At 71.2% G+C, this 43308-nt stretch carries 33 protein-coding genes, 2 tRNA genes, 5 pseudogenes and 1 riboswitch; of the genes and pseudogenes, 15 read left to right on the top strand and 25 right to left on the bottom strand.

What is annotated here, in order from left to right; genetic code table 11:
- Positions 1-364 precede the first annotated feature (364 nt).
- Positions 365-913, bottom strand: a complete 549-nt coding sequence (locus ABZ396_RS29175) for a MarR family transcriptional regulator (protein ID WP_358927024.1) — start codon at positions 911-913, stop codon at positions 365-367.
- A gap of 152 nt (positions 914-1065) precedes the next feature.
- Here ABZ396_RS29175 and ABZ396_RS29170 point away from each other — a divergent pair, with 152 nt between their 5' ends.
- Positions 1066-2325: an MFS transporter gene (locus ABZ396_RS29170; RefSeq protein WP_358927029.1), complete on the top strand. Its 1260-nt coding sequence runs from the start codon at positions 1066-1068 to the stop codon at positions 2323-2325.
- Between the two features lie 190 nt (positions 2326-2515).
- On the opposite strand, the gene ABZ396_RS29165 is transcribed toward ABZ396_RS29170, so the two are convergent.
- Positions 2516-4162, bottom strand: coding sequence for a SpoIIE family protein phosphatase (locus ABZ396_RS29165; RefSeq protein WP_358927025.1), 1647 nt, complete (start codon positions 4160-4162; stop codon positions 2516-2518).
- A 180-nt stretch (positions 4163-4342) separates the two neighbouring features.
- The gene (locus ABZ396_RS29160) at positions 4343-5719 is read right to left on the bottom strand and encodes an NAD(P)/FAD-dependent oxidoreductase (RefSeq protein ID WP_358927026.1); all 1377 of its coding nucleotides are present in this window, start codon (positions 5717-5719) and stop codon (positions 4343-4345) included.
- A 396-nt stretch (positions 5720-6115) separates the two neighbouring features.
- Between ABZ396_RS29160 and ABZ396_RS29155 the strand changes: the two genes are divergently transcribed.
- Together ABZ396_RS29155 and ABZ396_RS29150 are read left to right on the top strand one after the other, a co-directional pair.
- Positions 6116-6895, top strand: a complete 780-nt coding sequence (locus ABZ396_RS29155; RefSeq protein ID WP_358927027.1) for a helix-turn-helix domain-containing protein — start codon at positions 6116-6118, stop codon at positions 6893-6895.
- Positions 6896-7221: 326 nt separating this feature from the next.
- On the top strand, positions 7222-9078 hold the full coding sequence (locus ABZ396_RS29150; RefSeq protein ID WP_359186311.1) for a sigma-70 family RNA polymerase sigma factor: 1857 nt from the start codon (positions 7222-7224) through the stop codon (positions 9076-9078).
- A gap of 95 nt (positions 9079-9173) precedes the next feature.
- Here ABZ396_RS29150 and ABZ396_RS29145 read toward each other — a convergent pair whose 3' ends face one another.
- Entirely contained in the window at positions 9174-9740 is a 567-nt protein-coding gene (locus ABZ396_RS29145) for a hypothetical protein (protein ID WP_358917219.1), read from the bottom strand.
- Positions 9733-11811: an asparagine synthase-related protein gene (locus ABZ396_RS29140; protein WP_358917220.1), complete on the bottom strand. Its 2079-nt coding sequence runs from the start codon at positions 11809-11811 to the stop codon at positions 9733-9735. Before ABZ396_RS29140 ends, ABZ396_RS29145 begins: the two co-directional genes overlap by 8 nt.
- Before the next feature lie 726 nt (positions 11812-12537).
- Between ABZ396_RS29140 and ABZ396_RS29135 the strand changes: the two genes are divergently transcribed.
- The 4 genes from ABZ396_RS29135 (at position 12538) to ABZ396_RS29120 (ending at position 17609) form a co-directional block, all read left to right on the top strand.
- Positions 12538-13962: an MFS transporter gene (locus ABZ396_RS29135; protein WP_358917222.1), complete on the top strand. Its 1425-nt coding sequence runs from the start codon at positions 12538-12540 to the stop codon at positions 13960-13962.
- Positions 13963-14124: 162 nt separating this feature from the next.
- On the top strand, positions 14125-15336 hold the full coding sequence (gene lhgO / locus ABZ396_RS29130) for an L-2-hydroxyglutarate oxidase (protein ID WP_358917224.1): 1212 nt from the start codon (positions 14125-14127) through the stop codon (positions 15334-15336).
- Positions 15337-15391: 55 nt separating this feature from the next.
- A complete protein-coding gene (trmB, locus tag ABZ396_RS29125; protein ID WP_358917226.1) occupies positions 15392-16273 on the top strand; it encodes a tRNA (guanosine(46)-N7)-methyltransferase TrmB in 882 nt (293 codons plus the stop codon).
- Between the two features lie 10 nt (positions 16274-16283).
- Complete coding sequence (locus tag ABZ396_RS29120) at positions 16284-17609, top strand: PrsW family intramembrane metalloprotease (protein WP_358917227.1); 1326 nt, start codon at positions 16284-16286, stop codon at positions 17607-17609.
- A 63-nt stretch (positions 17610-17672) separates the two neighbouring features.
- On the opposite strand, the gene ABZ396_RS29115 is transcribed toward ABZ396_RS29120, so the two are convergent.
- The 5 genes from ABZ396_RS29115 to ABZ396_RS29095 form a co-directional block, all read right to left on the bottom strand.
- On the bottom strand, positions 17673-18635 hold the full coding sequence (locus ABZ396_RS29115) for an aldo/keto reductase (protein WP_358917229.1): 963 nt from the start codon (positions 18633-18635) through the stop codon (positions 17673-17675).
- Positions 18636-18791: 156 nt separating this feature from the next.
- Positions 18792-19832 carry a M23 family metallopeptidase gene (locus ABZ396_RS29110; RefSeq protein ID WP_358917230.1) on the bottom strand — a complete coding sequence of 347 codons (1041 nt, stop codon included), beginning with the start codon at positions 19830-19832 and terminating at the stop codon, positions 18792-18794.
- Positions 19833-19839: 7 nt separating this feature from the next.
- Positions 19840-19996: riboswitch (cyclic di-AMP (ydaO/yuaA leader) on the bottom strand.
- 245 nt (positions 19997-20241) lie between these two features.
- Positions 20242-21336, bottom strand: coding sequence for a PP2C family protein-serine/threonine phosphatase (locus ABZ396_RS29105; protein WP_358917232.1), 1095 nt, complete (start codon positions 21334-21336; stop codon positions 20242-20244).
- A 192-nt stretch (positions 21337-21528) separates the two neighbouring features.
- A tRNA-Met gene (locus ABZ396_RS29100) sits at positions 21529-21602 on the bottom strand.
- A 57-nt stretch (positions 21603-21659) separates the two neighbouring features.
- The gene (locus ABZ396_RS29095; RefSeq protein ID WP_358917234.1) at positions 21660-22790 is read right to left on the bottom strand and encodes a dihydrofolate reductase family protein; all 1131 of its coding nucleotides are present in this window, start codon (positions 22788-22790) and stop codon (positions 21660-21662) included.
- Between the two features lie 76 nt (positions 22791-22866).
- Here ABZ396_RS29095 and ABZ396_RS29090 point away from each other — a divergent pair, with 76 nt between their 5' ends.
- Together ABZ396_RS29090 and ribA are read left to right on the top strand one after the other, a co-directional pair.
- Positions 22867-23391, top strand: a complete 525-nt coding sequence (locus ABZ396_RS29090; RefSeq protein WP_358917236.1) for a MarR family transcriptional regulator — start codon at positions 22867-22869, stop codon at positions 23389-23391.
- Positions 23392-23540: 149 nt separating this feature from the next.
- Positions 23541-24182, top strand: a complete 642-nt coding sequence (ribA, locus tag ABZ396_RS29085; RefSeq protein ID WP_358917238.1) for a GTP cyclohydrolase II — start codon at positions 23541-23543, stop codon at positions 24180-24182.
- A 45-nt stretch (positions 24183-24227) separates the two neighbouring features.
- Here ribA and ABZ396_RS29080 read toward each other — a convergent pair.
- The 3 genes and pseudogenes from ABZ396_RS29080 to ABZ396_RS29070 all read right to left on the bottom strand — a co-directional run.
- A pseudogene (locus tag ABZ396_RS29080) lies at positions 24228-24400 on the bottom strand (LysR family transcriptional regulator); the annotation flags it as partial.
- 3 nt (positions 24401-24403) lie between these two features.
- Complete coding sequence (locus ABZ396_RS29075) at positions 24404-25072, bottom strand: nitroreductase (RefSeq protein ID WP_358917239.1); 669 nt, start codon at positions 25070-25072, stop codon at positions 24404-24406.
- 172 nt (positions 25073-25244) lie between these two features.
- Positions 25245-25463, bottom strand: a pseudogene (locus ABZ396_RS29070) (NAD(P)H-dependent oxidoreductase); the annotation flags it as partial.
- Positions 25464-25469: 6 nt separating this feature from the next.
- Between ABZ396_RS29070 and ABZ396_RS29065 the strand changes: the two are divergent.
- Positions 25470-25652: pseudogene (locus ABZ396_RS29065) on the top strand (NAD(P)H-dependent oxidoreductase); the annotation flags it as partial.
- 10 nt (positions 25653-25662) lie between these two features.
- Here the strand turns inward: ABZ396_RS29065 and ABZ396_RS29060 are convergent.
- The 7 genes and pseudogenes from ABZ396_RS29060 to ABZ396_RS29030 form a co-directional block, all read right to left on the bottom strand.
- Positions 25663-25752: pseudogene (locus ABZ396_RS29060) on the bottom strand (FMN-dependent NADH-azoreductase); the annotation flags it as partial.
- A 22-nt stretch (positions 25753-25774) separates the two neighbouring features.
- A complete protein-coding gene (locus tag ABZ396_RS29055; RefSeq protein ID WP_358917241.1) occupies positions 25775-26260 on the bottom strand; it encodes a MarR family transcriptional regulator in 486 nt (161 codons plus the stop codon).
- Positions 26261-26360: 100 nt separating this feature from the next.
- On the bottom strand, positions 26361-27554 hold the full coding sequence (locus tag ABZ396_RS29050) for a PP2C family protein-serine/threonine phosphatase (RefSeq protein WP_358917243.1): 1194 nt from the start codon (positions 27552-27554) through the stop codon (positions 26361-26363).
- A 141-nt stretch (positions 27555-27695) separates the two neighbouring features.
- Entirely contained in the window at positions 27696-28094 is a 399-nt protein-coding gene (locus ABZ396_RS29045; RefSeq protein ID WP_358917245.1) for a DUF5994 family protein, read from the bottom strand.
- 584 nt (positions 28095-28678) lie between these two features.
- Positions 28679-28888, bottom strand: coding sequence for a hypothetical protein (locus ABZ396_RS29040; protein ID WP_358917247.1), 210 nt, complete (start codon positions 28886-28888; stop codon positions 28679-28681).
- Positions 28889-29356: 468 nt separating this feature from the next.
- Positions 29357-30295 carry a M56 family metallopeptidase gene (locus tag ABZ396_RS29035; RefSeq protein ID WP_358917249.1) on the bottom strand — a complete coding sequence of 313 codons (939 nt, stop codon included), beginning with the start codon at positions 30293-30295 and terminating at the stop codon, positions 29357-29359.
- 16 nt (positions 30296-30311) lie between these two features.
- The gene (locus ABZ396_RS29030) at positions 30312-30701 is read right to left on the bottom strand and encodes a BlaI/MecI/CopY family transcriptional regulator (RefSeq protein WP_358917251.1); all 390 of its coding nucleotides are present in this window, start codon (positions 30699-30701) and stop codon (positions 30312-30314) included.
- Positions 30702-30918: 217 nt separating this feature from the next.
- Here ABZ396_RS29030 and ABZ396_RS29025 point away from each other — a divergent pair, with 217 nt between their 5' ends.
- The 3 genes from ABZ396_RS29025 to ABZ396_RS29015 all read left to right on the top strand — a co-directional run bounded on the left by ABZ396_RS29025 (position 30919) and on the right by ABZ396_RS29015 (position 32973).
- A complete protein-coding gene (locus ABZ396_RS29025) occupies positions 30919-31755 on the top strand; it encodes an undecaprenyl-diphosphate phosphatase (protein WP_358917253.1) in 837 nt (278 codons plus the stop codon).
- A 130-nt stretch (positions 31756-31885) separates the two neighbouring features.
- Positions 31886-32278 (top strand): Chromate resistance protein ChrB, encoded by a 393-nt coding sequence (locus ABZ396_RS29020; protein WP_358917254.1) that lies wholly within the window; start codon positions 31886-31888, stop codon positions 32276-32278.
- A 23-nt stretch (positions 32279-32301) separates the two neighbouring features.
- Positions 32302-32973: a DedA family protein gene (locus tag ABZ396_RS29015; protein WP_358917256.1), complete on the top strand. Its 672-nt coding sequence runs from the start codon at positions 32302-32304 to the stop codon at positions 32971-32973.
- A 26-nt stretch (positions 32974-32999) separates the two neighbouring features.
- Here ABZ396_RS29015 and ABZ396_RS29010 read toward each other — a convergent pair whose 3' ends face one another.
- A complete protein-coding gene (locus ABZ396_RS29010) occupies positions 33000-33674 on the bottom strand; it encodes a hypothetical protein (RefSeq protein ID WP_358917258.1) in 675 nt (224 codons plus the stop codon).
- Positions 33675-34056: 382 nt separating this feature from the next.
- Between ABZ396_RS29010 and ABZ396_RS29005 the strand changes: the two genes are divergently transcribed.
- Positions 34057-35262: a permease gene (locus ABZ396_RS29005; protein ID WP_358917260.1), complete on the top strand. Its 1206-nt coding sequence runs from the start codon at positions 34057-34059 to the stop codon at positions 35260-35262.
- A gap of 107 nt (positions 35263-35369) precedes the next feature.
- Positions 35370-35606 (top strand): annotated as a pseudogene (locus ABZ396_RS29000) (hypothetical protein); the annotation flags it as partial.
- A 277-nt stretch (positions 35607-35883) separates the two neighbouring features.
- Here the strand turns inward: ABZ396_RS29000 and ABZ396_RS28995 are convergent.
- From ABZ396_RS28995 to ABZ396_RS28980, 4 genes are all read right to left on the bottom strand, one after another.
- Positions 35884-35956 (bottom strand) — tRNA-Lys (locus tag ABZ396_RS28995).
- Between the two features lie 109 nt (positions 35957-36065).
- Positions 36066-37580, bottom strand: a complete 1515-nt coding sequence (locus ABZ396_RS28990; RefSeq protein WP_358917262.1) for an amino acid permease — start codon at positions 37578-37580, stop codon at positions 36066-36068.
- A 92-nt stretch (positions 37581-37672) separates the two neighbouring features.
- On the bottom strand, positions 37673-40777 hold the full coding sequence (locus tag ABZ396_RS28985) for a VCBS repeat-containing protein (protein WP_358917264.1): 3105 nt from the start codon (positions 40775-40777) through the stop codon (positions 37673-37675).
- 221 nt (positions 40778-40998) lie between these two features.
- Entirely contained in the window at positions 40999-43203 is a 2205-nt protein-coding gene (locus ABZ396_RS28980; protein WP_358917266.1) for a DEAD/DEAH box helicase, read from the bottom strand.
- Positions 43204-43308: the final 105 nt, after the last annotated feature.

Below are 43308 nucleotides of genomic sequence, written 5' to 3'. Positions count from 1 at the left end.
TTTCCCTTTCCGGCGCTTCCGACTCTATCAGATCCTTTCGGCGCTGATTCCCCGTCAGAGGGGGTTGCCGTCACAGCTGTTGAGCCGTTCCGACGTCCCAAACCTTAGCGGATCCGCTCCGCGATGCCCAATCGGGCCGTGCGGCTCGACCGGACAGCACCGAGACCCAATTCGAATTGAATTCGGGCGCGCCGAAATCAACCCGGCCGGGAGATCGTGCTGATGGTTTTGGGTGCCGCTCGTGCGGCGGAGGTGCTGTCGCAGAACCGTTACGGCTCCGCGGCAACCCGAAGAACTTTACGGATCGGGCATGGGGGTGTCAAGTGTCCCCTGTCAAGATTTTTTCCCGGCGCCCTGACCTGCGTCAGTCCAGGTCGGTGAGGCGACCGCCGGCGTCGGGCTGGGCGTGCTCCACGCGGCGCAGCAGCCTGGTGAGGACCTCGCCGAGCACTCCGCGCTCCGCCGGGGAGAGGTCCTGGAGCAGCTCCTCCTCGAAGACGGAGGCGAGGCGCATGGCCTCCAGCCACTTCTCGCGCCCCTCGGGGGTCAGCTCGACGATCACCCGGACGCGGTTGGATTCGTCCCGCTCCCGGGTGACGAGACCTTCGGCGACCATCCGGTCGATGCGATGCGTCATCGCGGCCGGGGTGAGACCGAGCCGCTTGGCCAGTTCGCTGGGGCCCATGCGGTAGGGGGCCCCGGAGAGGACGAGGGCCTTGAGGACCTCCCATTCGGCATTGCTGATGCCGAGGGCGGCGGTCTGACGGCCGTAGGCGACGTTCATCCGGCGGTTGAGCCGGGACAGCGCCGAGACGACCTTCTCGACGTGGGGGTCGAGGTCCTGGAATTCGCGCTGGTAGGCGGCGATCTGTTCGTCGAGTGTCGGCTCGCCGGCGCCGGTCGTGTCGGCCATGCCCGAAGTATCGCACGAACAAGCTTGGTGTTGAAGTCCTTCACAATGTACTCTTTACGTTCGAACTTTAGCTTCTAAGTCTTCAGGCTTCAGCAGTCCGCTGACTTGACTACCTGAGAGAGGTGAACGTGACCAGGGCGATGGGCGCAGCGATGCGCCGGATCCACGTGGGCAACGCACTCAGCGCGTTCGGGCTCGGCTTCACCGTCCCCTACCTGTACATCTATGTGTCGCAGGTCCGGGGGCTCGGTGCCATGACAGCGGGGTTCGTACTCGCCGTCTTCGCCGTGGCCGCGCTGATCGTGCTGCCGTTCGCCGGCAGGGCGATCGTGCGGCACGGCCCGCTGCCGGTTCTTCTCACCGCCTTGGTCATGGCCGCGATCGGGGCGCTCAGCCTGGGCCTCGCGGGGCAGGCGGCGACCGTGCTGGCCGCGGCCGCGCTGCTCGGGGCCGGGCAGGCCGTGATGCAGCCGGCGCTGGCGACGATGATCGTGGACTGCTCGACGGCGGAGACGCGGTCGAGGGCGTTCGCGACGCAGTTCTTTCTGCAGAACCTGGGGCTGGGTGTCGGTGGCCTCATCGGCGGCCACCTGGTCGACACGACCCGGGTCTACTCCTTCACGCTCCTCTTCGCGATCGAGGCGGCGATGTTCCTGCTGCTGGTCGTGGTGATGTCGACGGTACGGATGCCGCACTCGCCGCGGATCGCGGGCACTGCGGCCTCTGCCGCCAAGGGCGGCTGGAAGCAGCTGCTCGGGAACCGGGCGATGGTGCAGCTGTGCGTGCTGGGCTTTGTGCTGTTCTTCGCGTGCTACGGGCAGTTCGAGTCCGGGCTGAGCGCGTACGGCGTCGAGGCGGCGGGGATATCGACGTCCGCGCTGGGGACCGCGCTGGCCGCGAACACGCTGATGATCGTGGTCGCTCAGTTCGCCGTGCTCAAGTTCGTGGAGCGCCGGCGGCGGTCGCGGGTGATCGCGGGGGTCGGGCTGATCTGGGCCGTGGCGTGGGTCGCGGCGGGGTACGCGGGGCTGGGGCACGGCAGCCAGGAGATGGCCACGGCCGCGTTCGTGTCGATGTACGCGCTGTTCGGTCTGGGTGAGGCGATGCTGTCGCCGACGGTCGCTCCGCTGGTGGCCGATCTCGCTCCGACGGGGATGGCCGGGCAGTACAACTCGGCGTTCGCGCTGGTGAAGCAGCTGGCGCTGGCGGTGGGGCCGGCGGTGGGCGGCCCGATGGGGGCGTCGCTGCATGCGCCGTACGTCGTGACGTTCCTGCTGTTCTCGCTGGGGATCAGTGTGCTGGCGGCGCGCCTCGGAAAGCGGCTGACCGAGGTGCAGGACCGGCCTTGGCTGGCCGCGAGGAGCGTGGTCGTGGCGCGGGGTGGGGCTGCCGCGGAGTCCGTGTCCGCGTAGGGGTGGGCTGGGACGGGGGTTTCACTCGCCCACGTCAGCGGGGTGCCTCCCCCAGAGGGGGTACCCCCAGCGCCCACCCGTGCCGCCCCAGCGGCACGACTACCCGCAGCCATGTAGCCCCGTGAGGGGCGCGGGGAACTGCGCGACCAGCCACATCGCACCCGGAGCCGCCCGCCGACCCCCGGGCCCCTTACCCCTTGGGCAGCACGAACTCGCACCACACCGCTTTCCCACCCCCCGGTGTCCTTCTCGACCCCCATCCCGAAGCGATCGTCGCCACGATCGCAATACCCCTGCCCGACTCGTCACCCGGTTCCGCGCGGCGTCTCCTCGGCAGATGATCGTCGCCGTCGGTCACCTCGATGATCAGGCGGCGGTCGGTGCGGCGGAGCCGCAGTCGCATGGGCGGGATGCCGTGCTGGAGGGAGTTGGCGACCAGCTCGCTCGTGGCGAGGACGCCCAGGTCGTGGAGCTCGACGGGGAAGCGCCAGCTGGTCAGCACGCCGGAGGCGAACGCACGGGCGCGTGGCGCCGCTTCGACGCCGCCGAGGAGTTCCAGCGCCGCGTTGCGGAAGAGGTCGCCGTCGGGGCCCGTGCGGGCCGGGTGCTGGAGGACCAGGACGGCGACATCGTCGTCGTGGTCGGCCATGACGCCGGCCGAGCGGACCAGGCGGTCGCAGATGACCTGCGGGGTGCCGGTGGCTCCCGCCAGCGCGCGTTCGAGCGCGGCGATGCCCTCGTCCAGGTCCTCGTTACGTCGTTCCACCAGGCCGTCCGTGTAGAGGACGGCCGTGGAGCCGGGGCCGAGCGGTACCGAGCCCGACGTGTGGACCCAGCCCCCCGTGCCGAGCGGCGGGCCGTTCGGCTCGTCGGTGCGCAGCACGGTGCCGTTCTCGTCCCGGACCAGGATCGGCAGGTGGCCGGCCGAGGCGTACACCAGCCGGCCCTCGTTCGGGTCGTGGACGGCGTAGGCGCACGTGGCGATCTGGTTGGCGTCGATCTCGGTGGCGAGGCCGTCGAGGAGCTGGAGGACCTCGTGCGGGGGGAGGTCCAGGCGGGCGTAGGCGCGGACCGCCGTACGGAGCTGGCCCATGACCGCCGCCGCGCGCACGCCCCGGCCCATCACATCGCCGATGACCAGGGCCGTACGGCCGCCGCCGAGGGTGATGACGTCGTACCAGTCGCCGCCGACCGCGGCCTCGGTGCCGCCGGGCTGGTAGGTCGCGGCGATGCGCAGGTCGTCCGGCTGTTCGAGCTCCTGCGGCAGGAGGCTGCGCTGGAGGGTCACGGCCGTCTCGCGCTGGCGGCGTTCGCTGGCGCGCAGGCGCTCGGCCGCCTCCGCGTGGTCGGTGACGTCGGTGGCGAAGAGGAGGACGCCGCCGTCGTGGTCGCCGTTCTCGGCGACGGGCGTGCAGGTGAACGTGTAGGTGCGGCCGTCGAGCGCCTTGCGCGACTTCAGCGTGCGGGGCTTGCCGCTGCGCAGGACCTGGTCGAGGAGGGGGAGGAGACCGAGTTCGGCCAGTTCGGGCAGCGCCTCGCGGGCGGGGGCGCCCGGGGGTCGTACGCCGAAGGCCGCCGCATAGGCGTCGTTGACGTACGCGATGCGGTGGTCGGAGCCGTGGACGAGGGCGACCAGGGCCGGGACGTGGTCCAGAACGTCGCGGGCCGGCAGTTCGTCGACGGCGGGCACACAGGGCGGGTCGTCGGTCGGTTGTTCGACGCGGGCGGCGGGCACGGCGCCTTCCCCCCGTCGGTCCGGGGGGACCCCGTGATCGGTCCGCGCTGCGGCGCGGCGCTGCGTTCCGGGGAGCCGGGCGCTCCAGCGCGTGAAGTTCACGAATCCTTGCCTCGTGTCGTCGTCTCCGGCCGGCTATGGGAGCGGCCGGGGGCCGGGGGAAGTCCCCCGGTGCAGTTCTGGGGAGAAGCCTTGTGCTCGGTCGGGGGCAGTCTGGCAGGGTGGCCGTCGGCGGCGACATCCGTCAGACGCCGGGGCGGGCCGTGGAGTTCCTGAGTTCCGTCAGGACGACCCGTTCGAGTCGTCGGAGGGACTGTGAGGAGGCTTTCCACCGGCCGCGAGTTCGAACTCCGCTCGGGGATGTTCGAGTGATCCGAGTGAGACGATCTCCCGTTTGAAGAGTCCGGAGAGGGTCCATTCGGCGAGCACACGGGCCTTGCGGTTGAAGGTGGGCACCCTGCTCAGGTGGTAGACGCGGTGCATGAACCAGGCAGGGTAGCCCTTCAGCTTGCGCCCGTAGACCTGGGTGACGCCCTTGTGCAGTCCGAGGGAGGCGACGGAGCCGACGTAGCTGTGGGCGTAGGTGTCGAGGGGTTCACCGCGCAGTGTGTGGACGATGTTGTCGCCGAGGACCCTGGCCTGGCGGACCGCGTGCTGTGCGTTGGGGGCGGTCTCGGCGCCGGGCTCGGTGGCGGTGACGTCGGGAACGGCGGCGGCGTCGCCCGCGGCCCACGCGTGGTCGACGCCGTCGATCGCCAGCTCGGCGGTGCATTTCAGCCGCCCGCGCGGGGTGAGCGGAAGGTCGGTGGCGGCGAGCACGGGGTGCGGTTTGACGCCGGCCGTCCATACGAGCGTGCGAGCCGGAAAGCGCTGGCCGTCGCTGAGGACGGCGATGCGGTCGACGCAGGATTCCAGCCGGGTGTGGAGCAGTACCTGGATGTTGCGGCGGCGCAGTTCGGTGACGGTGTAGCGGCCCATCTCGGGGCCGACCTCGGGGAGGATCCGGTCGGTGGCCTCGACGAGGATCCACTTCATGTCCTCGGGCTGGACGTTGTGGTAGTACCGCGCGGCGTAGCGGGCCATGTCCTCCAGTTCGCCGAGGGCCTCCACGCCCGCGTAGCCGCCGCCGACGAACACGAAGGTGAGGGCCGCGTCGCGGATCGCGGGGTCGCGGGTGGAGGAGGCGATGTCCATCTGCTCGATGACGTGGTTGCGCAGGCCGATGGCCTCCTCGACGGTCTTGAAGCCGATGCCGTGCTCGGCGAGACCCGGGATGGGCAGCGTGCGCGCGATCGAGCCGGGGGCGAGGACCAGTTCGTCGTACTCGAGGAAAGTGGCGCCCTTTCGCTCCTCGGCGGTGGCGAGCGTGGAGACGGCGGCGGTGCGCTCGGCGTGCTCGATGGACGTGACCTCGCCGATGACGACATGGCACTGGTCCAGAACCCGGCGCAGCGGTACGACGACATGACGAGGGGAAATCGAACCCGCGGCCGCTTCGGGAAGGAACGGCTGGTACGTCATGTAGGGATCGGGGGTGACGACAGTGATGTCGACCTGACCCTGCCTGAGCTCCCGCTTCAGCCTCCGCTGGAGCCGCAGGGCCGTGTACATCCCGACGTAGCCGCCGCCGACAACGAGAATGCGCGCACGTTCCTTCACTGTCCCATGACGCACCCGTGACTGTTGTTTGTCCACAGCCCCGGCAATTTGTGTGACCGGCGGGCTGCTGGGCGCCCCGCCGGGCGCGCGGCCCGGACCGGACGAAAGGTGCCAGGTCAGCGGGGGCGGACGAGGGCGCCCGAAGGCAGCGAATCGGGATGTAAACGACTCGTACTCCGATCGGGGGGCGCTTCGTGCGGAACGTCCCCCTTCTGAATTGACAGCCTCTCAACTATGTTCGTGTGTCGACGGGGTGTGGGGGATGTGGCCGAGCGGTTCCGCGACGGGCGGTCCGTCCGGCCGACGGTCCATGGATCGCCAGCAGTTCCGCTCGCTCCGGCTTTCAGTGACGGGGAGAGTCTCCGGGGGGAGACGTCATTAACCGGGGGAACACAGATGCATATTCAGGACACACATTGGTCACCGGCTTCCGCCCTCGCATCGGGTGGCGGAACGGTGAGCCCGGCGGCGGGCAACGGACGCGGCGACGGGCCGCGTACCACGCCGCTGCGGGTGGACGCACAGCGCAATCTGGAGCACGTGCTGCGTGCGGCGCGCGAGGTCTTCGGCGAGCTGGGGTACGGCGCGCCGATGGAGGACGTGGCGCGGCGGGCGCGGGTCGGGGTCGGCACGGTGTACCGGCGCTTCCCCAGCAAGGACGTGCTGGTCCGGCGGATAGCCGAGGAGGAGACCTCCCGGCTGACCGACCAGGCGCGGGCCGCGCTCCGGCAGGAGGACGAGCCGTGGTCGGCGCTGGCGCGCTTCCTGCGGACGTCGGTGGCGTCGGGGGCGGGACGGTTGCTGCCGCCGCAGGTGCTGCGCGTCGGGGTGCCGGAGGAGATCGGCGGTTCCGGCGCCGGGGCCGAGGAGGCCCGGGTGCCGCAGCAGCGGACGCAGCCGGTGGCCGGTGAGTTGCGGCTGGTGCCGGAGGAGCGGGAGCCGCTGACTGCCGCCGTCGAGGACGACGCGGGGGCCTCTGCCCTGCTCGAAGTCGTGGGGCGGCTGGTGGAACGGGCCCGGGCTGCCGGGGAGTTGCGGGCGGACGTCTCGGTGTCCGACGTGCTGCTGGTGATCGCCACGGCGGCGCCGTCCCTGCCGGATGCCGCTCAGCAGGCGGCGGCTTCGTCGCGGTTGCTGGACATCCTGCTGGAGGGGTTGCGTTCTCGGCCTGCGTGAATTCCGTGTCGTTGCCACCCGCACCACCCGAGCGGCTTTCGTGGTCGAGTGGTGCGGGTGGCCTCGGCGGGGTTCGTCGCCGTCGGGTACCTCGTGACCTCGTGTGACCTCGGGGCCTCGTGACCTGTTACGGGGCATCTGTCCGTCCTCGTACGCCCGTTGATGCCCGTTGATGTTTCCCCTACCGGGTGATCACCAGTGCACCGCGATGACAAGTGCGCTCGGACGAGTGGTACGTCCGTCGCTCACGGGCGTGAACAAAAGCCACTGTGGCAGTCTGACCCGGTGATTCGGTCGGGTTGGGCAGGCAGCGGGGGCGTTCCACGATGAGCGTTGACGGGTGGGACGAGTCCGCCGGTGAGCGGACGGCCTCGCCGCAGGTGCCCAGTCAGGGCGGGCGGCCCGAACCACCGCCCGTCGGCGAACCCCCGGAAGGGAACGTTCCCGCACAGCGGAGCGGGAGTCCGTTGCCGCCGCCCCGCCATCTGCCGCCCCCCGACAGCGAGTTGATCGAGCGGATGCGGGGTGGCGACGACTCGGCGTACGAGGAGTTGTACCGGCGGCACGCGGACGCGGTACGGCGGTATGCGCGGACCTGCTGCCGGGACGGGCACACCGCGGACGACCTGACCGCCGAGGTGTTCGCCCGGGTGCTGCAGGCGGTGCGCGGTGGGTCCGGGCCCGAGTATGCCGTGCGCGCCTATCTGCTCACCTCCGTGCGGCGGGTCGCCGCGCAGTGGACCAAGTCGGCCCGGCGTGAGCAACTGGTCGACGACTTCGCGGTGTTCGCGGCGCAGGCCTCACGCGGCTCCGAGGTTTCCGACGACGACACTTTGGACCTCGGCGCCGATGTGCGCGCGATGCACGAGGCCGAGCAGTCGATGGCCATGCAGGCCTTCCGCTCGCTGCCCGAGCGCTGGCAGGCCGTGCTGTGGCACACCGAGGTCGAGGACGAGTCGCCGAGCGAGGTGGCCACCCTGTTCGGGCTGGACGCCAACGGCACGCGCGTCCTTGCCAGCCGGGCCCGTGAGGGGCTGAAGCAGGCCTATCTCCAGGCCCATGTGAGCGCCTCCCTCATCGACGACGAGGAGTGCGCCCGCTACGCCGACCAGCTCGGCGGCTACGCCCGCCGCAAGCTGCGCATCCGCGCGGAGCGGGGGCTGCGCAAGCATCTGGAGGAGTGCGCCAAGTGCCGGCTGGCCGCCGCCCAGGTCGAAGAGGTCGCGAGCGGTATCCCGGCCGTCGTACCGGTCGCGGTCGTCGCCTGGTTCGGGGCCGCCGGGTACGCCAAGGCGCTCGGGATCGTCGCCGGCGGTGCCGGAGTGGGGGCCGCCGGCGCGGCCGCCGCGGCGAGCGGTTCGTCCGGCGGGGCGGGTGGCGGTGCGGGTGGCGCGGCGGCCTCTGAGGGGCTGGGGGCGCCCGTGAAGGCCGGTATCGCGGCGGGGGTGGTCGCGGTGGCCGCCGCCGCGCTGGCCCTTGCCCTGGTGAACGACAGCCGTCCGGCCAAGGCGGTCGCCCGCCCCACCCCGTCCGCGCCGGTCATCGACCCCGTTACGCCGGCCCCCGTCCCGCCGAAGAAGGAGCCCGGACCCGAGCCGGTCGTCCTCGCCCCGGAGCCGACCCCGACGCCCACCCCGAGCCCGGCTCCGAAGCCCGCCCAGAGCCAGAAGCCGAGGCCGACGCCCACCCCGAAGCCCACGCCGACCCCGAAGCCGACCCCCACCCCGAAGCCCACGCCGCCGCCCGCCCCGGTCGTCTACCAGTTGAGCGAGCTGCGCTTCGACATCACCGGCGACGGCACCCAGCCCGAGGTGCGGCTCGGCGAGAGCAGCTGGGTGTGGCAGCGCTACGGGGTGACGGTCGCCGGCAAGCAGTACGCGAACGGCGTCACCGTGCACGGCCGGTCCTCCGTCACCATCGACCTCAACCGCGAGTGCACCGCGTACGACGCGATGGCCGGCGTCGACGACATGACGCTCGGCCTCGGCAAGGTCACCTTCGCCGTCTACGCGGACGGGGAGCGGCTGTGGCAGTCCGGGGCGGTCGAGGGCCGGCAGGCGGCCGTGCCCGTCCATGTGAACCTCGCCGGGCACAGGACCGTGCGTCTGGTGGTCGAACCTCAGACCGGCTTCGACTCGTTGGCGCTCGCCGACTGGGCCGAATCGAGATTCACCTGCCGGTAGCGGTGCCCATGGGCGTCCCGCTCAGCTCGCGCAGGACGCCCTCCTTCGGTGAGGGGAGGCATCGCGCGAGCGCTCGGCCGCGTAGCGCTCCGGGGTCAGCACCGCGCGGGCGGCCGCGTCGACCTCCGCGGCCCGGGTGCGCTCCGGCTCGGGGCGGACGCAGTCGGCCCGCCAGCGTTCGGCGGCCGCGAACAGCCGTACCGCGCCGCCAGATCGCCGAGCCGGGCCAGCAGGTCGGCGCCGACGTCCACCAGCGCCGCCGTGAGCGTCTCGGCGCACCGGTACCCCATCGCCTCGCGCAGCCCCCCGGCCACGATCGGCAGCCCACGCGCCGGGCGGTAGCCGCCGGGGGTGGAGGCGACGGTGTCCTTGCCGAGGGCGTGGCGGAGCCGGCCGACCAGGGCGGCGGCCGGGGCGTCCTCGGGCGGGTCGTCTTCCGCCGCCCAGACCTCGGGAGTTTCGGAGACGCGGTGGGATGGTCGCCCGGGGTGCGGGCTGGGGGCGGGGTTTTCGCTTGCCGGCGCCGGCAGGGTGCCGCTGCGCCCAGCTGGCGCCGGCAGGGTGCCGCTGCGCCCAGCCGTGCCGCCCCAGCGGCACGACTGCCCGCAGCTACGGCAGCCGGGAAGCCGACGCGACTGCAGCGCCCCGCAAGGGTCACGCACCCGAAGCAAGTGCTCCTCTCATCGGTCGTATCCCCGCCGGGACCGCACGCGCGCGTGCGGGTGTGCCCGTCCAGCACGTGCCCCGGCGGGACAGGAGCCGGCGCAGCCACAGTTCCAGGGAGACCAGGTCGGCCAGGCCGTCCAGTGGGAGGGGTTCGCCCTCCGCCGCCGATCGGACCGCCTTGCGGACCACCCGGGCTTCCACCAGGCCCGCCTGCGCCAGCAGGGGCGTGGAGAAGAGGTCGATCAGGTCGTCCGCCGCCACGCGCAGGCCCGTGCGGGTGGCGGCCGCCGAGGAGGCGTGGGAGGGGGCGCCCCAGCCCGGGGGGAGGTCGGTGACGCCGGCGCCCTCCAGGACCGTGCGGAGGATCGCGGCGCGGGCGCCCGGCCGGACGCGCAGCGCTTCGGGGAGGGCGCGGCAGGCGCGGACCACCTGGTTGTCGAGGAAGGGGGTGTGGAGGCGCTGGGAGCGGATCTCGGCGGCCTGTTCCAGGACGCGGATGTCGGCCGCGTGGCGGGCCAGCACCGCACGCGCGCGATAGTCTCCGGGGCGCTGTCCGGGGCCGACCCCGGAGCGGTTCGCCGAGCCCTGCAGCAGAACCGATACTTCAGCCAGTGCCTCGCCCGTCAGCCAGCGCGCCGCCGGACCGGGTCTCGCCCAGGTGAGCGCCGCGAGGGACGCGCCCACCGCGCCTCCCGGTTCGTCGAAGCGGCGCCGCATCAGGCGCTCGGCGAGGGACTCGACACCCGCGCGGTACGGCGTACGCGCCAGGCGGCGCGCCGCGCTGTACACGCGCGCGGGGACCATCACGGAGCCGTCGGCCTTGGCGAGCGCGGCGACCGGGCGGACGAGGTGCCGGCGTTTTCGGTCCACCAGCAGGTCGGCGAGGCGGGCGGGGTGCGCGTCCAGGACCTGGCGGGCGCCGTAGCCCGTGAAGTGGTCGGCGCTGCCGGCGGCGAGGCGGGCGCGGTGTCTGGCGGCGTGGACGAGGGACGGGCCCGGTTCGTCGGTCAGCGGGCCCTCCAGGTCGGCGTACGGCAGCATGTCCTCGCCGCCGGTCACCACCACGTGGTGCAGCCGCGGGTTGGCCGCCAGCGTTCCCGCGCGTTCGACTTCCGCCTCGCGGCCGCCCACCGCGAGGTCGTTGAAGGTGACCGCGAGGAGGCGCTCGCCGGCGCCCGTGCCGTGGCCCAGGACCGTGCCGGGCATGCCGGGAAGGCCGGCGGCCAGCAGGGCCAGGGTGCCGGAGGCCGGGCCGCCGGACAGGTCGGCGCCGATGCCCGGGACCGGCATACCGCGCGCGGCGCGCCGCTCTGCGGGGCCCATGCCGGGCACCGGACCGGGGTCGATGTCCGGGACGTGCCGGGGCGCCGACAGCCGCGCGCGTACGGCTTCTACGAGTGCGTCCCGTACGGCGTCCACGGCGCTGGCGGGGTCGGCGGAGGGTGCCGCGACCGCGAGCGAGGCGACCTGCTCGTACCCGGCGATCTCGCGCGCCCCGGTGCGCAGGATCAGCGCATGCCCCGGCGGAATGCGCCGTACGCCCTCGTACGGGGTCGAGTCGTGCACCGCGGCCGGTACGTCGGGGGCGGCCAGGAGCGCGGCGAGGTGGCCGTAGTCGAGGTTGGCCTCGATCAGGTCGGCGAGCGGCAGCGCGGCCGTGGCGTAAGCCGTACCGCCTGCCCAGGGGGTGTGGAAGACCGGGCGGGCGCCCGCGAGGTCGCCGCAGACGGTGACCCGGCGGCCGACCTGGACGACGGCGGTGTAGCTGCCGGGCCAGGCGGTCAGATGCCGGAGTGCGCCCCCGCGCGCCGCGAAGAGGCCGAGGCGCAGTTCCTCGTCGGTGGCGCCGCAGGTGCCGAGGACGGCGATGCGGTTCTGGGCGTCCGCCTTGATGACGCGCACCTCGTCGGGGCGCCAGTCGCCGACGGCCCAGAGCGGGTCCGGGTCGCCCCACAGCAGCTGGGAGCCGACCGGGTGGACGGTCTCGCCCTCGTAGCCCGTGGCGCCGGCGGAGCCGATCGTGGCGACACCGGAGGCGGTGCTGCTCCATCCCACCAACCACCGCATCGACGCCTCCACAGGCTGTGGACAACCATGCACGGTATGAACTGGATCCCCATGCTGCCATGAAGGACGCGCTCCGGAGGGGCGGTGGGGCCGCCTTTGATCCCCGGAAGATTTCCCGGAGTTGCCGCAGGGCCGACCACACGCGCGTGCCGCGGAAGAAGCGAACCGCCGTACGACACAAGGTGACTGCGACGCGAATGCGCCCCCCGTACGCTCCCAAAGAACGCCCTTCGCGCCCTCAATTCCCATGGTAGGAGCGTTGAGCGCCCACAGAAGGCGGGGTCGAGTTTCGGCCAAATCGGCGAGGTCGGCGCGGCCGTGCGCACGCTCTGTACATGCTTTGCGCACCACACGCGCGCGTGCTCGAACGCGCACAGTCCGGGAGGCGGGCATCGCCTCCCGGACCGGTCCGCCACCCGCGGGGATGTAGGTGGCGGTGTCCCCCAGCCCACTGGATCCAGTACAGCGGGCCGACCCACGCACAGACCATGGAACCGCTCCCCAGATGGCCGGAGAAGAGCGCACGGACGGGCGCACGGCCACACGGCGGGGGCACGACGCGACAGGCCGTGCACAGTGCGTACATGGGCCGCACTCGCGTACGGACCACAATCCCGCCATCCGGAACAATGCCCCTTAACGCTTGGGATGCGGCGAACTACGCTGGGTTTACGAATGCCGCCTGGTTATGCCAGCGCGGCAGCCGTCTGTGTCGAGGGGTGGCGCATGTCCAGGGAGCAACGCGGGCCGAACGAAAAACTCGGCACCGTTCTCGCCCTCGCGGGAATCAGCAACGCAGGACTCGCGCGTCGCGTCAACGACCTTGGCGCTCAACGCGGGTTGACTCTTCGCTACGACAAGACGTCGGTGGCGCGCTGGGTGTCGAAGGGCATGGTGCCGCAGGGCGCCGCGCCGCACCTCATCGCGGCCGCCATCGGCCAGAAGCTCGGCCGCCCGGTGCCGCTCCACGAGATCGGCCTGGCGGACGCGGATCCCGCGCCCGAAGTGGGCCTCGCCTTCCCCAGGGACGTAGGACAGGCGGTGCGCTCGGCTACGGAGCTGTACCGCCTCGACCTCGCCGGCCGCCGGGCCGGCTCCGGCGGCATCTGGCAGTCGCTGGCCGGATCGTTCGCGGTGAGCGCGTACGCAACACCCGCCTCGCGCTGGCTGATAACCCCCGCCGACAGTTCGGTCGCGCGCGAGGCGAACGCCGCCGAGGCCTCGGGCGCACCGCTCAAAGTCGGCCACAGCGATGTGCAGAAGCTACGGGAGGCCGCCGAGGACGCCAGGCGCTGGGACTCCAAGTACGGGGGCGGCGACTGGCGTTCGTCGATGGTGCCGGAGTGTTTACGGGTGGAGGCGGCACCGCTGCTGCTCGGCGCGTACTCCGACGAGGTCGGACGGGCGCTGTTCGGCGCGAGCGCCGAACTGACGCGGCTCGCCGGGTGGATGGCCTTCGACACGGGACAGCAGGAGGCCGCGCAGCGGTACTACATCCAGGCGCTGCGGCTCGCCCGCGCGGCGGCCGACGTGCCGCTCGGCGGGTATGTCCTGGCGTCGATGTCGTTGCAGGCGACGTACCGCGGGTTCGGCGACGAGGGCGTCGACCTCGCGCAGGCGGCTGTCGAGCGCAACCGGGGACTGGCCACCGCGCGGACCATGAGCTTCTTCCGGCTGGTCGAGGCACGGGCACACGCGCGTGCGAGTGACGCACAGGCCGCGGCGGCCGCGCTGAAGGCCGCGGAGGGGTGGCTTGAGCGGGCACGGGAGGGGGACAACGACCCCTCTTGGCTGGGTTTCTACGGATACGACCGGTTCGCTGCCGATGCCGCCGAGTGCTACCGGGACCTGAAGGCGCCGCGACAGGTGCGGCGGTTCACGGAGCAGGCGCTGTCGAAGCCGACGGAGGAGTTCGTGCGGTCGCACGGGCTGCGGCTGGTCGTTTCGGCTGTCGCCGAACTGGAGTCCGGAAACCTCGACGCGGCGTGCGAGCAGGGCGTGCGGGCCGTGGAGGTCGCCGGGCGGATCTCGTCGGCCCGGACGACCGAGTACGTGAAGGATCTGCTGCACCGGCTGGAGCCGTACGGGGACGAGCCGCGGGTGGTGGAGCTGCGGGAGCGGGCGCGTCCGTTGCTGATGGCTCCGGCGTGAGGGGCGCCTGGGCATCTGCCGAGTTAACGTCGTAGGGCGAGTGCGGGTGCATGGTGGTTGCTCGCGCGGTTCTCCGCGCCCCTGACGGGGCGCCCCACCGACTCTGCGTTTGAAGTGACTGTCAGTGGCGCAGTGCACTATCGACGTGGGAGGTGGTGCAGGGTGTCTGCCGGGGTTGCGTACGACTGCGATGTGCTCGTCGTCGGGGGTGGGATCGTCGGTCTGTCCACGGCGTACGCGATCGGCCGCGCCGCGCCCGGTACCAGGGTCACCGTGCTGGAGAAGGAAGCCGGGGTCGCCCGTCATCAGACCGGGCGGAACAGCGGGGTCATCCACAGCGGGGTCTACTACCGGCCCGGGTCGCTGAAGGCACGGTACGCCGTCAAGGGCGCCGCCGAGATGGTCAAGTTCTGCGCGGAGTACGGCATCGCGCACGCCGTCACCGGCAAGCTGATCGTCGCCACCGAGCGGGCCGAGCTGCCCCGCCTGCACGCGCTCGTGCAGCGCGGCCGGGAGAACGGCATCCCGGTGCGGGAGCTGCGGTCCGCCCAGATCGCGGAGTACGAGCCCGAGGTGCGGGGGCTCGCCGCCATACACGTCGGGACGACCGGTGTGTGCGACTTCGTGGGGGTCGCCCGGCAGCTCGGTGCGGCCTCCGGGGCGGAGATCCGGTACGGCGCCCGGGTCGTCCGGGTGGACCGGCGGCCGGAGCGGGGCGTGGCCGTGCTCACCTCGCGCGGGGATGTCGTACGCGCGCGGGTGCTGGTGAACTGCGCCGGGCTGTACTGCGACGAGCTCGCTCGGCTGACCGGGGACGAGCCGGGGGTGCGGATCGTGCCGTTCCGGGGGGAGTACTACGAGCTGGCGCGACGGGAGCTGGTGCGGGGGCTGGTGTACCCGGTGCCGGATCCGGCGTTCCCGTTCCTCGGGGTGCATCTCACGCGCGGCATCGACGGGGGCGTACACGTCGGGCCCAACGCGGTGCCGGCACTCGCCCGGGAGGGGTACGGATGGGGGGTCGTACGGCCCCGGGAGATCGCCGGGACGCTGGCCTGGCCGGGGGCGTGGGCGCTGGCGCGGCGGCACTGGCGGTACGGGGGCGGGGAGCTGCGGAGGTCGCTCTCCAAGCGGGCGTTCACGAAGGCCGTACGGCGGCTGCTGCCGGCCGTGACGGAGGCGGACCTGGTGCCCGCGGCGGCCGGCGTGCGGGCGCAGGCCGTGCTGCGCGACGGGTCGCTGGTCGACGACTTCCTGATCAAGGAGGGCGCGCGGACGGTGCATGTGCTGAACGCGCCCTCGCCCGCGGCGACGGCCTCGCTGCCGATCGGGAGGGAGGTGGCACGCAGGGCACTGGAGATGCTGGGCTCGGTGTGACCCGGGTCCGACCCCCGCCGCTGCGCCCCGCACTGGCCGTAAAATCGACTCCACTGTGTCTGACTCGCTCAATGCCCCAGAAACTCCCCGGCCCGCCGGGACCGCCCCCGGCGCGGACTCCGCGCACGCTCCCGGTGTGTCCGTCCGGCACACCCGGGCCAAGGGGGAGCCGCGGTTCCCGGACGGGCCCACGGCCGATCCGGCCGGGTCGCACTTCGAGCGGCGGATCCGCAGCTTCCAGCCACGGCGGAGCCGGGTCACCTCAGGGCAGGCGGACGCCCTGCAGCGGCTGTGGCCCAAGTGGGGGCTGGACATCGACGGGCAGCGGATCATCGATCTCGGTGAGCTGTTCGGCAACGGCAATCCCGTCGTCCTGGAGATCGGGTTCGGGATGGGTGAGGCGACCGCGCAGATGGCCGCCGATGACCCGGACACCAACATCCTCGCCGTCGACGTGCACACGCCGGGGCAGGGAAATCTGCTCAACCTCGCCGACCAGAACGGGCTGTCCCACGTCCGTGTCGGCAACGGCGACGCGATCATCCTGCTGCGGGAGATGCTCACACCCGACTCGCTCGACGGGCTGCGGGTGTACTTCCCGGACCCCTGGCCCAAGAAGCGGCACCACAAGCGGCGGCTGATCCAGCCCGAGTTCCTGGATCTCGTCGCGACCCGGCTGAAGCCGGGGGCGATCGTGCACTGCGCGACGGACTGGGAGCCGTACGCCGAACAGATGCTGGAAGTGCTCGACGCGCACCCGGAGTTCGAGAACACACAGGCGGAGGGCGGTTTCGCGGCACGTCCCGCATACCGGCCGCTGACCCGTTTCGAGGGTCAGGGACTGGACAAGGGACATGTGGTGAACGATCTGCTCTTCCGTCGCGTACAGCATCCGGTGCGGCAGGGCGAACCGCACCGACAGGAGTCACCTCGTTAGGGTCGATGCCGTGGCCACCTCCCCGCCGCCGTACCCGTCGTATCCCCCGGACCCCGCCGGTGACGGGCTGCGGCATCCCCGCTGGTGGCAGCGGCGCTGGGTGCGGTATGGGGCGCTGAGCACGCTGCTCGCTCTCTCCGGCCTGGTCATCCTCGCGCTGGTGCGGGAGCAGACGGGCACGGAGGGCTTCCTCGTCGGGCTCGGGCTCGCCGTACTGCCCGTGCCGCTGCTCATAGCCGCGTTCCGCTGGCTGGACCGGGTCCAGCCCGGGCCCTGGCGGAACCTGCTGTTCGCCTTCGCCTGGGGGGCGTGCGCGGCCGCGCTGATAGCCATCGTCGCCAACAGCTTCGCGACGCGCTGGATAGCGACGGCGACCGCGGATCCGAGCAGCGCCGACACCCTCGGAGCGACCGTGATAGCGCCGGTCGTCGAGGAGTGCGCCAAGGCCGCGGCCGTGCTGCTCGTCTTCCTGTTCCGCAGAAGGGACTTCACCGGGATCGTCGACGGGGTGGTGATAGCCGGGATCACCGCCACCGGGTTCGCGTTCACCGAGAACATCCTCTACCTCGGTACGGCCTTCGGGACCGACCAGCTGACCGGCGGCAGCGGGATCGCCTCCGTCACCGCCGCGACGTTCTTCGTGCGCATCGTCATGTCCCCCTTCGCGCACCCCCTGTTCACCGTCCTCACCGGCATCGGTTTCGGCATCGCCGCGTTCTCCGGGGAACGGCAGCGGGTGCGGCGTGTGCTGGTGCCGCTCGCCGGGCTGCTGCTCGCGATGAGCGTGCACGCGTTCTGGAACGGCTCCTCGACCTTCGGGCAGCACGGGTTCTTCGCCGTGTACGGAATGTTCATGGTGCCGGCGTTCGGGCTGCTGACCTGGCTGGCGATCTGGACCCGGCAGCGGGAGCTGCGGATCGTGCGGGAGGAGTTGCCGGCGTACGTCTACGCCGGCTGGCTTGGGGCGTCCGAGCCGTTCGTGCTGGGGTCGATGCGGGCGCGGCAGATGGCCCGGGAGTACGCCGCGTACCACTTCGGCAAGCCGGCGGGGAAGGCGGTCGCCGCGTACGAGGGGTACGCGACGACGCTGGCGCTGCTGCGCCGCCGGGGGCAGCGGGGGCGGGCGGGGGCCGACTTCGTGGTGCGGGAACGGGAGCTGCTGACGGAGCTGTGGAGCCGACGGGAGCTTGTGCGGCCGGCGCTGGAGTACGCGGCACGGACGGCCGCGCCGGGCGGCTGGCCGGGATACGGCGGCCATGCGCCGTCGGCCTACGGGGCGCCGGGCTGGTACGGGGCGGCGGTGCCGTATCCCTCGTACAACCCGTACCGGAGCTAGCCGTGGGGTTGTGGAGAGTTCGGCACCGCCGGGATGCGCCGCTGAAGGACAGCCGGCGGATCATCAGGCCGATGCGGCCGTCAGCTTCGTCAGTTCCTCCTCCGTCAGCTCCAGGTCGGCCACGCCCAGCAGGGCCGGGAGTTGTTCGAGGGTGCGGGCCGAGGCGATCGGCGCCGTGATGGTGGGCTGGGCCGCCAGCCAGGCCAGGGCGACCGTGGGGACCGGGGCCGTGTGGGCCTCGGCGATCTCGTCCAGGGCGGCGAGGACCTTCTGGCCGCGCTCGGACTCCAGGTACTGGGCGGCGCTGCCCGCGCGGGCGCTGTCGACCGTCGTGCCGGGACGGTACTTGCCGGTGAGGAAGCCGGCGGCCAGCGAGAAGTACGGGACCGCCGCGAGACCGGTGCGGGAGGCCAGGTCCTGGAGGGGGCCCTCGTAGGTGTCGCGGGAGACCAGGTTGTAGTGGGGCTGGAGGGCGACATACCGGGCGAGGCCCTCGCGGTCGGAGAAGTCCAGGGACTCCTGGAGGCGCTCGGCGGTGATGTTGGACGCGGCGATGTGGCGGACCTTGCCCGCCTGCACCAGTTCGTCCAGAGCGCCGATGATCTCCTCGACCGGGATCTCGGGCTTGTCGAAGTGCGTGTAGTAGAGGTCGATGTAGTCGGTGCCGAGGCGGCGCAGGGACGCGTCGGCGGCGGCCTTGATGTTGGCGGCCGACAGGCCCTGGTACTCGGGGTGCTGGCTGACCTTCGTCGCGATCACGACGTCGTCGCGGTTGCCGCGCGCCTTGACCCACCGGCCGATGACGGTCTCGGACTCGCCGCCCTTGTGGCCCTCGATCCAGGCCGAGTACGAGTCGGCGGTGTCCACGAAGTTGCCGCCCGCGGCGGTGTACGCGTCGAGGACGGCGAAGGAGGCGGCCTCGTCGGCGGTCCAGCCGAAGACGTTGCCGCCGAGGCAGAGCGGAAAGACCTCCAGGTCGGAGGCGCCGAGCTTGCGGAGGGAGCGGGAAGCGGAAGAAGCGATCATGTCTCAGTTCAACACCGGCTGCCTGCGGACCCATGCCGTCGCAATGCGAAATTCTCGTAAAAGCGGAAGACCTCCGGAGCTCCCGCGGGCGCACCGGACCGGCAGCCCTGACGTCGGGGGGTTGTCGTCAGGGCCGCCGGGGATCAGTGGGGACGGTCAGGGGGTGAGGCCCTTGCCGCGCAGCCAGGTCATCGGGTCGATGCCGGTGGCCTGGGCGCCGGGGTGGACCTCCAGGTGGAGGTGCGGGCCGGTGACGTTGCCGGTGGCGCCCACACGGCCGATGACATCACCGGTGGAGACCTTCTGGCCGGTCTTGACGCCGATCGAGGACTGGTGGCAGAACCACAACTCGGTGCCGTCGTCGAGGGTGATGATCGTGCGGTAGCCGTACGAGCCCGCCCAGCCGGCCTCCGTGACGGTGCCGCTGTGGACGGCCTTGATCAGCGTGCCGGTGGGGGCGGCGAAGTCGAGGCCGGTGTGGTAGCCGGAGGCCCACATGGAGCCGGCCTGGCCGAAGGTTCCGGTGATCGTGTACGAGACGACCGGCAGCGCGTACTGCTTGGCCAGCGCGGCGAGCCGCTCCTGCTCGGCCTTCTGCTTCTCGGCGGCCTGCGCCTTCTCCTTGGCGTCGGCGGCCTTGGCGGCCGCCGCCTTCTCCGCCTCGGCCTCCGCGTCGGAGACCGCCTTGTCGGCGGCGGCCACGGCCTTGGCGGTGGCCTTGGTGTCGATCTGGGTCTGCTGCTGCTCGGCCTGGGCGATGATCCGGTGGCGCAGCGCCTCACCCGCGTCGGAGGAGGAAGAGGACGAGCCCGCGTCGGTGGCGGTCGTCGTGGTGACGCTGCTGAGCGTGGTCTGGGTGGCCTTGTGGCCACTGTCCTCGCCGAGCAGGGTGCCGACGGAGGGCAGGTCGGGCATGGAGATGGAGACCGGCGGCTTGCCGGTGTTGGCGCTGGCCATGCCGCCCGCGCCGACGGCGGCTATGACGCCGACGCCGAGAACCGTGGAGCTGCGGGCGAGCCCGCCGCCGCGCTGCTTGGCGACCCGGTGCCGGCCGCGTACCGGGGCGAGGGACTCCTCGGTGGGGTTCCACTCCTCCCAGGGGCCCTCGTCGGAGCCGTAGCCGTCGTAGCCGTAGGCCTCGGGTTGACGCTGGCTGGGTACGAACGGGGCTGTCGGGGCAGGCCGGTTGGACGCCACGCGGGCGCACTCCTTTCCTTCCGCTGCCTACCGGGTTAGCTGACGGGTTCGGAGCGGGAAGGTCTCCTACGCGCGTATACCGGCCGTTCTACGGCGGCAGCCGTGCGATTCACCCCAAGGTGGTGGTTCCCCGGTTCCCTTGCGGGATTCGGCGCGTGCGCACGGAGCCGTCTCGGGTGACGGCTGGGACGACCGCGCTGCGTTATCGAACGTTAATAGACCCGGCTGGCAGATTCCAAGCGGTTCGTCTTGATCGTTAAGCTTTCAAAGCACGGACTTACCTGCCACGACCGGTCAAAGTCGGTCAAGTTGACCAAGCGTTCTGGTCACCTCAGGAGTCACACGCGTTTTGATGGTGACTCAGACGTTATGCGTAGCGCGCTCGTCCGGACACCGAACGTGACAACGCTCAGGGCCGGCGTACGGCGAGCAGCGCCATGTCGTCGGTCATACCGCCGCCGGTGTGCCGGCGCACCTCGGCCGCGAGCCGGGCCAGCAGCATGCCGGGGGTGGTGACGGTGCGGCCGGCCAGCCGCCGCTCGGGGTCGTAGAACCGGCCGTGCGCGTCCCGTGCCTCGGAGAGGCCGTCGGTGTACAGCAGCAGCGTGGCCCCGCTCGGGAACGCGTGCTCGACGGCCCGGTCGGGCCATGCCCCCAACTCGCCCATTCCCAGCGGCAGCGCGGCCTCCGGCACCCCTACCTGGCGCACCTGGCCGTCGGCGTGCAGCAGCAGGGGCGGCGGATGCCCGCGGTTGACGACCCGGACCGTGCCGTCGCCGCGCGGGAGTTCGGCGAGTACGGCGGTGGTGAACCCCTCGAACGCGTCCACACCGCCGCGCCGGACGCCCTCGCGGGCCAGCGCCCGCTCCAGCCGCCCCGCCACCGCCTCCAGCGTGGCCTCCTGCTCGGCGGCCTCCCGGAACGCGCCGATGACCACGGCGACGGCGGCGACCGCGCCCATGCCCTTGCCCCGGACGTCGCCGACGACCAGTCGTACGCCGTAGGGGGTGTCCTGGACGGCATACAGGTCGCCGCCGATGAAGGTGCCCTCCTGGGCCGCTTCGTAGCGGGCGGCGATCTCGAAGCCGCCGATCCGCTCGGCGGGCTCGGGCAGGACGGCCCGCTGGGCGGCCTCGGCGATCTCGCGGGCGGAGGCGAGGCGCCGATCGCCGATGCGGACGACCTGGTTGATGCCTGCGGCGAGGGCGGCGACGGTGGCCACCGTGAGGAGCTCGGTGATCGTGCTGACGTCGGGGCGGAAGGTGTAGCGGGCGTGCACCGTGTAGACGGCGAGGAAGGACGCGAGGCCGGTCAGGACGGTGGTGCGGAGCGAGGAGAGGGGCGCGGCGATCAGCGGAGCGGCGGTGAAGAAGGGGACAGCCGTGAAGCCCCTCGGGGTGAGGAGGTCGTAGACGACACCGGCGAAGATCAGCAGGGCGGGCAGGTAACGGGCCAGGGTGCGGGCGGCTACGAACCCGTCCTCCTGCCCCTTTCCAGGGCCCACGGTACCCACGGTACGACTCCCCATATGTCCCCTGTGTCCAATGTGTGTCCGTCCAGGTTTGCGGGCGTCAGCCGGGCGGGCGAGTGGTGTGGGCCGGGCGGATGAGTACGGAAGAGTGTGATGAGGAACACGTGCCGGGATATGACTCAGGGCCGGAATCCTCGATCTCGGATTCCGGCCCTGGTCTTTCAGTAGCGGGGACAGGATTTGAACCTGCGACCTCTGGGTTATGAGCCCAGCGAGCTACCGAGCTGCTCCACCCCGCGTCGTTGAAACCAGCATACGCCATCAGAAGAGTGCGAGTCACACGGGTTAAGGCGAGGTCAGGTCAGCAGGTGCGCGTTCGGGGTCTTCGCCAGGTCCTCGTACTCGCCCAGCACCAGCACCGCCACCCCCGCCTCCCGCAGCATCCCCGTCCCGTCGGCCGCCGCGACGAACGTGTCCGGCTCACGCCACGCCGTCACCACCCGCCGTGCGCCCGCCCTGAGGATCAGCTCGGCGCAGGGGTGCGGCCGGGAGGCGCGGTGGGTGCAGGGTTCCAGGCTGGTGTAGACCGTGGCCGTGGCCAGCCGGGGGTCGGCGGGCGGGAGCTTGGCCAGGGCCGCCTCCTCCGCGTGGACGACGGGGTCGCCGGCTTCCCGGGAGTGGCCGCGGGCCAGTTCCGTGCCGTCGGCCGCGACGACCACCGCGCCGACGCTGAACGCGGTCCGGGAGGGCGGGCACTCGGCCGCCAGCTCGCAGGCGAGCCGCAGCCAGTGGCGGTCCGCGGCGGACGCCGACGCACCCGTGCCGGGGGCCGTGGGCTCGTACCGCGCCAGGACGACGTCCTCGATACGGCGGCTCTCCAGGAGCCGCAGCCGCCCGGCCTGGTACCCGCCCGGGCCGAACAGGCGCGGTGCCTTCGGGTCGCCGACGAAGAGCGGGGCCAGGACCAGCTGGAGCTCGTCGGCCAGGCCCTGCTGGAGGAGCTGGGTGTGGACGGTGCCACCGCCCTCGACCATCAGGCGGTCGACCCCTCGCGCCTCGTGCAGGTCCTTCAGCAGCGCGGGCCAGTCGAGGCCGGCGCCGAGGGAGACCACGTCCGCGGCGATGCCGAGGCCGCGGACCCGCTCCGCGCCGGTCTCCGTGGTGTAGACGACCTTCTCGCCGCCCGTGTGCCAGAACTTCGCGTCCGGATCGAGGTCGCCGGTCGCGGTGACCGTGACCTTGAGGGGGTACTCGGCCTTGCCGGCGGCGACCCGGGCCGCGCGCCGCCCGGGGTCGTTGACCAGGAGCCGCGGGTTGTCCGCGCGGATCGTGCCGGCGCCGATCAGGATCGCGTCGACGGAGGCCCGTACCTCGTCGACACGGTCGAAGTCGGCCGGGGACGACAGCAGCAGCCGGTCGGGGCCGGTGTCGTCGAGGTAGCCGTCGAGGGAGACGGCGGCGGACAGCAGGACGTAGGGGTAAGGCATCGGACGCGCTCACTCTCGGCGGCGGGCTGTGCACTGGACGCTTGGTTAAAGTTTGAAACAAAACTATACTGGTCGTATGAAGACTCGCTGGCTCACTCCGAAGGAGCAGCGCGCCTGGCGCGCGTACATCGCGGCGACGCACCTCCTGGAGGACGCGATCGACCGGCAGCTCCAGCAGGACGCCGGCATGCCGCATCTGTACTACTCGATCCTCGCCAACCTCTCCGACGCACCGGAGCGCAAGCTGCGCATGACCGATCTCGCGGAGAAGTCGAAGATCACCCGGAGCCGGCTGACGTACGCCGTGACCCGGCTGGAGAAGGACGGGCTGGTCCGGCGCGAGGACTGCCCGTGGGACAAGCGCAGCAGCTTCGCGCTGCTGACCGACGAGGGCATGGCGGTGCTGGAGCGCACGGCGCCGGGGCATGTGGAGACGGTACGGGCGGCGGTGTTCGACCATCTCTCCGCGGAGCAGGTGGAGCAGCTGGAAGAGATCAGCTCGGTGATCACGCGGGCCCTGGAGGGTGACGCGACGACTCCGCGGCCGACGTCCGACGAGGTTCCGTGGCGGCGGCGATCGTCTCCCTGTTCCGGGTCGTGAACCCCGGTTTCCCGAAACCGCACGGAAATCTGTTGCTTCAAATTTAAAGCAGGGGGTAGGGTTCCAGCTGTGGATCTGCTTCAAATCTGAAGCACAACCCGCGCCGTCCCGTAGGGACAGCCGTCCCGCACCCGGACACAGGAGACCCGATGCCCGACTTCCCCGTCGCCACCCAGCGCGCCCGTGTCCGGGTACCGCTGCGCTTCACCGACGGCTACAGCGTCAACGCCGAACTCGTCACTTTCCATGGCCTCACCGACGGCCAGGAACATGTGGCCGTCGTCCTCGGCGACCCCGCACCCGGCACGCTCCCGCTGGTCCGGCTGCACTCCGAGTGCCTGACCGGCGACGTCTTCGGCTCGGCCCGCTGCGACTGCGGACCCCAGCTGCGCGAGGCCGTCGAGCGCATCGCGGAGCGCGGTGGCGTCCTGCTCTACCTCCGCCAGGAGGGACGCGGCATCGGCCTGTACAACAAGCTCGACGCCTACGCCCTCCAGGACCAGGGCCTCGACACCTACGAGGCGAACGCCGCCCTCGGCCTCCCCGAGGACGCCCGCGACTACACGGCCGCCGCCCAGATGCTGTCCGCTCTCGGCATCGCCGACCTGGACCTGCTCTCCAACAACCCCGACAAGGCCGAGCAGTTGCGCGGCCTCGGCGTCACCGTCCGCGACCGTGTCCCGACCGGCGTCTTCCGCACCGTTCACAACGTCCGCTACCTGCGCGCGAAGGTCCTGCACACCCAGCACACGCTCCCGCTGACCGAGTTGACGGAACTCAACGCCGGCTGAGGCCCGGCCTGCTCGGTGAGCCACCGGCAGCACGTGGCCGGCGGATCAGGAGAGCCAGTCGGTGCAGCGGTGGGGGCGAGGTGGGCGTTCTTGTCGGTGAGGACGTCGCCCTTGAGCACGGCGAACATGCCAGCGGTGGGGTCGGTGACGACCGGGCGGTTGTGGCCCTTGTGGGACAGGGTGATCCGGCCGAGCTCGTCCAGGGTGAAGGTGTCGGGGCGTCAGAGACCGTCGACGAACGTGACCGTCTCGCCGAGCGGCGCCCGGCCTGTGCGGGCGTATTCCACCGTGATGTCCTCGTACCCGATCGACATGCCGCAGAAGAGGACGAGCTCGTCCGGGGGTGACACGACCTCCGCGACGGTCCTGTGGAACTTGGCCCAGGCCATCTGCGGACAGCTGTTCAGCCCTTCGTTGCGCAACAGCAGCATGACGGTCTGCAGATACATGCCGACGTCGGACCACTGGGGGCGGCCCAGGTCGCGGTCGATGTAGCAGAACAGGGCGGCGGGCGCGCCGAAACACTGCCAGTTCGCGGAGGCGGCCCTCTGACGGGCCTCGAGGTCCTCGCGCGGGATACCGAGTGCGCCGTAGCGCTGCTCACCGAAGGCGGACCGGCGCTCGCGGTAGGGCGACTTCAGCACGGGCGGGTACTGCAGGTACTCCGGCTCGTCCCAGGGGTCGCCCGCGGCCAGGCGCGCGCCGGCGCGCTTCTTGATCTCGGCCAGTGGCGCGCCGGTCACCACGTACACGTGCCACGGCTGGAGGTTCGATCCGGACGGCGCCCAGGCCGCGGCGGACAGAACACGCTCCAGCGTCTCCCTCGGGACGGGGCGGTCGGTGAACCCGCGCACCGCCCGTCGGCTCGTGACCGCCTCGTAGACGTCCATGATCACCTTTCTCCACCCGCCGAATAGGTCCACCTGAACAGGTCTACCTTCGATTCACTTACGACAGTATCATTCGATACAGTCTCGTGTGAAAGCATCTCGGTGACCCTCGGCCCATGGCTCCCTGCCTCGGGCACCGCACTTTGGAGACCTCCATGGCCACGCTGCTCCACAGCTGCACGCGGACGGCGAACGCGGCGGACTGCTCCGGGGTGCGCTGGGTGGGGACGGCGTACCCGGGGGAGCAGGCGTCGGCGGTGATGTGCAGGACGGGGTCGGCGGCGAGGTCGCGGTAGATCACCGTGCCCTCCGGGTGCTGCTCCTCCCATGTCCTGCGGAAGGCGGCCGTGACGGAACGGGACGACGATGCCTCGCCGGGGAAGACGGACAAGTCGAATCGATCCCCTCGACCCTCAAGGCCTGGCTGGACAGCGTGCTCCTGCTCGGCCGCACGGCCGGGGAGACCCCCTCCGCCCAGGGCACCCCGGCCGTCGTCCTCGCCAGCCGCGGCGGCTCCTACGCGCCGGGCACCCCGCGCGAGGGCTACGAGTTCGTGCAGAACTACCTGGAGGCCGTCCTCAGAGGCACCCCGCCTCGTAGAGAGGGACCAGTTCGGACATGGCCGGGCTGCGGGCGGCCATGGTGAGTTCCGGGACGATGAAGTCGAGGTCCAGGCCGACGGCAACGGGGGCGTGGGCGCGCCTACGCCTCGTCGTCCGCGGGATGGGCAAGGCGGGTCAGCAGATCCCTCAGCTGCTCGGCCTCGCCAGAACCCAGTTCGGCAGCAAGACGTTCAGCCAGCGGCTCCGCCGCCACATGGGCGGCGTCGAAGAGTTCCAGTCCCTGAGGCGTGATCTCCACCGCCCGCACCCGCCGGTCCCCCGGAACGGCCTTGCGTACGGCCAGGCCCTTCCGCTCCAGGTCGTCCACGACCCGCATGATTCCGGCCTTGTCCGACCCCGTCGCCGCCGCGAGATCCCGCTGCACCGTGGGGCCGCGGTTGACGAGCACGATCAGCACCGCCAGATGCCGCAGCTCGATACCGAGCGGCCGAAGCGCCTCCCCCATCACCGCGGCCGCGTGCCAGTGCGCCCGGCGCAGGAGCAGGCCGAGAGCGAACGGTGAGGTATCACCCGGGCGGTCCGTCGCGCGCGAGGCAGCGGTTTGGTCAGGAACGTCGGCGGCCATGAGGCCAGACTACTACTTCAATCGATACGGTATCGTTTGAAACTAAATCCGGCCGTAGTCACGCCGAGGCCGGCGGGTGATGCCGGAGGACAGTGGGGGGTCAGCCGCACCACTCCACCATGAGCAGCGTCGCGTCATCCGTGGTGTGTCCGCCCCGCGCCCGCTTGAGCGTGTGGGACAGGGAGCGCGTCACCGCCCGGATCCCTCGGCCGGTTCGTTCCAGTTGGTTCACACAGTCGATCAGCTGGTCCTCCCCGAACTCCTCCCCGCCGGTCCTGTGCTCCTCGATCAGTCCATCGGTGAAGCACAGGACGCGATCCCCGCGTTCCAGCACCAGCTCGCTGATCCGTGGCTCCGAACCACCCAGGCCAACCGGCAGGGTCGTCGGGGCAACCAGCCGGCCCGCGACGCGGTGGTCACGGACGAGGATCGGCGCCGGGTGCCCTGCGTTGACCCACTGGACGTGTCCTGTCGTCGTGTCCAGCTGCATCATCTGCGCGGTGACGAAGTGCTCGGGACCGAACTGCTCCGCCACAGCGCGGTCCATGAAGTCGTAGATCACCGACAGCCCGGTGCCGGCGCGGCGGGCGTGGCGGTAGGCGCCGATGGCCACGGTGGCAATCGTGGCTGCGTCCAGGCCGTGCCCCATCGCGTCGATCATGACCACGTGGAGGACGTCCCCGTTGAGCGCGTAGTCGAAGCTGTCACCCGCCACGTCATAGGCGGGTTCCAGGATCCCGGCAACGGCGACCCGAGGCATGATCATCGCCAGCGGTGGGAGCAGGGACCACTGGATCTCCGCGGCGACGCTCATCGGTTCACCGCGTCGAACACGGAAGAACAGGTCGGAGTAGCCGTGCTTGGTCACGAGCAGGTCGGCCACCAGGCCGGAGAGCCTGCGCAGCAGGCGGCGGTCGTCGTCATCGACACAGTCCAGCGTCACCGTCATGACCCCAACCTGGTCTCCACCGTCCAGCAGCGGCAGGTGGACCCGTACACCGTCGTAGTCGGACACCTCGACGGGGACCGCGTCGAGGAAGCAGCGGCCCGCCTGGGAGTCGTCGATCAGCTGCGGCTTGCCGTCCGTGAGGCCCTCGCCGGGCAGCGGTACGAGCAGCAACTGCCCGTAGTCCTGCAGCAGCACCTGCGGACGGCGGCCCCCCAACCGCTCCACCACGTCGGCGACCAGCGGCCCGATCAGATGGGGAGGGAGCTCGTGCGCGCGGTCGAGAACCGCTCCCAGCAGCGCTTCCGCGAAGCTCTCGGAGCGGTCCAAGCGCCCTGCGGACGTCATCCGGTCACCCGCCATGGTCCGCGCGTATCGGTTACGGCGGGGGGAGACGACGACGGGACTGTCGGCGTCATCGCTCCACCGGGAGGTCGTTGTCGACCGGACCGGCCGGCCGGTCACACGGGCCCGACGTCGCCGGTCCTCTCACTGGAGTCCGTGTCCGGCTTCTGCCTCCCAAGCAGCTTCTCCCTCGACACCGTCCTCGGCGAGCGCCGGCATGCGCCGGGCCGGCAGCAGGTTCTCGGGACCGGCGGCGGTCAGCAGCCGGGCGGCCGCCGCGACCGGCACGTGGGGCGGGATGACGAGCAGTTCCCAGCGTCCCGGGGTTCCGCGGTCCGGGGTGATGGCATGCGCTTCGGCGGCAAGGGCGGTCCGGGCCACCTCGACCACGTGGCCGGGCGCCGTCACCGTCCGCGGGGCATCGGCCCGGGACGCGGTGCCCACGCTGACCCGGGTGACCGTGCCGGCACCCGGCTCCAAGGGGCCGGCCAGCGCGGGCACAACGCGGCCACCAGGAACCGTCCAGCGGGCCGTGGCTGACATCCGGTGTGAGGTGCAGCCGAGGCAAGGGCATCCAGCAGGTCTGTGCGTCGTCTGGGGACGTACCGTCGGTGGGCCTTGTGATGGCGTCCATCGTGCGTTCCCGTCCCGGGCGGCCGACGACTGCCCACGTCTGGCACTCGACGGGGACGGCGCTGACGTGGTCATACGCCCGAAAAGCACTCGGTAACGTCAGCGTACTCCCGGCCGTGACAGGCGGCGCGAGGTGCCGAGCCGGAAGCTGTACCGGCCGGGACAGCCGAATCCCGCTTCCCGCCCGCGCATCGGATGCCCGCACCAGACGTCTCGATCACCGGCCTGCTGGGGATGGTCCTGCGCGAGGGAGGATCAGCACGCAGGAGGCGGCAGGGCCGAGCAGCGCCGACGACCTGCCTTCCCGTCGGAGAGGGGGACGTCTGCATCTCACGCTCGTGCGGCTGGGAGCGCAGCCTCACCAGGACGGCCCGGCCCGGCGAATCGGCGGGTCGCTTGTCATCCTGCGAACCAGCCCCCTACCTGCGGCACTCCGCCGGTAGGGGGCTCGTCGTCGTGGTCGTCGACCGGCGGCAGGGCCGCCGGCCGGGCGATCAGAAGGAGAGGGTGACGCCGACCTGGTGGTACTGACCGAGGGCGCCCATGGCGACGTCCGTGACCGCGTCGAGCTGAGCCAGGACGTCCGAGCTGGTGATCGCGGTCGGACCGGCGACGATGCCGACCTGCGGGCTCAGGCCGCCGGAGACGGTGTCGAGCTCGGCGTCGGAGATCTCAAGGGTCTGAACCTGGGGAGCGGAGTTCATGAGGAGACTGCCCTTCACATGGATGTTTCGGGGGAGCGGATCCGCTGGGGACAAACGACGGACCGCGACCGCAGGCGTACGCCATCCGTTTCCGGATGCCATCGCGCGAAGCCTGCGGCGCGAGGGATCAAATCACGGAGTGCTGCGGGCATCCAGTCGATCGGTGCCCGCCGCAGGGCAGTTGAACGCTCCGGCTACTCATCCGTGCCGTTGTGCACACCGATTGCGGGCAGCTTCTCCACACGAGGCGCGGCACAGCACGCTGACAGGTATTGACGCAGCGGATCCGTGCACGGCAACTCCGCCCCAACAGAGCCATTGGCGTCGCAGTTGCGCATTCGCTGTGCAGATTCGGTCGCCGGCACTCGGGCAGGTGCCTCGGCCACGGCCGAGAACTTGGGGAGTGCGACCGGCCGCGATCGCGCCGCAGGCGAGCGACGGCGGAGCGGGGCGCGTCCAGCGGAGCGCTCAGCCGGCGCCGACGGTCTTCATCAGGCGGTGGAGGTCGTGGGCGGCCTCGGCGGTGGCGAGTGTCGCGGCGGTCAGAACGGCCGCGGTTGCCGCGGTGAGGGCCGGGTGACGTCCCAGCGGCGGCGCGAGGAGCGCGGCCACGCGGCGGGGGACCGGGCCGGCGCCGGATCGACCACGCCGGCCCAGGATGCCGAGGGCGGCACCCGCGGTGCGGGCGAAGACCGGGGTGCGGTGGGCGGCGAGGGCGGCCTTGCCGACGGTGCGGGCGACCCTCTTGCGGTCACCGGTCGAGGCGGCCGCGTTCTCGTCGGCCCAGCGTTCGATGGTGTAGGTGACGGCGGTGGCGAGGGGGCGCAGCAGGGGGTTGGCGGCTGCGCCGAGCTGGGCGAGGGCGACGAAGGCGTAGTGGTGGGCGGTCAGGTGGGCACGCTCGTGGGCGAGCAGGACGTCGTGCTCGGTCTCGTCCAGCGTGTGCAGCATGCCGGTGGAGACGACGACCCGGCCGGGCAGTCCGGGGATGGCGTAGGCGTCCGGGGCGTCGTCGTCGACGACGACCAGGCCGTCGCGCGCGGGCATGCAGGCGGCCTCCCATGCGGCGGCGGCCAGTGAGCGGGCGCGTCGCCACAGCATCCGGGCGGCCATGAGCACGGCGCCGCCGAGCAGCAGTCCGGCCACCAGCGAAACGGACAGCGCCGCGGGGTCGTCGTGCTGCGCGGTGTGTGCCGACCAGTGGCCCAGGCTGGCGAGTTGGGGGATGCGGATCAGACCCGCCGCGGCCAGCAGGCCAAGGGAGATCGTGCTCGCCGTGCCCAGGACCAGGGCCGAGGCGGTGAGCAGCCAGGTGGCGAGGCGGGGTTCGCAGCGTTCGGCCAGCGGGCGGGCGCCGAGCGGGGCGATGAGCGAGAGCAGCAGCGGCAGGTAGACGGCGACGTGCATCCGAGCGGCCCCTTTCCTACTGGCCGGGGTGTGGGTCGGGGTCCAGCAGTTGGCGCAGCAGCTCGGCGTCCGCGTCGGACAGGCCGTCGGCGAAGCGGGCGAGGACGGCCTCGCGATCGGGCCGCTCCTCCAGGACGGTGCGCATACGCCGGGCGGCGAAGCCGGCCTCGTCGGTGACGGGGGCGTAGGCGTAGGCCCGGCCGCGGGGGGTGCGGGTGAGCAGCCCCTTGGTGTGCATGCGGGTGAGGATCGTCACCACGCTGCTGTACGACAGGTCGTCGCCGAGCCGCTCGGCGACCTCCCCGGGGGTCAGCGCGCCGTCGGCCCGCTGCAGCAGACCGAGAATCTCGGCTTCACGCACGCCGTTGGCCCGCTTGGGGCCGCGTCCCTGTGTGTGGGCGTCCATGGGTTTGTCGTTCTCCCGCCCGTCTTCTACAGTCGTGTAGAACTTCTACGACCGTGTAAATGCTGTCGTCGTCCGAGTCTGCCATGCGCCCGGGCCCGAGGACAGCAGAGGCAGGAATGGATTCCCGCCGACGATCCCGGCCGCCGCGCATGGGCCGAGCCGGCGTTCCGCCGGCCACCGGCACCTTTCATCCCACCCACCGCAGAAAAGGATCCCGATGAGCGCCATCAGCCTCGGTCAGGCCGTCGTCCTCGGAATTGTCGAGGGGGTGACCGAGTTCCTGCCCGTGTCCTCCACCGGGCATCTGAAGATCACCGAGGGGCTGATGGGCATCCCGGTCAACGACACCTCCGTGGTCGGCTTCACCGCCGTCATCCAGGTCGGCGCCATCGCCGCCGTGCTCTGCTACTTCTTCAAGGACATCGTGCGGATCGTCTCCGCCTGGGGCCGCGGCATCGTCAACCGCGAGGAGCGGTACCACCACGACTACAAGTTCGCCTGGTGGGTCGTATACGCCACCATCCCGATCGTGGTGGTCGGCCTGGCCGCCAAGAAGCTGGTCGAGGGGCCGCTGGGCTCGCTGTGGGTGGTGGCCGGATCGCTCATCGTCGGCTCCGGTGTGATGTGGGTGGCCGACCAGATGGGCCGGCACAAGCGCGGCGAGGACGACACCACGCTCAAGGACGCGATGCTGGTGGGCAGTTCACAGATCCTCGCCCTGCTGTTCCCGGGCTTCTCCCGCTCCGGCGCCACGATGTCCACCGCGCTGATCCTGGACCTGGACCGGGTGGCGGCCACGCGCCTGTCGTTCTTCCTCGGCATCCCCGCCCTGACCGGCGCCGGCCTGTACGAGCTGAAGGATGCCGTGGGTGCCGGGGTCGGTGCCGTACCGCTGGCCGTGGGCACGGCCGTCTCCTTCGTGGTCGCCTACGCCTCCATCGCCTGGCTGCTGAAGTTCGTGGCGCGGCACTCCTTCAACGCCTTCGTGATCTACCGCATCGTCATCGGCGTGGCGCTGCTCGGTCTGCTGACCACCGGGGTGCTCAACGCCTGACCCCGTCGAACAGGGAAACGGTGATCCGCTGGATCGTCCTCGCGATCAAGCTCCCCGCGGAGCCCTCGCGGCACGGGGCGCGGCCTGGCGGGAGCTGCGCCGGGTCGGTGCGCTCTCGCTGGGCCAGGGCGTGTGGGCCGTACGGGACGTTCCCGGCCTCGCGGACGGCATCGCTCGCGCGCCGGAGCTGGCGGAAGCAGCCGAGGGCCAGGTCGTGACCCTCTACGCGGCCGGGCGGGGTCCCGAGGACGCCGCCCGTTTCCAGTGGCGCCCGCCCGCGGGATGGGGCCGCTGTAGGCTGCCGGGTTCACCACGGCCTTCGGTACGCACGGCATCGCCGCCAACCTCGGCGGCCACTCCGACGCCCTGGCCGCCGCCACCCCGGCCACCCACCCCGGCCGAGCGTCTCGGCCAGACTGATCCGGCCAACCAGGCCGCCGACCCACCGACCTTACTTCTACAACATGTATTAGATTTGGCTGACGGTTGCCTTCCCCGGCACCACCTCCACCCCGCCCGGTAGCCTCGGTTCCAGAGGTGACCCAGATGACCGCACCTCCCTTGCCCGGCGTGTTCGCCGCCCTCGCCCCACTCCTTGACCATTGGGGTTACGCGGCGGTCGGCGGCCTGCTCTTCCTGGAGGACTTCGGCGTGCCGGTCCCCGGGGAGACGGTGCTGATCGCCGCCGCCGTCTACGCCGGAGCAGGTCGGCTGAACGTCCTCGCGGTCGCCGTGATCGCGGTACTCGCCGCCGTCTGCGGCGACAACATCGGCTACGTCATCGGCCGGTACGGCGGCCACCGCCTCGTGACGCGCTACGGCCGCTACGTGCTGCTCACCCCGGCACGTGTCGCCAAGGCGGAGGCGTTCTTCACCCGGCACGGCGGCAAGGTCATCACCGTCGCCCGTTTCATCGAGGGACTGCGCCAGGCCAACGGCATCATCGCAGGGCTGAGCGAGATGCCCTGGCGCCGGTTCCTCGCCTTCAACGCGCTGGGGGCGGTGTTGTGGGTGGGTGTCTGGGTGACCCTCGGCTACGCCGCCGGAGACCACATCGGCACCCTGTACCCGGCCATCCAGCGGTACGAGCTGTACCTGCTCGCCGCCGCGGGCCTCGCCCTCACCGTCGTAGCCGCACGCCACCTGCTTCACCGTCGCGCGACCGGCGCGACCCGGCCCTCTCCCGCCCCGGACGATCAGGACACGCCGGCCCCTTGACTCCCCGCCCGCCGCAGCGGTGTCCGTCAGCAGCGGCCGGCTCGCTCTTCGGCGTCGATGCCGTTGTCGATGCCGCGGTGGATGAGGTAGGAGCGCAGGGTGAGGGACGAGGTGGGCCAGGGCCGTGGGTGGGGGCGAAGCCGTCGCCAGTCGTACGGCGGATGGCCCAGCTTCGGGCGGTGCCGGTCGTAGCCGTTGATCACCGCCCAGCCTCCGACGCACACGACCGTCACCGCGCGTGCACCGACATCGACGGGGCGTGTGCCGGGCGCCAGCAGGCCGCCGACCCCAGCCGTCCACAGCCAGTATCCGAGCAGCGGGTAGACCGCCAGTTGATGCCAGATCTTGGTGGGGGCGAGCGCCTGCTGACGGGTGAAGAACCCCGACCGCAGCTCCCGGTACCGCTGCACCAGACCGAAGACCAGCCAGCCCCCACCGGACGCCAGTCCCCACCACGGGCCGGCGGGCCCGCTCGGCGGCATCGCACCCATCCGCCGCACCCCCAGCGCGACCGCCGCTGCCAGCAGCGGATCGCCGAACAGCACCGCCATGAACCCGGTGCGAAAGCCCATCAGACGGCGCTCCAGCACCAGCGCCAACACCCACAGGCCACCCGGTGTGACAGCCAGCGCCGCGAGGGCCGCGACCCAGGGGCCGTGCTCCAGCGGTACGCCCAGCCAGGGAAGATAGGGTCCGCTCACAACAGAAACGATCCCCCGGCGCACCCGCACCCATGCCCGGGATGGAACATCACCGGCTGCCGGCGCCGCTTCGTGTTCCCTGCGCCGCCACCAGCGGCACCTGCCCCGTTTTTGCGGCAAACGCCAGGAGCGCCAGCTCGGTCGCCCACGTGCCCGCCGCCACGACCGCCGCGCACACCATCGCCCACGTCCCCCGCACCCTCCAGTTCCAGACCGTTGGCAAGCTCCACACCGCCGCCCTGACTCTGCGCGTCGGCTGACGCCCGGCGGGGGCATCACCACACCCGGGCGACCCCGCCCTTCCGGCCTTACGGGCTAGCCGGGCCGTCGGCGCCGCGTGTCCGTGGCCCGTACGCCGCTCCGGGAAGGGAAGGCTTCACACATGCACGCCGTCCTGCACGCACTGTCCATCACCGGATCCATGACATGGGAGATCACCTGGGCCCTGATCCTGGGGTTCGCCCTGTCCGCCGTCGTCCAGGCCGTGGTCCGCAAGTCCACGATCGTCTCCCTCCTCGGCGACGACCGGCCCCGCACTCTCGCCATCGCCGCCGGCCTCGGGGCCGCCTCCTCCTCGTGCTCCTACGCCGCGGTCGCGCTGGCGCGCTCGCTGTTCCGCAAGGGCGCGAACTTCACCGCCGCGATGGCCTTCGAGATCGCCTCCACCAACCTCGTCGTCGAACTGGGCGTGATTCTGGCGCTGTTGATGGGCTGGCAGTTCACCGCCGCCGAATTCGTGGGCGGCCCGATCATGATCGTCGTGCTGGCCGTGCTGTTCCGCCTGTTCCTGCGCGACAAGCTGCTGCGTCAGGCCCGCGAGCAGGCAGAGAGGGGGCTGGCCGGGTCGATGGAGGGCCACGCCGCGATGGACATGTCGGTCCAGCGCGAAGGCTCCTTCACTTCTCGGCTGCTCTCCCGCGAGGGATTCACCGCCACGGCGCATGTCTTCGTCATGGAATGGGCGGCGATCCTGCGCGACCTGGTCGTCGGCCTGTTCATCGCCGGTGCCATCGCCGCCTGGGTCCCGGACTCGTTCTGGCGTGTCTTCTTCTTCGACGGCCACCCGCTCGCGGCCAGGCTGTGGGGCCCTGTCATCGGCCCGGTGGTGGCGATGTTGTCCTTCGTGTGCTCCATCGGCAACGTGCCGCTGGCGGTGGTGCTGTGGAAGGGCGGCATCAGCTTCGGCGGCGTGGTGGCGTTCATCTTCGCCGACCTGCTGATCCTGCCGATCCTGAACATCTACCGGAAGTACTACGGCGCCAGGATGGCACTCTTCCTGCTGGGCACCTTCTACCTCGCGATGGTCATCGCCGGATACGTCGTCGAATTCGCCTTCGGCGGCCTCGGCCTCGTCCCCGACCGCAGCCACGCGAAGATCCCCATGGAAGGCGTCACCTGGAACTACACCACCTGGCTCAACATCGCCTTCCTCCTCCTCGCCGCCGTCCTCCTTGTGCGGTTCTTCCGTACCGGCGGACTGTCGATGCTTCGCATGATGGGCGGGTCACCGGACACCAGTCACGATCACGGCCACCACACGCAACACGGGCATCCAGCAGGGAGCGAGCACGGCGAGCACCACCACTGACGGCGACCCTCCGCCCAGCCGGCCGCGGCCACCACGTCGGCGAGCGAAGAGACGGCGTCGGCCGTCGCGGCACCGGACCCCACGCCGGCCTACGTCGACCCCACCGCGCCGAACGGATCCTCGGCAACGCCGTCATGTACGTCATGGGCTCCATCGAGAACCCCGATGTCCACCTCGGCGTCGGCAAGCTCGTCGACATCGGCGTCCACCAGCTCATCCTCGACACACCCGTCTGGTGGGGCATCTGCCGCCTCTACGACGGCGGCCGGTTCAAGCACCACGCCCCGTTCATCGAGCGCCGCCAAGATGGCCTGTGCCTGCGCACCGGCGACTTCCTCCGAACCGGGAGCGGCTCCAGTGGGGCGAGGCAAGGAAGGACACCCACGGCACGATCGTGCTGACGTCCGATACGTACACGATCCTGCTCCCGGAGGTCGACCGCGTGGCGTCGGAGAGGGCCGCGGCGATCGTTCCGAGGGCCCGCCGACAGGCAGTCGGTGAAACCGGCGGGCTCACTTCGTGCTCACCCGACCTCCGAACGACGAAAGCGCCCCGGCTGAACAAGATCAGCCAGAGCGCCCCGCCGCTGGTCAACAGGGGTTTCCCCGCCGATCCGTTCGGTAGGCCGTGTGGGACTCGAACCCACAACCAATGGATTAAAAGTCCACTGCTCTGCCAATTGAGCTAACGGCCCAGGCGATGTTGCCTCCCCGAGCATAGCCGGACGGAGCCGTGTCGCCGATCGGGTATCGGGGTCGCCGCCGCGTCGGGTGGCAGAAGTGGGGCAGAAGTGGTCCGGAGCGTCAGAGATCGACCAGTTTGGCGGTGTTCTCGCGGCGCGCTCCGTCCGGGTGGAGGAACCAGTGACGGGCCGAGGCCTGCCACCAGACCGCGGCGAAGCCGAGGACCGCCAGGACGGCCACCGGGGCGTAGTTGAAGGACTTCCAGGTGACCGGGGAGACCTGCGGGAGCATGAAGAGGACGGTGATGACGCCGACCCAGGCCACCGCGATCACGCCGATCACCCGCGACCAGCGGCCCAGATGCCACGGCCCGCGTTCGAACGCGTTGCCCTTCCTGATCCGCAGCAGTGTCGGGATCACGTACGCCACGTACAGCCCGATCACCGCGATCGACGTCACGGCGGCGTAGGCCGTGTAGTTGATGAGGTACGGGAGGCCCAGGGCGAGCGCGGAAAGGGCCGCCAGCCACACCGCGGCCACCGGGGTGCGGGTGCGCGGGCTGACCGTGTGCCAGACGCGGGAGAAGGGGAGGGCGCCGTCGCGGGAGAACGCGTAGATCATGCGGCTGTTGGCCGTGACCGACGCCATTCCGCAGAACAGCTGGGCGCCGATGACGACGAGGAGCAGCAACTTGCCCGTCGTCGCGCCCAGCGCGTCCAGGAGGATCTGGGCCGGGGGCGCGCCCGTCGGGGACGCCAGCTCCTTGTCGTACGACTGGATCGCGAAGGTGAAGCCGAGGAGCAGCACGAAGCCGGCTATCCACGATGTCCAGATCGAGCGGACGATGCCTCTCGGGCCCGCCGTCGACGCGTCATGGGTCTCCTCGGTCATGTGCGCCGAGGCGTCGTAGCCCGTGAACGTGTACTGGGCCATCAGGAGACCCAGGAGGACCACGTACGGGCCGCTGCTCCAGCCCGTCTCGTTCACGAACCTGGTGAAGACGAAGGACGCCGACTGGTGGTGGTCGGGTACGAAGGTCAGCGCGCCGACGATGACCGCGACGCCCAGGACGTGCCACCACACGCTCACGCTGTTGAGCAGAGCGACGATGCGGACGCCGAAGGTGTTCAGCAGGCCGTGCAGGAGCAGGATCGCCGCGAAGAGGAGGATGGTCCGGCCCGGGGTCACCTTGAAGTCGAACTGCAGGTTCAGGTACGCGCCCAGGAAGGACGCCGCGCCGAAGTCGATGCCCGCGGTCACCGCCACCTGGCCGAGCACGTTGAACCAGCCGGTGAACCACGCCCAGGCGGCCGCGCTACGGGGTGGGGCCAGACGGTGGGCCCAGAAGTAGAGGCCCGCCGAGGTGGGATAGGCGGAGCAGATCTCGGCCATGGAGAGGCCCACGAAGAGGGTCATCAGGCCGACGGCCACCCAGCCCCAGGTGATCACCGCGGGGCCGCCGGTGATCATGCCGAAGAGATAGAGGGTGAGGCAGCCGGAGAGGACCGAGATGATCGTAAAAGAGACCGCGTAGTTCGAGAAGGCCGACATACGGCGGGCGAGGACCTGGGTGTAGCCGAGCTGGGCCAGCCGTTCTTCGTCCGACGGCCCATCCGCTATCGCGTCATCTGTCATGCCCCCAGCAATTCCCACACCAGGGGCGTGACATGCGTCACAGCATGGCTGAAAAGACCCTGGAACGGGCCCGAAACAGACCTACCGCCCGGTCAGAACAGACCCTTGTAGCCCTGCCAGCCCGTCCCGATCCTCACCCGCGCGGCGAACGTCCCCTTGCCGGTCCCGCTCATCCGGTACAGGGCCCCCGTCGTGTCCCGCGCGACCAGGTCACTGTTCCCGTCCCCGGTGATGTCGCCGACGCCGACGACGGCGTTGTACGACACACCCCACGGAGAGGCGATCTTCACCCGGCTTCCGAAGCCGCCCCTGCCCGTGCCGTAGTACCGGTACAGATTGTTCGCCCTGTCCTGCGCGACCAGGTCCGCGACCCCGTCCCCGTTCAGATCCCCGGCGCCGACGACCTTCTTGTACGTCTTCCAGTTGTCGTACAGCTTCACCCGGGCGGCGAACCTGCCGGTGCTGGTGGACTTGTAGAGGTATACCGCGCCCGTGGCGGCGTTGCGGGTGATCAGGTCGGCGCGACCGTCCTTGTTCAGGTCACCGGGCGAGGTGAGGACGTCGTACTGGTTCCAGCCGCTCGTCCCGAGGGATGTGTACGGCGTCGACGGGGTGAGTGGCGCACCACAGCCGGGCTTGTAGCCGCGCAGGGCACCGCTGGTGGTGCGCACCAGCACGTCGTTGCAGAGGTCCTTGTTCAGGTCGCCGAACGGCACGGCGAGCGTCGTGGCCGGCCAGCCCCTCCCCACGGCCGTCCCGGAAAAGGTGCCCTTGCCCGTCCCCTGCTGGAAGGTCAGCGTGCCCGAGGAGCCGAGGGTGAGCAGGTCGCCGATGCCGTCCGAGCCGACGTGGTCGCGCCGTACCGGGCTGCCGCTGTCGATCCGCACCGAACCGGTCATCTGGAGCGGGGCACCGGTCCCGTCGGCGGGGGTGACGGACAGCGTCCAGTCGTACGCCCCGTTCGGCAGCGGCACGTCCCCGGGGGCCGTACGGTCCATGCCGAACCAGCCGACCGACAGCTCACCACGTGACTCGGCGGTGCTGTCCGCCGTGTCGACGACCTTGCCGGTCGTCCTGGCCCGCACGGTCAGCCGCCACCCCGACGCCGGCTTCGACAGCAGCAGGGTGGTCAGGTTGCCCGGCGTCGTGTCGATCGGCGTCGGGTCGACCCAGGCCGAGTTCGCGGCGGGGGCCAGCAGCCGCAGGGGTTGCTGGGTCACCCCGGACGGTACGAGGTGGATCTGCTCCTTGTCGTCGACATAGGCCGCGTTCGCCCCGGACTCGTCGACCGTCCAGCGCACGTCCCGCTGGGAGACACCGGTGCCGGGCAGTTCGCCGATGACCCGGCTCACGGGAGTCCCGTCGGCGACGGCCGTCAGTACCAGCTTCCCTGCCGCCTTGTCGTGCGTGACGACATACCCGTCTCCGAGTTTGGCCTCGTCGGCCGGGACGGACACGGACTTCTTCGTCGTGCGGTCGTACACCCCGGCCGTCGTACCGTCGCAGTTCCAGTACAGGTAGCGGCCGTCCGCCTGGAGTTCGGTCGGCGTGCAGCCCGCGGTGTCGAGGGTGAGCGTCTCCACGGTCTGCTTGGCCGACAGGTTGTAGGCGCTGACCTGGCCGGGGGCCGTGCCGGTCGCCGTCCAGAGCAGGTCGCCGGAGAGCGCGGCGGCACCGGGGGTGCGGGTGACCTTGGGTCCCGCTTCGTCGTCGATCTTGTAGACGTACTGCTGGGTGGCGGTGGTGTAGAGGACGTACTCGCCGGAGACGTCGGTGATCTGTCCACCCGGGGACACGATCTTGGTCCAGAAGTTGGGCTGTCCCGGGCCGTAGGACCTGATCTGGTCGCTGCCCGTGCCGCCCCGGCTGAGCCAGACGGCCCGCCCGTCGGCCGCGCCGAACACCTGCGAGCAGCCGACGTCCGTCGCCGGGCAGGAGAACAGCAGCAGGCTGGTGCCGTCGTGGTTCGAGCGGGGGCCGAAGGTGGGCGTACCGCTCGTGGCGACGGTACGACCGTAGGTGTCGCGGTAGTTGGCCCAACTGGCGTCGGCCTCCACCAGGCGCCCCTGGTCCAGCGCGAGTCCCTGGATCGGGAACGGCGGCTTCGGTAGCGCCTTCAGCATGGTAACGACCGGCTTGCCGTCGGGGCCGGCGGTGATGTGCTGGATGCCCCAGTCGTCGGCGCCGGTGCGGCCGATGACGACGGCGGTGCCGTCCGAGGCGACCCCGAGCGTGGTGTTCGAGGAGGAGAACAGGGTGACCGGATCGCCGCCCGCGATCGGTACGGCTGTCACCAGACCGCCGTTGCCGGGCCGGTGGACGAGCCAGTCACCGACGATCGCAAGGCCGGTGGCCGCCGCGGTGCCCGTCGGGTTGTCCAGGGCGACCGCGACCGGATCGGCCGTCAGATCGGCGCGGGAGTACACATACGCCGTGGTGGCGTTGGTGCCGGTGAAGGCGACTACGCGGTCGGGCCCGAGCTTGACCGACGTGGCGTCGGAGGGCAGGGGGGATGTCCAGCTCACGACCTGGCCGGTCTTCGGGTCGACCTGGACCAGGCGGGCGGAACCGTTCAGCGTGGCGCGGTAGAAGACGGCGTTCGCGTCCCCGCGTACCGGGCCGCTGGCGAGCAGCATGCCGTCCGGCGCGCCGTTCACGACCACGTCGGTCGTCGTGCCGTCGGCCTCGGGCGTCAGCAGATGCCTGACCTTGGTGACGGTGCCGTCCTCGGCGGTGACCTGTTCGAGGGTGGCGACCGTGCCGCCGAAGACAGCGGCCGTGGACTGGCCCACGGGTGGTCGGTACGTCCTCGTGGTGCCGTCGACCGCGTTCCACAGGTCGATGTGGCCGTCGCTGTAGTGATAGGCGAGGACATCACCACCGGTGCCGGTGGCGCCCACAGAGCCCGTCATCGAGGGCACCGCGAAGGAACGGTCGTCCGAGTACCGTGTCCACAGCAGGCCTTTGTGTCCCTCCAGCGTGTGGAAGACGCCCTGCGGGCCGACCCCGTCACCGCCGACGGTGGAGTTGGTCATGAAGAGCGAGGCCGTGGCGTATGTGCTGCGGTACGTCGCCGGTACGACCGTCTCCTGGGCGGTGTCGGCCGTCGCCGCCTGGGCCGGCAGCAGTGGGCTCAGGGTTGCCGCGAGTACGGCGGTCGCCGCGATGAGGCGCAGGCGTGCAGGAGCATGACGCACCACGAAGAGTCCCTCCCCAGGAACGGAGACGGGTTCGGCGCCGCTCACTCCGGCGCCCGCGGCCCCCCGGCCTACTCACCCGTCACACAAGTACGCCGACTTTACCGCTCATTGACAGCTGAGGGGGAAGCCTTTCCCGTCACGGAGAACGCCGTGGCCCCCACCGGTGTGTCGGTGGGGGCCACGGCGTTCGGTCAGCCTGTGCCGGCTGTCACGGTGTGTCAGCCGTTGCGCTTCCAGCGCGGCTTGTCGTCGCGGCGGCCGAAGGAGCCGGTGCCGGTACCCGTGCCGGTGGTGCGGTGGTCGTCACGACGGCCGTACGACGGGCGGTCGTGGCCGCCGGCGCGGAAGCCCGGGCGGTCGTCACGGCGGTCGCGGTTGAAGGGGCGGTCGCTGCCACGGTGGCCACCGCGGTCGTCACGGCGCTCGAAGGAGCGGCCGGCCGGACGGTCGTCACGACGGAAGCCGCCGCCCTGGTTGTCGTCGCGGCGCTCGAAGGAACGGCCACCACGGTCACCGTCACGACGGTCGTCGCGGCGGTCGTTGTCCCGGCGGAAGCCGCCCGACGGACGGTCGTCACGACGGAAGCCGCCACGGTCATTGTCACGACGGTCGTCGCGGCGGAAACCACCCGAGGGGCGATCGTCACGACGGTCGAAGGAACGGCCACCACGGTCACCGTCACGACGGTCGTCGCGGCGGAAACCACCCGAGGGGCGGTCGTCACGACGGTCGAAGGAACGGCCACCACGGTCACCGTCACGACGGTCGTCGCGGCGGAAACCACCCGAGGGGCGGTCGTCACGACGGTCACGGCGCTCGTAGTTGCCCCGCTCGTCGCGCTGCTGCCGCGGACGATCATAGGAAGAGGAGGACTGCTCGCGCACCGGCGCCTCGGCGGCCTGCTGCTCCGGCAGCGACACGGCGGCCTCGGCCACGGCGGCGGCCTCGGCGACCGCAGTCTCCGGGTCCTCGCCGCGCTCGCGGGCGGCCCGGACGACCAGCCGGTCGGCCTCCTCCCGCAGCTCGGCAGCCCGGCGCTGCGCCCGCTCCAGCTCCTTGGTGAGCTGGGCGACCTCACGCTCGGCCTGCTGCGCCGCGTTGCCCGCGGACTCGGCCTGGACCTCGGTCATCGAACGGGCGCCGGTGATCTCGGCGACCTCGGGCTCGAAGGCCGTACCGGAGTTGATGATGTGACGGCCGGCGTCGACGCCCGCGTCCTCCATCAGGCGGAAGATCTGGCGGCGCTGGTGCGGCAGGGAGAGGGAGACGACGGTTCCCGTGCGGCCCGCACGAGCGGTACGGCCCGCGCGGTGCAGGTAGTCCTTGTGGTCACCGGCCGGGTCGACGTTCAGGACGAGGTCGATGCCGTCGACGTGGATGCCGCGGGCGGCGACGTCGGTGGCGACGAGCGCGTTGACGTAACCGTCCTTGAAGTCGGCCAGCGTCCGGGTGCGGGCGCCCTGGGTCATGCCGCCGTGCAGCGCGTCGGCCTTCACACCGGCGTCGCGCAGTTGCTCGGCGATGCGGTCGGCGCCCAGCTGGGTGCGGACGAAGATGATCGTGCGGCCCTTGCGGGAGGCGATCGCGGCGGTGACCGGCGCCTTGTCCTTGGGCTTCACGATGAGGATGTGGTGGGACATCGTCGTGACGTTGCCCTGGGCGCTGTCGACCTCGTGGATGACGGGGTTGTTCAGGTAGCGCTTGACCAGCGTGGAGATCTCGTTCTCCATCGTGGCCGAGAACAGCATGCGCTGGCCGCCGGCCGGGACCTGGTCGAGCAGCTCGGTGACCTCGGGCAGGAAGCCCAGGTCGGACATCTGGTCGGCCTCGTCGATTACGGCGATCTGCACGTCCTCGAGGGAGCAGGCGCCGCGGTTGATGATGTCGCGGAGGCGGCCGGGCGTGGCGACGAGGATGTCGACGCCGCGCTCCAGGGCGTAGATCTGGTTCCCCATGGAGGTACCGCCGCAGACGACCTTCATCTTCAGGCCGAGGACGTCGCCGTACGGCTGGAGGGCGTCCGCGACCTGCATCGCCAGCTCACGGGTCGGGGTGAGGATGACGGCGCGGGGCCGCTTCTTCTCGGTGCGGCCGCCGGCCAGCGTGGCCAGGGTGGGCAGACCGAAGGAGAGGGTCTTGCCGGAGCCGGTGCGGCCTCGGCCGAGGATGTCCTTGCCGGTCAGGGCGTCCGGGATGGTCGCGGCCTGGATCGGGAAGGGGGTGGTCACACCGTTCTGCTCGAGCTTGCGCACGATGCCCTCGGGGAGACCGAGGTCGGCGAAGGTGATCTGGGGGGTGTCAGTGGTGTCGGTGCTGTTGGTGGTGTCAGCGGTCTCTTCGGAGACCTGGGTCACCAGCTCGTGGTCCTCGTTGTTCTCGTTGTTCTCGGACACGACGAACTGATCAGTACTGGACACGGACATGCGAATGCGAAACCTTCCGGAGTCTCTTCGGCACGCGCCCGTCAACTCCGTGATTCGCTCACGACCGCCTCAATGCGGTCCGCCACGGCAAGGGAGAGTACGCGC

Origin of the sequence: Streptomyces sp. NPDC005866 (assembly GCF_040629895.1) — a bacterium.
GTDB lineage: Bacteria > Actinomycetota > Actinomycetes > Streptomycetales > Streptomycetaceae > Streptomyces.
Note: the sequence above shows the minus strand (reverse complement) of the source record. Positions and strands in the feature narration are given on the sequence as shown.

Coding starts and splice junctions, on each gene's coding strand:
- ABZ396_RS29175 (WP_358927024.1), bottom strand. CDS start 913: ATGGCCGACACGACCGGCGCCGGCGAGCCGACACTCGACGAACAGATC.
- ABZ396_RS29170 (WP_358927029.1), top strand. CDS start 1,066: ATGCGCCGGATCCACGTGGGCAACGCACTCAGCGCGTTCGGGCTCGGC.
- ABZ396_RS29155 (WP_358927027.1), top strand. CDS start 6,116: ATGCATATTCAGGACACACATTGGTCACCGGCTTCCGCCCTCGCATCG.
- ABZ396_RS29150 (WP_359186311.1), top strand. CDS start 7,222: ATGAGCGTTGACGGGTGGGACGAGTCCGCCGGTGAGCGGACGGCCTCG.
- ABZ396_RS29140 (WP_358917220.1), bottom strand. CDS start 11,811: ATGCGGTGGTTGGTGGGATGGAGCAGCACCGCCTCCGGTGTCGCCACG.
- ABZ396_RS29135 (WP_358917222.1), top strand. CDS start 12,538: ATGTCCAGGGAGCAACGCGGGCCGAACGAAAAACTCGGCACCGTTCTC.
- ABZ396_RS29115 (WP_358917229.1), bottom strand. CDS start 18,635: ATGATCGCTTCTTCCGCTTCCCGCTCCCTCCGCAAGCTCGGCGCCTCC.
- ABZ396_RS29095 (WP_358917234.1), bottom strand. CDS start 22,790: ATGCCTTACCCCTACGTCCTGCTGTCCGCCGCCGTCTCCCTCGACGGC.
- ABZ396_RS29090 (WP_358917236.1), top strand. CDS start 22,867: ATGAAGACTCGCTGGCTCACTCCGAAGGAGCAGCGCGCCTGGCGCGCG.
- ribA (WP_358917238.1), top strand. CDS start 23,541: ATGCCCGACTTCCCCGTCGCCACCCAGCGCGCCCGTGTCCGGGTACCG.
- ABZ396_RS29075 (WP_358917239.1), bottom strand. CDS start 25,072: ATGGACGTCTACGAGGCGGTCACGAGCCGACGGGCGGTGCGCGGGTTC.
- ABZ396_RS29055 (WP_358917241.1), bottom strand. CDS start 26,260: ATGGCCGCCGACGTTCCTGACCAAACCGCTGCCTCGCGCGCGACGGAC.
- ABZ396_RS29050 (WP_358917243.1), bottom strand. CDS start 27,554: ATGACGTCCGCAGGGCGCTTGGACCGCTCCGAGAGCTTCGCGGAAGCG.
- ABZ396_RS29045 (WP_358917245.1), bottom strand. CDS start 28,094: ATGTCAGCCACGGCCCGCTGGACGGTTCCTGGTGGCCGCGTTGTGCCC.
- ABZ396_RS29040 (WP_358917247.1), bottom strand. CDS start 28,888: ATGAACTCCGCTCCCCAGGTTCAGACCCTTGAGATCTCCGACGCCGAG.
- ABZ396_RS29035 (WP_358917249.1), bottom strand. CDS start 30,295: ATGCACGTCGCCGTCTACCTGCCGCTGCTGCTCTCGCTCATCGCCCCG.
- ABZ396_RS29030 (WP_358917251.1), bottom strand. CDS start 30,701: ATGGACGCCCACACACAGGGACGCGGCCCCAAGCGGGCCAACGGCGTG.
- ABZ396_RS29025 (WP_358917253.1), top strand. CDS start 30,919: ATGAGCGCCATCAGCCTCGGTCAGGCCGTCGTCCTCGGAATTGTCGAG.
- ABZ396_RS29015 (WP_358917256.1), top strand. CDS start 32,302: ATGACCGCACCTCCCTTGCCCGGCGTGTTCGCCGCCCTCGCCCCACTC.
- ABZ396_RS29005 (WP_358917260.1), top strand. CDS start 34,057: ATGCACGCCGTCCTGCACGCACTGTCCATCACCGGATCCATGACATGG.
- ABZ396_RS28990 (WP_358917262.1), bottom strand. CDS start 37,580: ATGACAGATGACGCGATAGCGGATGGGCCGTCGGACGAAGAACGGCTG.
- ABZ396_RS28980 (WP_358917266.1), bottom strand. CDS start 43,203: ATGTCCGTGTCCAGTACTGATCAGTTCGTCGTGTCCGAGAACAACGAG.